Annotated in this window: 54 protein-coding genes (2 of these 54 only partly in view); 23 read left to right on the forward strand and 31 right to left on the reverse strand. The window is 70.5% G+C overall.

The genetic code is table 11. The features are described 5' to 3' along the window. From uraH to ACWD02_RS19205, 7 genes are all read left to right on the forward strand, one after another. Positions 1-210: the 3' portion of a hydroxyisourate hydrolase gene (gene uraH / locus ACWD02_RS19175; RefSeq protein WP_160507956.1), read on the forward strand. The gene continues 180 nt to the left of window position 1, outside the view; the window shows 210 of its 390 coding nt (coding positions 181-390); the start codon falls outside the window, past its left edge; the stop codon is at positions 208-210. A gap of 5 nt (positions 211-215) precedes the next feature. Continuing rightward, positions 216-1,139: a factor-independent urate hydroxylase gene (gene pucL / locus ACWD02_RS19180; protein WP_365819016.1), complete on the forward strand. Its 924-nt coding sequence runs from the start codon at positions 216-218 to the stop codon at positions 1,137-1,139. Between the two features lie 67 nt (positions 1,140-1,206). Beyond that, positions 1,207-2,619 (forward strand): nucleobase:cation symporter-2 family protein, encoded by a 1,413-nt coding sequence (locus ACWD02_RS19185; RefSeq protein ID WP_451211761.1) that lies wholly within the window; start codon positions 1,207-1,209, stop codon positions 2,617-2,619. A 48-nt stretch (positions 2,620-2,667) separates the two neighbouring features. Beyond that, positions 2,668-4,056: an 8-oxoguanine deaminase gene (locus ACWD02_RS19190; protein WP_451211764.1), complete on the forward strand. Its 1,389-nt coding sequence runs from the start codon at positions 2,668-2,670 to the stop codon at positions 4,054-4,056. Positions 4,057-4,431: 375 nt separating this feature from the next. Next, entirely contained in the window at positions 4,432-5,799 is a 1,368-nt protein-coding gene (locus ACWD02_RS19195) for a nucleobase:cation symporter-2 family protein (protein WP_451212088.1), read from the forward strand. Positions 5,800-5,936: 137 nt separating this feature from the next. Further along, positions 5,937-7,358, forward strand: a complete 1,422-nt coding sequence (locus tag ACWD02_RS19200) for a nucleobase:cation symporter-2 family protein (RefSeq protein WP_451211767.1) — start codon at positions 5,937-5,939, stop codon at positions 7,356-7,358. 594 nt (positions 7,359-7,952) lie between these two features. After that, positions 7,953-9,077, forward strand: coding sequence for an MFS transporter (locus ACWD02_RS19205; protein WP_451211770.1), 1,125 nt, complete (start codon positions 7,953-7,955; stop codon positions 9,075-9,077). 219 nt (positions 9,078-9,296) lie between these two features. Here ACWD02_RS19205 and ACWD02_RS19210 read toward each other — a convergent pair whose 3' ends face one another. From ACWD02_RS19210 to ACWD02_RS19220, 3 genes are all read right to left on the reverse strand, one after another. Continuing rightward, positions 9,297-9,941 (reverse strand): LysE family translocator, encoded by a 645-nt coding sequence (locus ACWD02_RS19210; RefSeq protein ID WP_451211773.1) that lies wholly within the window; start codon positions 9,939-9,941, stop codon positions 9,297-9,299. A gap of 143 nt (positions 9,942-10,084) precedes the next feature. After that, positions 10,085-10,930, reverse strand: a complete 846-nt coding sequence (locus ACWD02_RS19215; RefSeq protein WP_451211776.1) for a chitosanase — start codon at positions 10,928-10,930, stop codon at positions 10,085-10,087. A 149-nt stretch (positions 10,931-11,079) separates the two neighbouring features. Continuing rightward, positions 11,080-13,263 carry an alpha-N-acetylglucosaminidase gene (locus ACWD02_RS19220; RefSeq protein ID WP_451211779.1) on the reverse strand — a complete coding sequence of 728 codons (2,184 nt, stop codon included), beginning with the start codon at positions 13,261-13,263 and terminating at the stop codon, positions 11,080-11,082. 171 nt (positions 13,264-13,434) lie between these two features. Between ACWD02_RS19220 and ACWD02_RS19225 the strand changes: the two genes are divergently transcribed. Next, a complete protein-coding gene (locus tag ACWD02_RS19225) occupies positions 13,435-13,788 on the forward strand; it encodes a winged helix-turn-helix transcriptional regulator (RefSeq protein ID WP_451211783.1) in 354 nt (117 codons plus the stop codon). Here ACWD02_RS19225 and ACWD02_RS19230 read toward each other — a convergent pair. Continuing rightward, positions 13,757-14,143 (reverse strand): hypothetical protein, encoded by a 387-nt coding sequence (locus tag ACWD02_RS19230; protein WP_451211786.1) that lies wholly within the window; start codon positions 14,141-14,143, stop codon positions 13,757-13,759. The genes ACWD02_RS19225 and ACWD02_RS19230 overlap by 32 nt on opposite strands. 327 nt (positions 14,144-14,470) lie before the next feature. Here ACWD02_RS19230 and ACWD02_RS19235 point away from each other — a divergent pair, with 327 nt between their 5' ends. Beyond that, positions 14,471-16,333 carry an alpha-L-fucosidase gene (locus ACWD02_RS19235; RefSeq protein ID WP_451211789.1) on the forward strand — a complete coding sequence of 621 codons (1,863 nt, stop codon included), beginning with the start codon at positions 14,471-14,473 and terminating at the stop codon, positions 16,331-16,333. Between the two features lie 184 nt (positions 16,334-16,517). Then, positions 16,518-18,041, forward strand: a complete 1,524-nt coding sequence (gene proP / locus ACWD02_RS19240; protein ID WP_451211792.1) for a glycine betaine/L-proline transporter ProP — start codon at positions 16,518-16,520, stop codon at positions 18,039-18,041. A 6-nt stretch (positions 18,042-18,047) separates the two neighbouring features. Here the strand turns inward: proP and ACWD02_RS19245 are convergent, their stop codons facing one another. Beyond that, positions 18,048-18,293, reverse strand: a complete 246-nt coding sequence (locus ACWD02_RS19245; protein ID WP_451211795.1) for a DUF397 domain-containing protein — start codon at positions 18,291-18,293, stop codon at positions 18,048-18,050. Next, the gene (locus tag ACWD02_RS19250) at positions 18,290-19,117 is read right to left on the reverse strand and encodes a helix-turn-helix domain-containing protein (RefSeq protein ID WP_451211798.1); all 828 of its coding nucleotides are present in this window, start codon (positions 19,115-19,117) and stop codon (positions 18,290-18,292) included. The genes ACWD02_RS19245 and ACWD02_RS19250 overlap by 4 nt, the downstream gene beginning before the upstream one ends. 156 nt (positions 19,118-19,273) lie before the next feature. Between ACWD02_RS19250 and ACWD02_RS19255 the strand changes: the two genes are divergently transcribed. After that, positions 19,274-19,729 (forward strand): ATP-binding protein, encoded by a 456-nt coding sequence (locus ACWD02_RS19255; RefSeq protein ID WP_451211800.1) that lies wholly within the window; start codon positions 19,274-19,276, stop codon positions 19,727-19,729. On the opposite strand, the gene ACWD02_RS19260 is transcribed toward ACWD02_RS19255, so the two are convergent. Then, positions 19,704-20,642, reverse strand: a complete 939-nt coding sequence (locus tag ACWD02_RS19260; protein ID WP_451211802.1) for a hypothetical protein — start codon at positions 20,640-20,642, stop codon at positions 19,704-19,706. The two genes, ACWD02_RS19255 and ACWD02_RS19260, sit on opposite strands and share 26 nt — an antisense overlap. Positions 20,643-20,763: 121 nt before the next feature. Beyond that, positions 20,764-22,167, reverse strand: a complete 1,404-nt coding sequence (locus tag ACWD02_RS19265) for an MFS transporter (protein ID WP_451212091.1) — start codon at positions 22,165-22,167, stop codon at positions 20,764-20,766. Positions 22,168-22,341: 174 nt separating this feature from the next. On the opposite strand from ACWD02_RS19265, the gene ACWD02_RS19270 reads away from it, so the two are divergent. Next, positions 22,342-22,737 carry a winged helix-turn-helix transcriptional regulator gene (locus ACWD02_RS19270; RefSeq protein ID WP_451211804.1) on the forward strand — a complete coding sequence of 132 codons (396 nt, stop codon included), beginning with the start codon at positions 22,342-22,344 and terminating at the stop codon, positions 22,735-22,737. A gap of 28 nt (positions 22,738-22,765) precedes the next feature. On the opposite strand, the gene ACWD02_RS19275 is transcribed toward ACWD02_RS19270, so the two are convergent. The 11 genes from ACWD02_RS19275 to ACWD02_RS19325 form a co-directional block, all read right to left on the reverse strand. Then, positions 22,766-23,578, reverse strand: a complete 813-nt coding sequence (locus ACWD02_RS19275) for an SAM-dependent methyltransferase (RefSeq protein ID WP_451211807.1) — start codon at positions 23,576-23,578, stop codon at positions 22,766-22,768. A 136-nt stretch (positions 23,579-23,714) separates the two neighbouring features. After that, positions 23,715-24,137 carry an acyl-CoA thioesterase gene (locus tag ACWD02_RS19280; RefSeq protein ID WP_451211810.1) on the reverse strand — a complete coding sequence of 141 codons (423 nt, stop codon included), beginning with the start codon at positions 24,135-24,137 and terminating at the stop codon, positions 23,715-23,717. A gap of 27 nt (positions 24,138-24,164) precedes the next feature. After that, complete coding sequence (locus ACWD02_RS19285) at positions 24,165-24,818, reverse strand: hypothetical protein (protein WP_451211813.1); 654 nt, start codon at positions 24,816-24,818, stop codon at positions 24,165-24,167. Positions 24,819-24,915: 97 nt separating this feature from the next. Further along, the gene (locus tag ACWD02_RS19290; RefSeq protein WP_451211816.1) at positions 24,916-25,821 is read right to left on the reverse strand and encodes a TIGR03619 family F420-dependent LLM class oxidoreductase; all 906 of its coding nucleotides are present in this window, start codon (positions 25,819-25,821) and stop codon (positions 24,916-24,918) included. 101 nt (positions 25,822-25,922) lie between these two features. Beyond that, on the reverse strand, positions 25,923-26,507 hold the full coding sequence (locus tag ACWD02_RS19295; RefSeq protein ID WP_363209647.1) for a TerD family protein: 585 nt from the start codon (positions 26,505-26,507) through the stop codon (positions 25,923-25,925). A gap of 53 nt (positions 26,508-26,560) precedes the next feature. Further along, complete coding sequence (locus tag ACWD02_RS19300; RefSeq protein WP_451211819.1) at positions 26,561-27,154, reverse strand: histidine phosphatase family protein; 594 nt, start codon at positions 27,152-27,154, stop codon at positions 26,561-26,563. An 80-nt stretch (positions 27,155-27,234) separates the two neighbouring features. Further along, positions 27,235-28,029 (reverse strand): hypothetical protein, encoded by a 795-nt coding sequence (locus ACWD02_RS19305; RefSeq protein ID WP_451211822.1) that lies wholly within the window; start codon positions 28,027-28,029, stop codon positions 27,235-27,237. Continuing rightward, a complete protein-coding gene (locus tag ACWD02_RS19310; RefSeq protein WP_451211825.1) occupies positions 28,029-29,348 on the reverse strand; it encodes a VWA domain-containing protein in 1,320 nt (439 codons plus the stop codon). Before ACWD02_RS19310 ends, ACWD02_RS19305 begins: the two co-directional genes overlap by 1 nt. A 70-nt stretch (positions 29,349-29,418) precedes the next feature. Continuing rightward, complete coding sequence (locus tag ACWD02_RS19315) at positions 29,419-30,663, reverse strand: FAD-dependent monooxygenase (protein WP_451212094.1); 1,245 nt, start codon at positions 30,661-30,663, stop codon at positions 29,419-29,421. 35 nt (positions 30,664-30,698) lie between these two features. Continuing rightward, on the reverse strand, positions 30,699-31,307 hold the full coding sequence (locus ACWD02_RS19320; protein WP_451211828.1) for a peptidase: 609 nt from the start codon (positions 31,305-31,307) through the stop codon (positions 30,699-30,701). Positions 31,308-31,338: 31 nt separating this feature from the next. After that, entirely contained in the window at positions 31,339-32,550 is a 1,212-nt protein-coding gene (locus ACWD02_RS19325) for a pyridoxal phosphate-dependent aminotransferase (RefSeq protein WP_451211831.1), read from the reverse strand. 84 nt (positions 32,551-32,634) lie between these two features. On the opposite strand from ACWD02_RS19325, the gene ACWD02_RS19330 reads away from it, so the two are divergent. Beyond that, a complete protein-coding gene (locus ACWD02_RS19330; protein WP_451211833.1) occupies positions 32,635-33,288 on the forward strand; it encodes a winged helix-turn-helix transcriptional regulator in 654 nt (217 codons plus the stop codon). A 52-nt stretch (positions 33,289-33,340) separates the two neighbouring features. Then, positions 33,341-34,246 carry a HipA family kinase gene (locus ACWD02_RS19335; RefSeq protein WP_451211835.1) on the forward strand — a complete coding sequence of 302 codons (906 nt, stop codon included), beginning with the start codon at positions 33,341-33,343 and terminating at the stop codon, positions 34,244-34,246. A 126-nt stretch (positions 34,247-34,372) separates the two neighbouring features. Here ACWD02_RS19335 and aceB read toward each other — a convergent pair whose 3' ends face one another. Both aceB and ACWD02_RS19345 read right to left on the reverse strand, forming a co-directional pair. Then, on the reverse strand, positions 34,373-35,992 hold the full coding sequence (aceB, locus tag ACWD02_RS19340; protein WP_451211838.1) for a malate synthase A: 1,620 nt from the start codon (positions 35,990-35,992) through the stop codon (positions 34,373-34,375). Between the two features lie 238 nt (positions 35,993-36,230). Then, complete coding sequence (locus tag ACWD02_RS19345) at positions 36,231-36,824, reverse strand: nucleotidyltransferase family protein (RefSeq protein WP_451211841.1); 594 nt, start codon at positions 36,822-36,824, stop codon at positions 36,231-36,233. Positions 36,825-37,020: 196 nt separating this feature from the next. On the opposite strand from ACWD02_RS19345, the gene ACWD02_RS19350 reads away from it, so the two are divergent. Beyond that, positions 37,021-37,335, forward strand: a complete 315-nt coding sequence (locus ACWD02_RS19350) for a DUF5955 family protein (RefSeq protein ID WP_451211843.1) — start codon at positions 37,021-37,023, stop codon at positions 37,333-37,335. Between the two features lie 105 nt (positions 37,336-37,440). Here the strand turns inward: ACWD02_RS19350 and ACWD02_RS19355 are convergent, their stop codons facing one another. After that, positions 37,441-38,139 (reverse strand): ABC transporter ATP-binding protein, encoded by a 699-nt coding sequence (locus tag ACWD02_RS19355; RefSeq protein ID WP_451211846.1) that lies wholly within the window; start codon positions 38,137-38,139, stop codon positions 37,441-37,443. Beyond that, positions 38,136-39,221, reverse strand: a complete 1,086-nt coding sequence (locus ACWD02_RS19360) for an ABC transporter permease (protein WP_451211848.1) — start codon at positions 39,219-39,221, stop codon at positions 38,136-38,138. The genes ACWD02_RS19355 and ACWD02_RS19360 overlap by 4 nt, the downstream gene beginning before the upstream one ends. Before the next feature lie 135 nt (positions 39,222-39,356). Between ACWD02_RS19360 and ACWD02_RS19365 the strand changes: the two genes are divergently transcribed. Both ACWD02_RS19365 and ACWD02_RS19370 read left to right on the forward strand, forming a co-directional pair. Beyond that, positions 39,357-40,571 (forward strand): sensor histidine kinase, encoded by a 1,215-nt coding sequence (locus ACWD02_RS19365; protein ID WP_451211851.1) that lies wholly within the window; start codon positions 39,357-39,359, stop codon positions 40,569-40,571. After that, positions 40,568-41,221, forward strand: coding sequence for a response regulator (locus ACWD02_RS19370; protein WP_451211854.1), 654 nt, complete (start codon positions 40,568-40,570; stop codon positions 41,219-41,221). Before ACWD02_RS19365 ends, ACWD02_RS19370 begins: the two co-directional genes overlap by 4 nt. On the opposite strand, the gene ACWD02_RS19375 is transcribed toward ACWD02_RS19370, so the two are convergent. After that, positions 41,222-42,502 carry a low temperature requirement protein A gene (locus ACWD02_RS19375; RefSeq protein ID WP_451211856.1) on the reverse strand — a complete coding sequence of 427 codons (1,281 nt, stop codon included), beginning with the start codon at positions 42,500-42,502 and terminating at the stop codon, positions 41,222-41,224. Between the two features lie 90 nt (positions 42,503-42,592). Beyond that, entirely contained in the window at positions 42,593-43,408 is an 816-nt protein-coding gene (locus tag ACWD02_RS19380; RefSeq protein WP_363209632.1) for an IclR family transcriptional regulator, read from the reverse strand. 375 nt (positions 43,409-43,783) lie between these two features. On the opposite strand from ACWD02_RS19380, the gene allB reads away from it, so the two are divergent. Further along, the gene (allB, locus tag ACWD02_RS19385) at positions 43,784-45,118 is read left to right on the forward strand and encodes an allantoinase AllB (RefSeq protein WP_451211859.1); all 1,335 of its coding nucleotides are present in this window, start codon (positions 43,784-43,786) and stop codon (positions 45,116-45,118) included. Further along, a complete protein-coding gene (gene alc, locus ACWD02_RS19390; RefSeq protein ID WP_451212097.1) occupies positions 45,115-46,257 on the forward strand; it encodes an allantoicase in 1,143 nt (380 codons plus the stop codon). The genes allB and alc overlap by 4 nt, the downstream gene beginning before the upstream one ends. A gap of 85 nt (positions 46,258-46,342) precedes the next feature. On the opposite strand, the gene ACWD02_RS19395 is transcribed toward alc, so the two are convergent. Beyond that, positions 46,343-47,083, reverse strand: a complete 741-nt coding sequence (locus ACWD02_RS19395) for an SDR family NAD(P)-dependent oxidoreductase (RefSeq protein ID WP_451211862.1) — start codon at positions 47,081-47,083, stop codon at positions 46,343-46,345. 192 nt (positions 47,084-47,275) lie between these two features. Between ACWD02_RS19395 and ACWD02_RS19400 the strand changes: the two genes are divergently transcribed. The 3 genes from ACWD02_RS19400 to ACWD02_RS19410 all read left to right on the forward strand — a co-directional run bounded on the left by ACWD02_RS19400 (position 47,276) and on the right by ACWD02_RS19410 (position 49,130). Beyond that, complete coding sequence (locus ACWD02_RS19400; protein WP_451212100.1) at positions 47,276-48,184, forward strand: DMT family transporter; 909 nt, start codon at positions 47,276-47,278, stop codon at positions 48,182-48,184. 32 nt (positions 48,185-48,216) lie between these two features. Continuing rightward, positions 48,217-48,621 carry a hypothetical protein gene (locus ACWD02_RS19405; RefSeq protein WP_451211865.1) on the forward strand — a complete coding sequence of 135 codons (405 nt, stop codon included), beginning with the start codon at positions 48,217-48,219 and terminating at the stop codon, positions 48,619-48,621. An 89-nt stretch (positions 48,622-48,710) separates the two neighbouring features. Next, entirely contained in the window at positions 48,711-49,130 is a 420-nt protein-coding gene (locus ACWD02_RS19410) for a ribonuclease domain-containing protein (protein WP_451211868.1), read from the forward strand. A gap of 39 nt (positions 49,131-49,169) precedes the next feature. Here ACWD02_RS19410 and ACWD02_RS19415 read toward each other — a convergent pair whose 3' ends face one another. After that, positions 49,170-49,379: a hypothetical protein gene (locus tag ACWD02_RS19415; protein ID WP_451211871.1), complete on the reverse strand. Its 210-nt coding sequence runs from the start codon at positions 49,377-49,379 to the stop codon at positions 49,170-49,172. 158 nt (positions 49,380-49,537) lie between these two features. On the opposite strand from ACWD02_RS19415, the gene ACWD02_RS19420 reads away from it, so the two are divergent. Continuing rightward, entirely contained in the window at positions 49,538-50,827 is a 1,290-nt protein-coding gene (locus tag ACWD02_RS19420; RefSeq protein WP_451211874.1) for a sensor histidine kinase, read from the forward strand. Here ACWD02_RS19420 and ACWD02_RS19425 read toward each other — a convergent pair. The 4 genes in view from ACWD02_RS19425 to ACWD02_RS19440 are tightly spaced (at most 38 nt apart) and all read right to left on the reverse strand, a layout consistent with a single transcriptional unit that may run on beyond the window. Beyond that, positions 50,798-51,571, reverse strand: coding sequence for a thioesterase II family protein (locus tag ACWD02_RS19425; RefSeq protein ID WP_451211877.1), 774 nt, complete (start codon positions 51,569-51,571; stop codon positions 50,798-50,800). The two genes, ACWD02_RS19420 and ACWD02_RS19425, sit on opposite strands and share 30 nt — an antisense overlap. Next, entirely contained in the window at positions 51,568-52,194 is a 627-nt protein-coding gene (locus ACWD02_RS19430) for a hypothetical protein (protein ID WP_451211880.1), read from the reverse strand. The genes ACWD02_RS19425 and ACWD02_RS19430 overlap by 4 nt, the downstream gene beginning before the upstream one ends. Positions 52,195-52,215: 21 nt before the next feature. Continuing rightward, complete coding sequence (locus tag ACWD02_RS19435) at positions 52,216-54,231, reverse strand: ABC transporter ATP-binding protein (protein ID WP_451211883.1); 2,016 nt, start codon at positions 54,229-54,231, stop codon at positions 52,216-52,218. 38 nt (positions 54,232-54,269) lie between these two features. After that, positions 54,270-55,267 carry the 3' portion of an NAD-dependent epimerase/dehydratase family protein gene (locus ACWD02_RS19440; RefSeq protein WP_451211885.1) on the reverse strand. Its footprint extends 7 nt past the window's final position, so 998 of the gene's 1,005 nt are visible here — the last part of the coding sequence; its start codon lies off the right edge, out of view; its stop codon occupies positions 54,270-54,272.

Here is a 55,267-nt window from a genome sequence, read left to right on the forward strand (position 1 = left end):
GAGGGCACTACCCACGTACGGCTCGACTTCGAGGTCGAGACCTACTTCTCCAAGAAGCAAGCCGAGGCGCAGCAGGACGCCCCCCGCGTAAGGGACAGCGGTGCGTTCTTCCCGGAGGTGGCGATCACGTTCGCCGTCACGCCGGGCGAGCACTACCACGTACCGCTGCTGCTCAACCCGTTCGGCTACTCCGTTTACCGAGGGAGCTAGCAGACATGCCCACGATTCTCGGCCAGAACCAGTACGGCAAAGCAGAGAACCGCGTCGTCAAGATCACGCGGGACGGCGACACCCACCACATCAAGGACCTGAACGTCTCGGTCGCGCTCTCCGGCGACATGGACGACGTCCACTACTCCGGCTCGAACGCGAACGTCCTGCCGACGGACACCACCAAGAACACGGTGTTCGCGTTCGCCAAGGAGCACGGCATCGAGTCCGCCGAGCAGTTCGGCATCCACCTCGCCCGTCACTTCGTGACGACGCAGGAGCCGATCCACCGCGCCCGGATCCGCATCCAGGAGTACTCCTGGGAGCGCATCGCGACCTCGGACAACAACTCCAAGTTCATCGGCTCGGACGAGGTGAACCACTCCTTCGCCCGCAAGGGCCAGGAGCTGCGCACCACGCAGATCACCTTCGACGGCGAGAACTGGGAGATCATCTCCGGGCTCAAGGACCTCACGGTCATGAACTCCACCAACTCGGAGTTCTGGGGCTACGTCAAGGACAAGTACACGACGCTGAAGGAGGCGTACGACCGCATCCTGTGCACCGACGTCTCCGCCGCCTGGCGTTACAACTGGACCAGCGACGCGGACCGGATGCCCAACTGGGAGAAGTCGTACGAGCAGGCGAAGAAGCACATCCTGCAGGCCTTCGCCGAGACGTACTCCCTCTCGCTGCAGCAGACCCTGTACCAAATGGGTTCGCGCGTCATCAACAGCCGGAGCGAGATCGACGAGATCCGCTTCTCGCTGCCGAACAACCACCACTTCCTGGTGGACCTCGAGCCCTTCGGGCTGAAGAACGACAACGAGGTCTACTTCGCGGCGGACCGCCCCTACGGCCTGATCGAGGCCACGGTTCTCAGGGACGGGGTTCAGCCGAAGATCCCGGTCGACATGACCAACCTCTGACGCGGGACGCGCGCCCCCGTCCGTCCGCAGCGGACGGGGGCGCGCCACACCGGAGGGAACAGCAGCAATGGCACAGCCTGCAAAGGGGCCGGCGAAAGGCCCGTGTTCCACCCCATCGGAGCTGACCGACGGAGACTCGACTCCCGACTGTCACCCGGTGGACGAGAAGCTCCACCCCTCGCGGCTCGTCCCCGCCGCACTCCAGCACATCGCCGCCATGTACGCGGGCGTCGTCACTCCGCCGCTGATCATCGGGCAGGCCTGCGGTCTCGACACCGTGGCCCAGACCCGGCTCATCGCGGCGGGACTGCTGATCGCCGGACTCGCCACCATCCTCCAGACGCTCGGCGTCAAAGGCTTCGTCGGCAACCGGCTTCCCTTCGTCAACGCCGCCTCGTCGGCCGGCATCGCACCCATCCTCGCCATCGCCGAGACCAATGCCAAAGGCGAGCAACTCCCGGCCATCTATGGCGCGGTGATGGTCGCGGGCGTCTTCTGCCTCGCCGTCGGACCGTTCTTCGGCAGGCTCCTTCGCTTCTTCCCGCCGCTGGTCACCGGCGTCGTCATCACCCTCATCGGCGTCACGCTGATGCCCGTGCCCGTGAAGTGGGCGCAGGGCGGGGACGACACCGACCCGACGTTCGGCGACATGAAGTACCTGGCGCTCGCCGCCTTCACCCTCGTCGTGATCCTGCTCTTCCAGCGCTTCGGCCGCGGCTTCCTCAAGCAAGTCGCCCTGCTGGCAGGCATGTTCATCGGAACACTGGCCGCGATCCCGTTCGGGATGGCCGACTTCACCTCCGTGCAGAGCGCCCCGCTCGCCGCACTGCCGACACCGTTCGCCGCCGGCGCGCCCACCTTCCAGCCCGCCGCGATCCTCTCGCTCTGCATCGTCATGCTGGTCCTGATGACCGAGTCGGCGGCCGGCATGCTCGCCCTCGGCGAGATCTGCGAGCGCGAGACCAACGGGAAGACCATCACCCGGGGTCTGCGCACCGACGGCATCGCGACGCTCGTCGGCCCGGTCTTCGGCGGCTTCCCGACCTCCGCCTTCGCGCAGAACGTCGGCGTCGTCTCCCTGACACGTGTCCGCAGCCGTTACGTGGTCGCCGTCGCCGGTGGCGCGCTCATCGTGCTCGGTGCCTTCCCGGTGCTCGGAGCCGTCGTCAACGTGGTCCCCATGCCGGTACTCGGCGGTGCGGGCATCGTCCTCTTCGGCTCCATCGCGGTGAGCGGCATCCGTACGCTCTCCGAGGCCGGACTCGACGACAGCTCCAACATCATCCTGGTGGCCGTCGCGCTCGGAGCGGGCATCATCCCGCTCGCCGCGCCCACCTTCTACGCCGAATTCCCGGCCTGGGCGCAGACCGTCCTCGGCTCCGGAATCAGTGCGGGAGCGCTGGTCGCGGTCCTGCTCAACCTGTTCTTCAACCATCTCGGCACCCGTGGCCCCGCCGCCGCGGCACTCAAATCTTCCTAGGGTCATGCCGTGCCCACATCGCCACCGTTCACAGAAGGAAGAAGTACCATGGCAGCACCGGCAGACCTGCAGCGCATCGTCATCGAGAACTGTGCCATCGCGACCGTCGACGCCGACGACACCGAGTACGCATCGGGATACGTCGTCGTCGCGGGCAACAAGATCGAGTCCATCGGCGCGGGTAAGGCCCCCGAGGGCCTGCAGAACGTCGTACGCCGCGTGGACGGGACCGGTCACCTCGTGACCCCCGGCCTGGTCAACACCCACCACCACTTCTACCAGTGGATCACCCGCGGCCTGGCCACCGACCACAACCTCTTCAACTGGCTCGTCGCGCTCTACCCGACCTGGGCGCGCATCGACGAGCAGATGGTGAAGGCGGCGGCCCAGGGTTCGCTCGGCATGATGGCCCGCGGCGGTGTCACCACCGCGATGGACCACCACTACGTCTTCCCGAAGAACTCCGGTGACCTGTCCGGTGCCATCATCGGCGCCGCGAGCGACATGGGTGTCCGCTTCACCCTGGCCCGCGGCTCCATGGACCGCAGCGAGAAGGACGGCGGCCTGCCGCCGGACTTCGCCGTCGAGACCCTCGAAGGTGCACTCGCCGCGACCGCCGAGACCGTCGACAAGCACCACGACGCCTCCTTCGACGCGATGACCCAGGTCGCCGTCGCCCCCTGCTCCCCGTTCTCGGTCTCCACCGAACTCATGAAGCAGGGCGCGGAGTTGGCGCGCTCCAAGGGTGTACGCCTGCACACCCACGGCAGCGAGACGGTCGAGGAGGAGAAGTTCTGCCACGAACTCTTCGGCATGGGCCCGACCGACTACTTCGAGTCGACCGGCTGGCTCGGTGACGACGTGTGGATGGCGCACTGCGTCCACATGAACGACTCCGACATCGCGGCATTCGCCCGTACGGGTACGGGAGTCGCGCACTGCCCGTCCTCCAACGCACGTCTGGCCGCAGGCATCGCCCGCGTCCCCGACATGCTCAAGGCCGGCGTCCCGGTCGGCCTCGGCGTCGACGGCACCGCGTCCAACGAGTCCGGCGAACTCCACACCGAGCTGCGCAACGCGCTGCTCATCAACCGCCTCGGCGCGCACCGCGAAGCCGCCCTGAACGCGCGTCAGGCGCTGCGTCTCGGCACCTTCGGCGGCGCCCAAGTCCTGGGCCGCGCCACGCAGATCGGGTCGCTCGAGCCGGGCAAGCTCGCCGACCTGGTCCTCTGGAAGATCGACGGCATCGGGCACTCCTCGATCGCCGACCCGGTGACCGCCATCGTCTTCGGCGCGGCGGCCCCGGTCACGCTCTCCCTCGTCAACGGCCGCCCGATCGTCGAGAACGATCGTCTGCTGCACGTCGACGAGGACGCCATCGCCCGCTCGGCGCGGGACGAGGCGCAGCGCCTCGCGCGGATCGCCGCCGGGAGCTGACACCTGGAACTCCGGTCAGGGGGGACGGCCCTTGACCGGACTTGAGCAGCCGAGCGGGTTGCTCAAGTGCCGCCCCGGAACGTGGCCCAAAGCTTCACGTTCCCGGGGCGGTCAGTACTACCCCTCAGCAGTACCTGGGCGCACCACTCACAACTTCATACCGAGCAGGTCCTTGCACGACGCACCACCTCCCAGAAGCGAAAAGTGCCGGCAGAGCCGCCGTACTGGAAAACAACCGGAGGAGCCACAGTGGCCACTCAGCCCAGGTTCACCAAGCAAGGCACCACCCCAGACCCATCCGAAGTCGACGGCGAGAGCGCCATATCAGAGACACAAGAGATTCATCCCGTCGACCAGAAGCTCCCCCCGCTCAAGATGGCGACGACCGGTCTCCAGCACGTGGCGGCCATGTACGCGGGCGTCGTCGCACCGCCGCTCATCGTGGGCGCGGCGATAGGCCTCTCCGCGAAGGAACTCACCTTCCTGACCGGCGCCTGTCTGTTCACCGCGGGCCTCGCCACCTTCCTCCAGACGCTCGGCATCTGGAAGATCGGCGCCCGGCTGCCCTTCGTCAACGGCGTCACCTTCGCGGGCGTCGCCCCCATGATCGCGGTCGTCGAATCGACGGACAACAAGGACGACGCGCTGCCGATCATCTTCGGTGCGGTCATCGTCGCGGGAGTCCTCGGCTTCATCGCGGCGCCCTTCTTCTCCAAGCTCGTACGCTTCTTCCCGCCGGTGGTGACCGGCACGGTCATCACGCTCATCGGCATCTCGCTCATGCCGGTCGCCTTCGGCTGGGCGCAGGGGCCGGTTCCAGGAGCCGACGACTACGGCTCGATGAAGAACCTCGGCCTCGCGGGCATCACGCTCGTGATCGTGCTGCTGCTCCGCCGCTTCACCACCGGCTTCGTCAAGCAGATCGCCGTGCTCCTGGGTCTCGTCGTCGGCACGCTCATCGCGATCCCGTTCGGCGTCACCGACTTCAGCCCGGTGGGCGACGCGGACATCGTCGGCTTCCCGACGCCGTTCCACTTCGGCGCACCGCAGTTCGCGGCGGCGGCGATCGTGTCGCTGTGCGTGGTGATGGTGGTCTCGATGACGGAGTCCACGGCCGACATGCTGGCGCTCGGTGAGATCGTGGACCGCCCCGCGGACGAGAAGACCATCGCGGCGGGCCTGCGCGCGGACTGCCTCGGTTCGGCGGTCAGCCCGCTCTTCAACGGCTTCATGTGCAGCGCGTTCGCGCAGAACATCGGCCTGGTCGCGATGACGAAGATCCGCAGCCGGTACGTCGTCGCCGTGGGCGGCGGCTTCCTGGTCCTGATGGGCCTGTGCCCGATGGCGGCCTCGCTCATCGCCGTCGTGCCGCGGCCGGTGCTCGGCGGCGCGGGTGTCGTCCTCTTCGGTTCGGTCGCGGCGAGCGGCATCCAGACGCTGGTCAAGGCGAACCTGGAGCGGGACAACAACGTCCTGATCGTGGCCGTCTCGCTGGCCGTCGGCCTCATCCCGATCGCGGCGCCGGAGTTCTACCACGCGTTCCCGGAGACCGCGAAGATCATCCTCGACTCGGGCATCTCCACCGGCTGTGTCGCGGCGGTGCTGCTGAACCTGGTCTTCAACCACATCGGCAAGCGAGGCGAGGACGACGAGGTGACCAACCCGATGGAGCCCGGGGGAGAGATCGCTGAACAGAGGGTGCACGAGGTCCATGAAGGGTCTTCCCCGGCGGGGGCCCACTGACGTAACGTGCGTGACGCCGCCCGCATCGCGGAAGTTACTTTCCAGTCGGAATAGTGGTCGGCTCCGCCGCGCGCCTCGTGAACTCCCGCGCGGTGGGGCCGACTTCCGGCGTCACGCACACGGAAGAAGCGCCACCCATGAGTTCTCAGCCCAGCACCGCAGAGAAGGCCGCACCCGCCGACCCGGCCCCTGAGGTTCTTCCCGAGGTCCATCCGGTCGACGAGATCCTGCCGCCGGGGCGGATGCTCGTCGCGAGCCTCCAGCACGTCGCCTCCATGTACGCGGGCGCGGTCTCCGTCCCGCTCGTCGTGGCCGTGGCCGCCAAGATGTCGCCGGGGGACACGGCGGTACTCATGGGCGGCAGCCTCCTGATGGCGGGCATCGCGACGCTGCTCCAGACCCTCGGCATCGGCAACTTCATCGGCTCCCGGCTGCCGTTCGTGAACGGCGTCTCGTTCGCGGGCGTCGGCGTGATGCTGACGATCATCACGACCCAGGGCGGCGTCGAGGCGGGGATGCCGGTGGTCTTCGGCGCCATCATCGTCTCAAGTCTCTTCGGTTTCCTGGTAAGTTCGTACTTCTCGCGACTCGTCCGCTTCTTCCCGCCGGTGGTGACGGGGTCGGTCATCACGCTGATCGGCGTCTCGCTCATCCCGGTCGCGTACGACTGGATAGTGGACGACTCGTCGACGGGTACTCCGCAGCCGGGCAGTATCGGCCTCGCGGGTGCGACGGTCCTGGTCATGCTGCTGCTCCAGCGTTTCACGCGGGGCTTCCTCAAGCAGATCAGCATGCTCTTCGCGATGATCTTCGGTACGTTGCTTGCGATTCCGATGGGCCTGGCGGACTTCTCCAAGCTGGACGACGCGGCGCTGGTCGGCATCCCCTCGCCGCTCCACTTCGGTGCGCCCGAGTTCAACGTCCCCGCCATCATCTCGATGTGCGTGGTGATGCTGGTGATCCTGACGGAGTCGACGGCGGACATGATCGCCCTGGGCAAGATCGTCGACAAGGAGGTCGACGAGAAGACCATCGCCCGCGGCCTGCGTGCCGACGCGCTCGGCTCGGCCCTGAGCCCGCTCTTCAACGCGTTCCACGCGAGCGCGTTCGCGCAGAACATCGGCCTGGTCGTCATCTCCAAGGTGCGAAGCCGCTTCGTGGTGGCGCTGAGCGGCGGCATCCTGGTCCTGATCGGCCTCAGCCCGGCGGCTGCCGCGCTGATCTCCGTGGTCCCGATGCCGGTCCTCGCCGCCGTCAGCCTCTTCCTCTTCGGCTCCATCGCGGTCAGCGGCATCCAGACCCTGCTCCAGGCGGACCTGCACCGGGGCGACAACGCCCTGATCGTGGTGGTCACCCTCGGCGCGGGCCTGGCCCCGGCACTCTCGGACGGCTTCTACGACGCGTTCCCGGCCTGGGCGCAGATCGTCCTGGGGTCGGGGATCTCCACGGGGTGCTTGCTGGCGGTGGCGCTGAACCTGGTGTTCAACCACATGGGGAGCGGGGCGGGTTCGGAAGCCTCGGCAGGCGCGCCCGAGGCGGAGGCCGCGGTCACGCACTGAGGTGAGGCGGCGCGGGCGGGCAGTGGGCGGAGACGCCGCGCGGATTTCCGACATGACCCTCGGACCGGCACGTTGACGGCGCATACGTGCCAGACCAGGGGCGGGTGGGCCTGGTGAAGTCGAGGCATGCCTACATCTACACCGGAGCCGACGGACACGACAACGCCCACGGACGCGGACGCATTTGCGTCCGCGTCCGCGTCCGAGTCTGCGTCTACGTCTGAGCTTGCGTCCGAGCTTGTACCTGGGTCTGTCACTGGGGGTGGGGCGATGCTTGCGTCAGGAACTGCGGCTGGGGTGACGCTTGCGTCCGGGTCCGGGTCCGGGTCCGGGTCCGGGTCCCAGTCGTCCGGGTCCAGGTCTACGTCTGCGGCGACGTCAGCGTCGGGGGCTGGGGCGATGCCCGCGTCGGGGTCGGCGTCTGGGGCGACGCTCGGGTCCGGGGCCGCGTCTGCGTCTGCGGCTGAGGTGACGTCCGGGGCTGTGCCGGTGGTGGCGTTTGGGGCTGGGGTCGCTGGCCCAGACGCCGCCTCCGTCGTGGCGTCACCGGCTGTCGGAGTCTCTGGGCGGGCGCGGCGCGGGGGGTGGGGGGCTGTGCTTGCCGTGGCGGCGGGGATCTTTGTCATCGTCACCACCGAGATCCTGCCGATCGGGCTGCTCACCCCCATCGGTGCGACCTTCGGCATCTCGGACGGCACGGCGGGGCTGATGATGACCCTGCCCGGCATTCTCGCCGCCGTCGCCGCCCCGGTCGTGACGGTCACGACCCGTCGCGTCGACCGGCGTCACATGCTGTGCGTCCTGATCCTGGTGCTCGCCCTCGCGAACCTCCTCGCCGCACTCGCCCCCGGCTACTGGCTGATGATGGTCTCCCGGGTACTCCTCGGACTCGTCATCGGCGCCTTCTGGTCCATCGGCGCGAGCCTCGCCTCCCGGCTCGTCCCCGAGGCGCAGGTCGGCCGGGCGACCGCCGTGATCTTCGCCGCCGTTCCGCTCGGCTCCGTGCTAGGGGTACCGGCGGGCACGTTGCTCGGTCAACTGGTCGGCTGGCGCGCCGTGTTCGTGGTCATGGGTGGCTTGACCCTGGCGGTTCTCGCCGCCCTCGTGATGTCCCTGCCGCCCTTGCCGCCGCAGAGCGTCACCCGGCTCGGCGTGCTGCGCGAGCTGCTGCGCTCGCGCCGTGTCCGTGTCGCCGTCGCGGTGACCTTCCTCGTCGTGACGGCGCACTTCGCCACGTATACGTACGTCACCCCCTTCCTGGAGGAGGTGACCGGCGCGGGTCCGCGAGCGATCACCCTCTTCCTGCTCGCCTACGGCGTCGCCGGCATCCTCGGCAACTTCCTCGCGGGAGCGTGGGTGAGGCGTGCGCCGCGGGGCACCTTCGCCGCGGCTGCCGGGCTGATCGCGGCGGTGACCTTGCTGCTGCCCGTACTTGGTGCGGCTGGGTACGGCGGTGCGCTCGGGCTGCTTGTGGTGTGGGGCGTCGCGTACGGAGCCGTGCCGGTCTGCTCGCAGACGTGGTTCGTGGACGCGGCACCACGGGCGCCCGAGGCCGCGTCGGTGCTGTTCACGTCGTCGTTCCAGGCGACGTTCGCCTTCGGTGCGTTGGGGGGAGGGGTCGTCGTGGACGCGGCATCGGTCACGGTGGTGATGGCTGTCGGCGGCGGCGTCGCGGTACTGGCGGCCCTGCTGGTCGGCGGGGCCGCCCGGTTGGTCTGAGGGTGGCGATCACGGGCCGGGATCCCCTCAAGGTGCAGAAGAATCCCGTGGGGGGCTCCTGTTTGTGGTGTGGGGGTGGGAAATTCGGGCGTCAGGGGCAGGGGCGGGGGCAGGGGCGGCCAGGCAGTGAGCTGTCGGAGGCCGCCGCGCAGATCGTCGCCGATGGTTGATGTGTGTGCTGCCCCCGCTTACGCGTCGGCGGGACGGTGTGGGGCGCGGTCACGTTGCCGTCGCCGGAGCCCTGTCCGTTGCCAGTTTGACGGCGAGGGCGCCGAGGACCGTGCCCATGACGTAACGCTGGGCTCGGAGCCAGGTCGGGCGGCGGGAGAGGAAGACCGCGATGGTGCCCGCCGCCATGACTATGGCCAGGTTCACGATCAGGCTGATGGAGATCTGGAGGCCGCCCAGAGCGAAGCCCTGGAGGAGGGTGTGGCCGGCTGCCGGGTCGATGAACTGGGGGATGAGGGAGACGTACATGATGGCGACCTTCGGGTTCAGGAGGTTCGTCAGGACTCCCATGGTGAAGAGGCGCCGGGGGGAGTCGGGGGCCAGCTCCTGATGGGCGAAGACCGATAGGCCGCCCGGCTTGAGCGCCTTCCAGGCCAGCCACGCGAGGTAGGCCGCGCCGGCGAGTTTCACGGCGAGGTACAGCTGGGGGACGGCAAGGAAGACCAGGGACAGGCCCAGGTTGGCCGCGGTCAGGTAGATGAGGAAGCCCACGGCCACCCCGGCCAGGGAGACCGCTCCGGCCCGCCTGCCCTGGGTGATGCTCCGCGAGACGAGGTACATCATGTTGGGGCCGGGGGTGAGCACCATGCCGAGGGACACCACTGCGACGCCGAGCACCGCGTTCATTCCGATCATTCAGCAAGCATCGGGCGGCCCCGGCGTCCAGCACCAGCGATGAATTCTTCATGTAACCCGTAAGCGTTGCTTCATCGGCGCGGGGAGCCCGTGTGGTGTCGGACGGGACCCCGCGCCGATGTGTGGGGGGTGGGGGGTGGGGTTCAGCCGATGCGGTACGGGTCTCCGTATACCTTCCACTCCAGTGGCGTGTTCAGGTTCAGGTTGCCCTTGTTCAGGAACACCCGCTGGGCCGTGTCGACCCGGCTGGTGTCCTCGTGTGCCTCCTCCTGCCTCATCGCCCAGACGCGTGCGTCGAGGAACGCGTGGAGGTAGGCCGTCTCGTCGCCGCCCTGGGCCGGCGTCCTGGCCGAACGCAGGGCGCGCTTGCGGATGTTGCGGAAACTGGTGTTGTCGCCGCCGTCGCCGTGCATGACGATCGCGTCGTAGTACGCGAACTGGCCGAGGACACCGATGCCGTCCGCCTTGCCTTGTCCGACCGCCGGGTTGAAGTAGACGCGGTCGCGCTCGTCGTTCTGTGCCCTCTGGAACTCGCGGTCCTCGGCGGCCCGTTCCCAGTCACCCTTGTACGTGGGGTCGAGGCCCTCGTGGGAGTCGGTGCCGTCCACCTCGCGCAGGGCGGGGAGGTACTTGGCGAGGATGTTGCCCGGCTTGCGTCGGGTGTAGAGCTCCACGAGGTCGAGCATGTCGCCCGTGCCCGAGCAGAAGCCGATGATCCCGGCGGTGTAGCCGCGGCCGTCGCCGATGTCCTCGCAGTAGCGGTAGTGCTCCCTCCAGTTGAGACTCGAGTTCTCCGCGCTGCACACGATCTTCATGGCGATCTCCTTCTTCGCCGGGTCGTCGAGTCCGCCCGCCTGGGTGGTGGGGGTGGCGCCTGCCGTTCGGGAGGCGATGACGGGGCCTGCGACGAGCGAGGCGCCGAGGGCCGCGAGCAGGGTGCGGCGTGAGGTGTGTATGCGGGGCGCCGGGGCGCGGTGGGGGGTGGGCACGGGACCTCCAAGGTGGGGGAGTTCGTCGATCCGACGGGTCTTGGCTCTTCCGCGTACTGTTAGGAAGGTTTACTACCAGAGATCCGAGGTGACGTATACCCGTCAAGGAGGGGGGGAGTTGGTGATCTTGGAGGGGGTGCGGTGCCCGGTCAGCGGGACCGGGTGAGGCGGGCTTGCACCTGAGCAGCGACTTTGTACGTGTCGCCGGTGGGGCGGGCCGGAAGGCGGCCGGGGTCGCGAATCCAGCCGTCCTCGATGGCGAACCAGTCGATCGCCTTGGGCGGGCGGCCCTCGGCGAGTGCGGTGCGCAGCTCCTTGAAGTACGTCTCCCAGCGCAGGCGGTAGAGGCCGCCGACCAGTCCGGCCCACTCCCGGTTGGCGTAGTCGCGCAGGCCCGCGTCCGCCCCGGACCGCGTGCCCCAGACGGTGAGGAGTGACAGCTGGTCGTATGCGAGGTGTTCTCGTTCCGTCGCGTCGGCGCCCCACGAGCGTGCGTCGGCGACCCAGCGGCCCAGGAGATGGCGGGAGTCCGTGGCCATCAGTTCGTCCAGGAGGGTCATCAGGTCGAGCCAGGTCCCGGTCAGGTTGTCGAAGAGGGGTTTGTTCCGGGCGTCGTACGCCTGCTTGATCTGAGGGAGGAGCACCCGGCTGCGGTTGGAGAGCGCCTGGCGTGCCACGTCCAGGATGTCCTGGTGGTAGGCGGAGGAGGTCCGCAACTCGCGGCGTACGGAGAGGAGTTCGGTGAGTGCCGGTTCGAAGTCCGCCGGCGTGTAGCGCATGGCCTTGGGTGACCAGGCCGCCGCCGACTTCACGGACAGGGCGGGGCGCGCGCCGAAGAGTCCGTCCGCGCCCTCGGCCCACTCGTCGGCGCGGGTCGTGCCGTACGCGGTGCGGCGCAGGATGTCCCAGGCAGCTGCCGCGTGCGGGTCGGCGGCTCCGTAGCGGGACACCGACCAGTCGGCGAACCACGTGGTGAGGTTCAAGTCGCCCGTGCGCCAGGCCAGTTCCGAGAAGAGCTCGAAGGCTGCCGGGTTGTTGTCCGCCGCCTCCGGCATCAGGGAGATGCCGCGCATGGTGCTGCCCTTCTTGGTGCGCCACTTCTCGTAGAGCGCGGCCCAGTCGGGGGTGTTGGCGCCGAGTGTGGTGTGGCCGCCGAAGTTCCAGATCGAGCCGAAGGTGTACGGGGTGTCGTTCCAGTCGGACTCGCGGTCGGTGATCTTCGAGAAACGGTCGGAGAGACCGTCGACCACCAGCATGCGCGACTTGTCCACGGCGTCGACGATGGCCTTGGGTGGGTTGTTCTGCCAGCCGAGAATCACCCACGTGGCGCCGGGGTGTGCGGCCCGGAGGGCTTTTTCGACGGCCTTCGCCGCGTCCGGGACCGGGACGTCGCCCGGCTTTCCGCCCTCGTGGAGGAGGTCCATCTTGTACATCGTCGACGCGCCGAAGAGCTCGTCCTGTGCGCGGTAGAAGGCCGCGGCCACCCGGGTGAAGTGCTCGGTGCGCGGGTCGAGCCAGTCAGGTCGCGTGAAGCCGACCCAGTCGCCCTGCGGCACGGTGCGCGCACCGGGGTTCCTCGCGCCGAAGCCGGGCGGGACCGTCCCGAAGTAGCCGGGGAACACCGGGGTCATGCCGAGCTCGCGCAGCCGGTCCGCGATGCGGCGGCCCAACGCGGCACGTCGGGTGAGGAGTTGGGCCGAGACGGGGTGCGGGAACGATGACATGTTCTGGAGCAGCCACCATGGCTGGTGGGCCGGGGCCGGGATCCACTCGCGCATCTCCTTGTCGGAGTAGCCGAACTCCTGGAACACACGGTGGTAGAGCGCGTCGGCGCCGACGTACACGAGCACCTCGTTGTAGCCGTGCAGTGCGAGCACGTCGATCTCGCGCTCCCAGTACGACCAGTCGTGGTACGCCCCCGTGTAGCCGTCGTTCGTGTCGTTCAGGACGAAGCGGTGGGGGGTGTTGGCGCTGCCCGTCATGGGCTTGTCGAGGCCGGGGAGACGGCCGGGCAGGTTCAGCTGGTTGCCCGCCCAGGTGATGTTCGCGTGGGCCTTGTGCTTCAAGTAGTGCTGCAGTGCCTTGAGTTGCACCGCGGGGGTGGTGCCTGTGACGGTGATCCGGCCCTCTTCTCCCGATACACGGAAAGTGTCGGCGGGGCCCGCGGTCACGAACCTCAGCTGCTTCCAGTGTCCGGGCAGCAGCCGCCGGGCGGCCTTGACGGCAGGGGACTCGGAGGGCGGGGCGCCGTCGGCGGTGGAGCCGGAGCAGGCGACGGCGGCGCCGGTCGTTCCGGCGAGGGCGGTGAGGAAGGTGCGGCGGGCCAGGGGCATGACGTAGGGATACCCTCCCGGGGTCGGCGGAGCGCTGCATCGGCGGGGCGTGTCGACGGCGCACCACGATGAACCGGGCGCGCGGCACGGTCAAGGTCGCGCGAGAGCCCCACGGATGCCGGGCTTGCGGCATCCGCTTCGATAGCCGAAGCACGGTGTTACCGTCGCCGGATGACCGCACCGCTGCCAGGCCGGCCGACGCCCGCCTCCACCACCGGCCGCCCCCTGATGGCCGCGCTCGACCTGTTCGGGCGGCGCTGGAGCCTGCGGATCGTGTGGGAGCTGCGGGCCGGGGCGATGGGGTTCCGCGCGCTGCGCCAGCAGTGCGACGCCATGTCGTCCAGTGTGCTGCGCCAGCGTCTGACCGAGCTTCTCGAAGCCCGGCTCGTGCATCAACTGCCGGATTCTTCCTATGCGTTGACCGCGCTCGGGCGAGAGGCCCATCAGGCGTTGTTGCCCCTGGACGGCTGGGCCCGGCGCTGGGCGGACGAGGTCAGCGCGAACTCGGCAGCGGATCAGCCGTAAGGGCTTCGCGCATGAGCGACACGGCGGTCCGCAGCGTGCTGAGCGGGCGGATCAGCAAGGTGGCCTCGGTGAGACGGCCCTGGTCGTCGACCTCCTGCACGAACGCGCCGTAGACGCTCGCGTCCCGGACGCTGCCGTGGAACGTCGTCACGCCGTGCCGTTCGCCGTCCTCGGTGAACTCCTGGACCGGCTCGATCCCGGTCAGGCACTGCCCGAGCTTCTGGAACAGGTGCGCCACGTCGTCCCGGCCGCTGTAGTCGGCGACCGGGCTGTGGAAGACGACGTCCGGCGCGAGCCGGAGGCCCGCCTTGTCCGGGGCGTCGGGCGCGAGCAGGGCGCGTACGTCGAGGCTCATCGGTGCCGGTCCTCCTGAGTTGCGTTGCGTTGCGTTGAGCTGAGCTGAGCGGTGCGTGGGGCGCGTGGACAGTGGGGGTGGGGTGCGTCGTGGCCGCATGCTTCGATTTCCGAATCGTACTGGCGCGTGGCCGTCACGGGAAGTCCATGAGGCCGCCCACGGAAGTCCAGGTGTGCGCAACTCCCGCCGCAAGGTGACACAGTCATCGGAGCGATGGAGCGCGATCGTGCCAGCATCCGGCGTATCAGGGTCAGTTGAGCGCATTGACATCCGATGTATTCGACCCTACGTTCCCGAGCGACCCGTCAACCTCAGGGAGCCGCCCCCATGCGCACCCAGCTCAGCCGCACCCGGCGAAGAGTCGCCGGGATCGCCCTGTTCCTCGCCTCGGCCCTCGCCGCGACCGCCGTCCCCTCGGCGGTCGCCGCCCCGACGGAACCCCTCGCCACATCCCACGCGGCCACCGGCCACGCAGCCGGCCCCGGAACCGACCACGCCACCGATGACCCCTTCACCGCCGACCGCACCAACTGGTGGCGGCAGGACCGCTTCGGGATGTTCATCCACTTCGGCGCGTACTCCAACCTGGAGGGCGAGTACAAGAAGGCCGACGGCTCCGTGTGCCGTGACGCCGAGTGGATCCAGCGCCAGTGCGACATCCCGAAGGCCGAGTACGAGAAGCAGGCCGCCGCGTTCGACCCCGCCGACTTCGACGCGAAAGCCGTGGTGAAGGCGGCCAAGGACGCCGGGATGCGCTACATCGTCATCACCTCGAAGCACCACGACGGGTACGCGATGTGGCCCACGAAGGTCAACGGCTGGAACCTGCGCGACCACTCGTCCTTCGACAGGAACCGCGACATCCTCGCGGAGCTGAAGAAGGCCTCCGACGACGCGGGCATCAAACTCGGCTTCTACTACTCGATCTGGGACTGGCACGACCCGGACTTCCCGGACCCCGCCACCTTCCCCGCGTACGAGAAGCGGATGCGCGCCCAGCTCAAGGAGCTGGTCGACACCTATGACCCCGCCCTGCTCTGGTTCGACGGCGAGTGGGAGACGGACAAGCCCCACAACCCCTGGACGTCACGGGACGGCGAGAAATTGGAGGCCTACCTCCGTGACCTCGACCCGGACCTGATCATCAACAACCGCGTCGGCAAGCGCCGCGTCGTCGACGGCGACTACGGCACCCCCGAGCAGGAGATCCCCGGCGCCCCGGTCGACGGCCAGCTCTGGGAGTCCTGCATGACCCTCAACGGCCACTGGGGCTTCGCGCGCTACGACACCGACTGGAAGTCGTCGGCCACCCTGGTCAGGAACCTCCTCTCCACGACGTCCCGCAGCGGCAACTACCTCCTGAACGTCGGCCCCGACGCCCGCGGCCGCGTACCGCAGCCCTCCGTCGACCGCCTGAAGCAGATGGGCGACTGGCTGCGCACGGCCGGCCAGGGCAACGCGGTGTTCGGCGCGCGCTTCGGCGGGCTCGTCGAGGAGCCGTCCTGGGGTTCGGTCAGCCGCAAGGGCGACAAGCTGTACGCGGCGGTCACCCAGTGGCCCGCGCCCGGCGCCGCCCTGCACCTGAAGGCACGTACGGACTTCGAGGTCACGTCGGCGCGGGTGCTCGGCAGCGATCAGAAGGTGGCGGTCACCAAGTCCGGCGACGGCTTCGACCTGAAGCCGTCCGGCGCCGCGACCAACGACACCGCCACGGTCATCGAGCTGAAGGTGGACCCGGGCCCGACCGCCCGCCCCGGCAAGGGCAAGGGCCTGAAGCAGGAGATCTTCGACAACGCCGAGCTGAGCGGCGCCCCCAAGATCACCCGCACCGACCGCTCGATCAACCACGCCTGGAAGTACGCGGGCTCACCGGCGGCGAGCATCCCCTCCGACAGGTTCGGCGTCCGCTGGACCGGCACGCTGGAGCCGCGCCGCTCGGAGACGTACACGCTGACGACCGTCTCGGACGACATGGCGCGGGTGTGGGTCGACGGCAAGCTCGTCATCGACTCCTGGACGCCGCACGAGCCGAAGATCGACAAGGCGCAGGTCGCCCTCACCGCGGGCAAGCGGCACTCGATCAAGGTCGAGTACGCGGAACAGACCGGCGAGGCCCACATGAAGCTGCTCTGGTCCAGCCCCGGACAGGAACAGCAGATCGTGCCGACGGCGCAGCTGTACGCACGGTGAGCAGCGGTCCGCGCGTCCTTCGCTGAGCGATTCGGGCCCCAAGTCCTGACGAGTCAGGACTTGGGGCCCCCGATTCAAGGACGAATGGCGGGCATGTCCCACTCTCTGAAATAGGCAGTGTTGATCGACGCCAATTGGGCAGGTGACTGCCCGTCGATCTCTGACCTCCCAGGTCAGGCGGTCGATGACAGCCATTGCCGAGCAAGAGAGTGACTGCACCGTGAGCGCGCCCGAAGCCCCCGAAATACCCGCACCGCCGGCACCGGAGGCCGTGGCACGTCACCGCACCCTCTTCCGCGCGATCCACCGCCGCAAGAACCCGCGCCTGCGTCAGTCCGACATCACGGTCACCGAGGAAGCCCAGGTCAAGCGGGCGGTCAAGGCGACCGCGCTCGGCAACGCCATGGAGTGGTACGACTTCGGCGTCTACGCCTACCTCGCCGTGATCATCGGCAAGGAGTTCTTCCCCTCGGGGAACGACACCGCGCAGACCCTCTCCTCCCTGGCCACCTTCGCGGCCGCCTTCCTCGTCCGTCCCATCGGCGGCATGTTCTTCGGCCCGCTCGGCGACCGCGTGGGCCGCAAGAAGATCCTCGCGCTCACCATGATCATGATGTCGACGGCGACCCTCGCCATCGGCCTGATCCCGAGCTACACCACCATCGGCGTCTGGGCGCCCGTCCTCCTGGTCTTCTGCCGTATGGTGCAGGGCTTCTCCACTGGCGGTGAGTACGGCGGCGCGGCGACCTTCATCGCCGAGTACGCGCCCGACAAGCGCCGCGGCTTCTGGGGTTCCTTCCTGGAGTTCGGCACCCTGATCGGCTACACCGTCGCCGCGGTCCTGGTCACCGCCCTGACCATGGGGCTCAGCGACGACTCCATGCAGTCCTGGGGCTGGCGCATCCCGTTCCTGGTGGCGGCCCCGCTCGGCCTCATCGGGCTCTACCTGCGGCTGAAGCTCGACGAGTCGCCCGCCTTCCAGAAGATGGCGGAGGCGGAGAGCGGACCGGCCGCCGAACGCCAGAAGAAGTCCTTCAAGGACTCGTTCGTCGGCCAGTGGCGCGCGATGCTGCTCTGCATCGCGCTGGTGGCCGCGTTCAACATCACCGACTACATGCTGCTCTCCTACATGCCGACGTACCTGACGGATCTCGGCTTCGGCGAGACCGGCGGCCTGATGTCCATCGTGATCGTCATGCTGATCCTGATGGCGCTCATCAACTCCTTCGGCCGACTCTCCGACCGCATCGGCCGCAAGCCTGTCCTGATGGCGGGCTCGGTGGGCTTCTTCGTCCTTGCCCTCCCGGCGTTCCTGCTCATCAAGCAGGGCGGCACGGTCGCGGTCTTCTCCGGCCTGCTCATCCTGGGCCTGTGCCTGGTCTGCTACCTGGGCGTCATGTCCTCGTCGCTCCCGGCCCTGTTCCCGACGGACGTGCGCTACGGCTCCCTCTCCATCGGCTTCAACATCTCGGTCTCGCTCTTCGGCGGTACGACCCCGCTGGTGGTCGCCGCGCTGATCGGCGCGACCGGCAACGATCTGATGCCGGCGTTCTACACGATGCTGGCGGGCCTGGTCGGCATCATCGCGGTGGCCGCCATGAAGGAATCGGCCCGCCAGCCCCTGGAGGGCTCCCCGCCTTCCGTGGCCACGGACGAGGAAGCGCGGGAACTGGTGGACTCGCAGCCTTCGTCGCAGCCCCAGTACTGACGGCGGTCAGGCTTGGGCGGCGTACTCCGTGAACGCCGCCCAAGCCTGCGGCGCTAGGGCGAGTTGGGGGCCTGCGGGGTTCTTTGAATCGCGTACGTGGATGGTGGTGGGGCAGGGGGCGATTTCTACGCAGTCGCCGTCACCGCCGCTGCTGTAGCTGGACTTGGTCCAGGTGAGGGCGACTTCCACGCAGTCGTCGCCGGAGCCGCTGCTGTAGCTGCTCTTGAACCAGGCCAGTTCGGGGGTGCTCATGCCGCTCCTCGCATCCGCTCGAGCAGGCTCACCGAGTCTTCGAACGAGAGAGCCTGTGGGCGCATCCTGGCATACCGCATCTGGAGAATGCTGATCTCTTTCGGGTCGGAGATGAGCTGCCCGCTTCGTTGGCCTTCGGAGTACGCGAACCACTTATTGTCCGGCGTCTCCAGTAGCTGAACTGGACCGTCCAGCCCGGCATGGCTCGCCCTCACCACAGGCATGACCTGAAGCTCGATGTTCCGCCGCTCGGCGAGGCCGAGGATGTGGTCGATGAGTTCCATGGTGACGTCATGCCCGCCCATGCGGCGCAGGAACAGGTGTTCCTCCAGAATGAAGCTGTAAGCCGTGTTCGGCCGTTCCGTCAGCAGTCGCTGCCGTTCCATCCGCGCCGCCAACTGTGCCTCGATCTGTTCGTCCCCCAGCGGCGGCAGCTGATTGACGAAGAGCGTGCGGGCGTACGCTGCCGTCTGCAACAGCCCAGGAATCAACCGGCATTCGTACGTGTAGAGGGCTACCGCCTCCTGCTCAAGGCGTGCCCAGTGACGGAACCAGGAAGCGAGCCCCGGCTTGCTGCGCGACAGCTGGTTGGCCGCCAGCCGCAACGTGCCGAACGCGTCGAGCGCGGCCTCGCACTGATCGATGAAGCCGGGCGGCGGAAATCGCCTGCCCTGCTCGATCGAGGCGAGGAAATGGGAGGAGCAGCCGACCTCCTCGGCCAACGCTTCCTGGGTCGCCCCGGCGCGTTTGCGGAAGCTCTTGAGGACCGCGCCGAAGGTCTTCATGCCGTCCGACGGCACAGGCTCTTTGCTGCTTGACGACATCACGGGTAACCCCCGACGCTCGTGTGCTGATCTTCGCCAACAGCCCCATGGTCACGGTCCGTTACCCTCCCTGTCCACCCTTTGTACTCGTACGCTGACTCAGCGTACGAGTTTGGTTGCTGGTGTACGGCTCCGGTGGCGACCACCGTTGGCACCATGCCGACCCAAGCCGAACCCGCCACCCCCCTGCTGGAGTTCACCCAGCGACTGAGCTCCACGCCCCGGGGCGCCCGCCTCGCACGCAGGCTGACCAGGTATCACCTGGACGGCTGGGGCATCCCGTACGACAGTGAGCTGTCCGACGCCGTCGAGGCGATCGTCGCCGAGCTGGCGGCGAACGCCGTCACTCACGGCCGCGTGCCCGGCCGTGACTTCGAGCTCCGCCTGACGCTCCGCAAGCACACGCTCCGTGTCGAGGTCTCCGACACCCTGAGCGAGCACAGGCCGCCGCACGAGCCCGGACTGCCGTCGTCGGAGGACGAGTCAGGCCGGGGTCTCGTGATCGTGGCGGCACTGGCCGAGGAGTGGGGCGTGGTCGGGCGGGAGGTAGGCAAGACGGTGTGGGCCGACGTCGGCGCCGCCGGTGTCAGCCGCAGAGCTCACGCGTGGTGAGGGAGCCGCCCGCGTTCTCGTCGTCCGTGCCGAGGGCCACGAGGTCGGAGCCGGGGACGCACCGCAGCGCCTCGATCTTGTAGCCGTCGAACCTGTCCAGGAGCTTGGGCGACTCGGCGACCGACAGCCTCACCTGACCCCCGGAGGTGACGGTCAGCTTGCCCGCGTCGCTCACGGCGGAGTCGAACGGGCCGTCGTCTCCGGCGTCGGACGCCGAACTGACCAGCAGGCGGCCCGACTTGGTCACCTCGATGTCCGACGCGTGGCGCACGTCCCCCTTGGGGTACGGCGCCCGGAGCGTGGCCTTCTGTACCTCGCCGAACTCCGACTCGCCGTAGGACCCGATCGAGAACGGGGCCGCGTACAGCGTCGCCGGGCGGTCCGCCCCCTTGCCCCGGTCCGCCCAGACCGCTGCCATTTTCCCGTTCCGTGCGGTCAGGCTGAAGCTTTCGAAATTGTCGCCGGCGCCGATCGCGGGCAGCGGTGTGATGTCGAGGACCTTCGCTGCCTCCCCGGCGTCGGTCAGCTTGACGTGGTAGGCGATCCCGCGGCTGGCGACGGCCACGAACTCGTCGGTCGTGCCCGGCACCGCGTCGACCGCCTCCAGGTCCACGGGCTCGATGCCGTCCTGCCAGGTGATCGCCGCGACCTCGGCGGGACGGCCGATGCGGTGGGTCACCTCCGCGATGCGGTTCTCGCCGGGCCGCTTGTTGTCGCGTACGACGAGGGCGCGAAGATCGCCCCCCGAACGGTAGGTGACGGTGAGGCCGCTGATGCCGGACTTAACGTCGTCCCCGACCTGATGCCATCTGCCCGCCTCCGCCTCCGGCTGCGCCGCGGACAGGCCGGTGCCGAAGGCCATCACAACTCCCGCGCCCAGTACGGTCATTGCGGTCAGAAGGGTCTTACGCATGGTCAGGGACCTCTCGCTCGATGTGCGACGCGCGTAGATTTTCACGGCTTGCCGGACCGTAATGGCCCGGCAAGCCGAGAGGCAAGGGAAGTACCTGGATCGGTCTAACCAGCGGACGGGCTCACACCGGCGTGGGTTCGCGGTGCTCCGGCTCCCGCTCGGGTCCGGTGGTTTTGACGGCGGTCGCCCTCCCGCGCCCGGGGCGCAGCAGCGTCGCCGCCAGGGCGAGGCCCGTGGCCGCGATGCCCGTGGCCACCCAGAAGGCGAGGCGGTAGCCGTCGGCCGTGGCCGCCACGGTCTGCCCGCCGTCCGCGAGCAGATTCTCCGTGCGTCCGGCCGCCAGCGTGGTCAGTACCGCAAGCCCCAGCGAACCGCCCACCACCTGTGTGGTGTTGAAGAGCCCGGAGGCCAGCCCCGCGTCCTCCTCGCGCGCCCCGGACATCGCGAGCCCCGTCACGGCGGGCATCGCCGCCGCGAACCCGGCGCCGAGCAGCAGCATCGCGGGGAGCACGTCGACCACGTACGAACCCTCGGCGGGCAGGCGGCCGAGCAGGGCGAGGCCGGCCGTGATGAGGGCAAGCCCCGCGAGCAACGAGCGGTACGGTCCGAAGCGGCCGATCAGCCGTGCGGACAGGCCCACCATCAGGACGCCGATGACGACGGGGGCGGGCAGGAACGCGAAGCCGGTCTTCAACTCCCCGTAGCCAAGGACGCGTTGGAAGTAGAGCGCACCGATGTACTGGAAGCCGTACATGCCCGCGATCATCAGGACCTGCACGGCGTTGGCGCCGGTCAGGGTGCGGGAGCGGAAGACGCGCAGGCGCAGCAGGGGGCGGGTGGCGTGGTGCTGCCGCACGGCGAACGCGGCGTACAGGGCGAGGGAGAGGGCGGCGAGCGCGAGCGTGGCGGGCGTCCCGTGCTCCGCGGAGCCGACGATGGTGTAGACGGTGAGCATCAGAGCGCCGGTGACGAGCGCCGCGCCCGGGTAGTCGGCGCCCCCGGCAAGTCCCGTGCCGCGGTCGTTCGTCAGGACGCGAACCGCGGCGACGAGTGCGACGGCCCCGACCGGCAGGTTGATCAGGAAGATCCAGTGCCAGTTAAGGGCCTCGGTGAGCGCGCCGCCCAGAAACGTGCCGAGCGCGCCGCCCGCGGCGCCGACCGCGCTGAACACCGCGATGGCCCTGGCCTGTTCACGCGGTTCGGGGAAGAGCGCCACCAGCATGCCGAGTACGACCGCCGAGGTCATCGCCCCGCCGACCCCCTGCGCGGCGCGTGCCGCGATGAGCAGGCCCTGGTCGGTGGCGACCCCGCACAGCACGGACGCCGCGGTGAACACGGCGAGACCCGAGACGAACATCCGCTTGCGGCCGATGAGATCGCCGAGCCGCCCGGCGAGCAGGAGCAGGCCGCCGAAGGCGATGAGGTAGGCGTTCACGACCCACGCCAGGCCCGGTGCCGAGAAGCCGAGATCGCTCTGGATGGCCGGCATCGCGACGGTGACGATGTTGCCGTCGATGATCGTCATCAGGAGGCCCGAGGACAGCACGGCCACCGATGCCCGACGGGAGCGTGGTGTGGTGGACGAGCGCTGAGCCCTGGCCTCGGACACGATGAAAACCTCCATGAACTGCATAGGTGCACGACTTGTAACGGGGTTCATCGTGCGTGACCATGGAGGTCAGGAGAAGGAGGAACTTCAATGTCCCAAGGGAACACGGGTGTTACGTCGCAGGTCGTGAACGCGCAGGCGTGCCCGATGCGCGAAGTTCTTGACAGGGTGGTGGGAAAATGGAGCATCCCGATCCTGGTCGCGGCGGCGCACGGCCCCATCCGCTTCACGGAGCTGGAGCGCAGCATCGAGGGCATCAGCCGCCGCATGCTGACGCTGACCCTGCGGAATCTGGAGCGCGACGGCTTGCTCACGCGCACGGTGTATCCGACGGTCCCGCCGAAGGTCGAGTATGAACTGACGCCGGTGGCCGAGGAGTTGCACGGCACGCTGCTGACCCTGACGGGGTGGGCCGAGCGGCACCGGGTGACGATCGCGCGGTCCCGGGCGGACTACGACGAGAAGCGGGGGCTGGTGGAGGCCTGACCCCCGCCTCGGACGACCGCGGGGGAGGCTATGGCTTGCGGCCCACCGCGCCGTACGCGTCGACCGGGGTCGTGTCCTCGGATTCGGGGCGCCACCGGGTGACCTGCGCGACGCCGGGGTCCACGAGTTCCAGGCCGTCGAAGAAGGCGGCGATCTCCTCGACGCCGCGCACGTGGTACGGGATCGCGCCGCTCCTGTTGTACGCGTTCGACGCCGCGATCATGCCGTCGCTGGTGGCGGTGCTGTCACTGATGACCAGATGGCTGCCGGACGGCAGACCCGCCATGAGCCGGGACACCAGCTCGCGTGCCTGCGCGTGATCACCGACATGGCCAAGGGTGTTGAGGATCATCAGGGCGACCGGCCGGGAGAGGTCGAGGGTCGCGCTCGCGCGCTCCAGGATGGCCTCGGGGGCGTACAGGTCGGCGTCGATGTACGCGGTCTCGCCCTCGGGCGTGCTGGTGAGCAGCGCGCGGGCGTGGGCCAGGACGAGCGGGTCGTTGTCCACGTACACGATCCGGGATTCGGGGGCCACGCGCTGGGCGACCTCGTGCGTGTTGTCGGCCGTCGGCAGGCCCGTGCCGATGTCGAGGAACTGCCGGATGCCCCGCTCCGTCGCCAGATGCCGGACCACGCGGCCGAGGAAGAGTCTGCTCAGGCGCGCCACGTCGACGAGACCCGGGTGGATCTGCTTGATGTGGTCGCCCAGTTCGCGGTCCTTCTCGTAGTTGTCCTTGCCGCCCACGAAGTAGTTCCAGAAGCGCGCCGAGTGCGGCGTGCTGGTGTCGATGCGCGCGCGTATGTCCGCGGCGGCGTCGGCTTGGGGGTCGCGGTCCGACACGGGGGCCTCCGGTGGGTGATCGGGCTTGCTCGGTACTTGAACGAACGATCACCCGCCAATCTAGTTCCCGGCGCGCGTACGTGCGCCCCCAACTCCTCGGCCGCAGAAGGCCGGTCGGAGGCCGGTCGGAGGCCGGTCAGAGGCCGAGCACGCTTGGGTCGCTTGCCAGGGCCCTGAAGTATTCGCGCGGATCGGCCACCATCCGCCGTTCGTTCAGGTCCAGGAGGCCACCCACGGCCTGCACCTCGGCGGCCCGGGTGCCGTCAGCCTTGCGGACGTGCTGCTCGATGCGGAACGTCTTGCGCTCCCCCCAGATGAACTCGCAGGTCACCTCCACCTCGTCGCCCGCGCGCAGCTCGCTGAAGTAGCGGATGGTGTTCTCCAGGGCGACCGGGCCCACCCCCTTGGCGAGCAGATCGGCCTGCTCGATCCCGGCCGCGCGCAGCACGGACCAGCGGGCGTGCTCGGCGTACTGCAGGAAGACGGCTTGGTTCAGGTGGCCCTGCGCGTCCGTCTCGTACCCACGGACGCTGATGCTCACGGAAAACGGCTCCGACACGACATTCCCTTCGACGGTTCTGCACGGTCACTTCGATGTCTGGCTTCTTCGGGGCGAGGCGAGGAGATAGCGCGCGCCACCGGCCCGCTCGGCATGCTCGCTGACCTGCCAGCCCGCCGCCTCCAGCGCGCTCGCACGGGCCCGCAGGCCGTCCGGCGACGCCTCGCGCACGGCCACGGCCTCGGGCTGCGGGGTCGCGTCCACCCGATAGCCGTCGGGGCCGGGCCGACCGCCCGCCGCCTCCAGGGCCAGCGCGGCGGCCTGCACCAGATGCGTCCGCTCCCAGGCACAGGGGCGGTCCCGCGCGCCGTCCGGGTTGGTCATGCGGCGCATCTCCAGGAGGCCTTCCCAGGCGCTGCGTACGTCGCGTGCGCGGGCCGCCGGTCGTTCGGCGTCCGGCGGCGGCGCGGGCTCGGCGCCGGTGCGGGCGGCGAAGAGGCCGGACGGAGCGGGCGCGGCCGGGGGAGGGCCGGGGGCGTCGGCGGCGGGTTCCTGTGTGCCTTCCCGCAGGCGGTGGCCCGTGGGCGTCAGGAAATAGGCGTGCGGCGGACGGGGGTGCCGGAAGGCGAGGCGGTGCCGCACGAGTCCCGTCAGCTGTGCCTCGCTCCCGGTCAGCCGTCCCGTCGCCGGGTCGGCGGCCTCGATGATGCGCCGCTGAGCGGCTGTCGGAGGCTTCGTCATGTGCCCACCTCTTCCCCAGGTCCTGCTGCCTGGTTCCGATAGTGCCTCGCGCCACTGACAACGGCCGCCGAACACCGGCTGTCCGCGGCCTGCCGACTCAGCGAAGGGTGCCCGTGGCGGGGTCGACCACCTTCTCCACGACCAGTTCGAGCGTGCGCCGGTCGTCGTCGGCGCTGCCGCGCTCGTGGGGCGTGCCCGGGTACGTGTCGAGCAGCACGTCCGTGGCGCCGAGCTCGGCCAGCGTCTGAAGGTCGGCCCGGAGCTGGTCGAGGCTGCCGTGGCCGAGGGGGCGGTCGGCCGTGTCCGGCTGCGCGGTGAGCCTGAGCTGGAGGCGGGGCACGAGGTCGGGCGTGGGGCGCCCGGCGGCCTCGGCCTCCGCCGCGATGCGGGGCAGCGCCGTACGCAGGACTTCGAGGGTCGGCATGAACGGGTGCCAGCCCTCGCCGAGGCGGGCCGCGCGGCGCTGGGCGGCGGGGGAGTTGCCGCCGACCCAGACGGGCAGCCGCGTCGCCGGGGCGGGGGCGTTGCGGATGTCCTCGTAGGCGACGTACCGGCCCTTGAAGGAGGTCGTCTCCTCGGCCCACGCGGCGCGTATCGCGGTGAGGTACTCGTCGGTGATGGCGCCGCGCTCCTCGAAGGGGACGCCAAGGGCCTCGTACTCCGCGCGGGACCAGCCGACGCCGGCGCCCAGGATGAAGCCCGCTTCGTTGAGCTGGTCGATGTTGGCGGCGAGTCGGGCGGTCTGGAGCGGGTGGCGGTAGGGGATGACGGTGATGGTCGTGCCGAGCCGCAGCCCCGGTACGCGACCCGCGAGATGTGCGGCGAGCACGAACTGGTCGTAGAAGGGGGCCGGGTAGACCGAGTGCACGTCGGGGGTGACCGTGATGTGGTCGGAGATCATCGCCAGACCGAACCCGAGGTCACGGGCGTTGGTCGCCTGGCGTACGAGGGAGTCGGGGGTGGTGCCGGAGCCGAAGTTGAGGAGATTCACGCCGTATCGCATGGCGGCAAGTCTTGATGATCTTCGGGGTGTGTGTCGAACCGAGGCACGGCCCGTCCGGGCCGGCCGGGGAAACCGGCCGGCCCGGACCGCTGTCGCTCGCGCTACTTGCTCATGGCGAAGCGCATCAGGGCCTGCTCGTCGCCCTGCTTGATCTTGCCGGTCTCGTTGATGACCTGGAGCTTCCAGGCACCACCCTCCCGGACCGCCTTGGCCACGGCGCAGCCGTTGTCGTTCGTGAGCAGGCTCGGCCAGATGTCGGCGACCTGCTGGGTGCTGCCGCCCGTGGCGTCGTACACCTTGAAGCTGATGTTGCGCGCGTTCTGGAAGGCGCTGCGCTTCTTGTACGCGGCGGCGACGAACACGATGGACGTGATGTTGTCCGGCACGCGCTCGAACTCGACGGTCACCGTCTCGTCGTCGCCGTCACCCTTGCCGGTCTGGTTGTCGCCGCTGTGCACCAGCGAGCCGTTGCCCAGCGGGTCGAGCGAGTCGAGGCCCGCGAGCCGCACCGGGTCCGCCCCCGCCATCGCGATGGCGATCAGGTCGAGGTCGGTGCCGGCCTTCTGCCGGAGCTTGCCCAGCACACCGCCGCTGCTGCCGACGGTGGGGTCCCACGACACACCTATGGACAGACGGGTCACGCCGCCCAGATCCGCCGGTCCGTCTTCCTTCTTGAGCGTGATCATTCGCGATCCTTCTTGGTGGTGAGAGAGCTATATGGGACAGAGTGTGCCTGGTTTTACGGACGAATGTTCCAGCTCGCCACCACCGGGCGGCCGTGTTCCGTGCTGAGCCGGCAGACCGTCCCCGTCGCCAGCTGAAACAACGACCCGCCCGACACCGGCAGTCCGAGGCGCCGCGCCGTCAGCACACGCAGGAAGTGGGAGTGCGCGAAGAGGACCACGCTGGACTCGTAGTTGGCCAGTGCCGCGTCGACCTTCGCCAGCATCCGGTCGGCCCGCTCGCCGATCTGCTCCGGGGTCTCACCGGGGTGCTCGGCGGGGCCCGGGGCCACGCCGTCCGTGAACAGATACCAGTCGGGGCGGGTGCGATGGATCTCCACCGTCGTGACCCCCTCGTACGCCCCGTAGTCCCACTCGCCCAGGTCAGGGTCGACCCGGGCGTCCGGGAACCCCGCCAGCTCAGCCGTGTCCCTGGCCCGCTTCCGGGGGCTCGTGAACGCCGCCCCGATCCGGAACCGTCCCACCAGCGGCGCGAGCCCCCGCGCCTGCTCCCTGCCGTTCTCGGTGAGCGGGATGTCCGTCCAGCTGGTGTGCCGGCCGTTCATCGACCACTCGGTCTCGCCGTGCCGGACGAGGAGCAGGTCACCCATGGTGCGGAACTTCCTGTCTTTCGGGGTTCTGTCGGTGGTGGCCGGTCCGGCGAAAGGGCCCGGTCCGGCCACCACCGAGACTAGATCCCCGCAGGTACGCGCGCGGGGCGGCCCGAGCCGCGCGTCAGGCAGTAGCCCCCGATGCCCGCCAGGGCACCGAGCACGCCACCGCCCGCGGTCCACAGCCAGCGGGACGACCACCAGGCCGAAGCCCAGCCGTCCTCCGGCTCACCGGACTCCGCCGCCATGTCGGTGCCGATGCCCGGCACCAAGGGCTTCGCCAGCGAGCCGTCCACCGCCTGCGCACCGCCCGCGTCGCTCGACGTCACCTTCGTCGCCGCCCGCATCGGAAGACCCAGGTCGTCCGCCTTGAGGCCGGTGACGGTCAGGCGCGCGTAATACGTGCCGGGCAGTGGGTCGTTGGCCCACGGCTCGGCCGACGCGCGCACGGTGCGCAGCGTGCAGGACAGCTCGACCGTGGCGGCGTCCTGCGCGACCGTCTTCGTCTGCGCGCCGAACCGGCACGCCTGGCGGCGCCGCAGCCCGTCGTACACGTCGACCTGCCAGGTGGAGCCGCCGTGCCTCGCGGCGTCCTCGGGCAGCTTGACCGTCGCGTGCACGGTGGGGCGCTGCCCGATGTCGGCGGGGAACGACCAGTACAGGTAGTCGCCGGTGGACGCCTCCGCCGTCGCCTCCTGGTCCAGCTGGATCGGCGTCGCCGTACGGAAGGACGTGCCGGCCTCGGTGGGCGCGGCCGCCTTGTCGTCGGCGTCGTCGGAAGCGTCGGCGAACGCCGCCCCCGCCGTCCCGGCCAGGGCGATCAGCGCGGCACCGGTCAGCAGGCCGAACCGGCTCAACACACGTGTCTTACGCATCAGTTGGTCCTCCAGACCGCGAAGCGCCAGCGCGAGAGCCAGCCCCAGACCAGACCGGCGACGAAGCCCGTGAGGATCAGCACACCGAGCAGCCACCAGCCGTTGCCGAGACCGAAGGACGCCACGTCCGACGCCTCGTCGGGCGCGTCCACCAGATCGACGGCGAGCTCGACGGGCAGCCCCGGGGTCGTCTTCACCGAGGAAGGCGCCGAGTAGGAGTTGCTGACCTGGAGACACACGGTCTCGGCGGCGGGCCCGCTCTTCCCGTCCGTCCCTTCCTCGTCGTCACCGTCCGCGTCCGGCTTCGGATAGCGCAGGCCGGTCGAGATCACGTCCGTACGCCCGTCGCCCGCCTCGGAACCCCGGACGATCTCGCGGCCGTGCACGGTCGAGGCCCGCAGCAGCACGCCGTAGTCCTTGTTCACCGCGCGGTCGGCGCCGACGCTGACGGAGGCGCGCAGCTCCTGGCCGGGCCTGACGTCGACGCGGTACCAGCGGTGCTCGCCGAACTTCTCGCGGTCGGTGTAGACACCCGCCTTAAGCTGCGGGGCGTCGGAGCACTGAGCCGCGCCGTCGGCGGCCACCGGAGTGGCCACGGGGTCCGCGGCGCGGTCCACCAACTGCTTGACGCGGCCCGAGAGTTCATCGGTGTGCCGCACCGAGGTGTACGTCCCGCCGGTCGCCTCCGCGATGCAGCTCAGCTGGTCGCGGGTCTTGGCGTCCGGCACCAGGCCGAGCGTGTCGACCGTGAGGTGGATGCCCTCGGCGGAGATCTTGCGGGCCACCTCGCAGGGGTCGAGCGGCCGGCAGGTGTCCTCGCCGTCGGAGATGAGGACGATCCGGCGGCTGCGCTCGGTGTTGTCGTCCTTGAGGTCGTCGGCGGCCTTCAGGAGGGTCGGGCCGATCGGCGTCCAGCCGGTGGGCGCGAGCGTGGCCACCGCGGTCTTCGCGTCCGTGCGCCCCGCGCGGTCGAGCTCCGCCACCGGGTAGAGGAGCTCGGTGTCCTTGCATCCCGTCTTGCGGTCGTCACCGTGATAGTTGGCGCCCAACGTCCGTATGCCGAGCTGCACTTCGTCCGGCGTGGCGTCGAGCACCTCGTTGAAAGCCTGCTTCGCCGCCGCCATCCGGGACTTGCCGTCGATGTCGCGGGCCCGCATCGAACCGCTGACGTCGAGGACGAGCTCGACCTTGGGCGAGGGCTGTGCGGGTTCGTCGTCACCGGCGGAGGAGGCCGCGGCGGGGCCCGCCGTGCCGAGCCCGGCGGTCAAGGCGGCGAGCAGGGCGAAGGCCCCGGCCGCCAGCCGTTGTCTTGTGATCATCGCCGGATCTTATTGATCTTGACGTGCATACCCAAACCGGCGGGTGGGTATGACCTTGTGCCGCCCCGGCTCAGCGCCTCAGCTCACGGCCCCCGAAGACCCCGCCTCCGTCGGCCTGCTTCCACCACGTCTCCAGGGCCGTCTGGTCCATCGTGTGCCACGCCGGTGTCTCCTCGACGAGCGCGCGGCCGAGGCACCGCCCCAGATCGACCATCGCGGCACCGGCGACAGCGCGGTCGGTGTCGTAGGTGTCGAGCGCGTCCGCCCAGGTCGTGGCCGTGGCGAAGGCGGACTCCAGGACCGTCGCGTCCTGCAGCGCCTTGACCGCGCCCGCCCCGGTGTGCGGCCGGGCGACGGTGGCGGCGTCGCCCGTCAGGAGCACGCGGCCCGTGGTGTAGCGGGGCGCCGTGTAGTCGTACATCGGCTGGAGGAAGAGCTCGTCGGGGGTGGTCGCGCGGATGAGATCGCCCCAGTAGGGAGGCAGCAACTCTTCGCACACGTGGGTGAGATGCGAGGCGAGGGCCTCCGTGAGCCCGCCGGGCGGCAGGCTGGTGGGGGCGGTGAGCCGCAGGTCGACACCGAGCCCCAGGTCGAGGCCCGGCGGCGGTGTCGTGTAGAGGACCCAGTTGACGCGGTGGCCGCCGACCCCGTCGGGGATGCGGTAGACGATGACATGGCCGCCGGGGAAGACGACGTACGCGCAGTCCTCCTGGGCCCACAGCCCCGGGTCCGGCAGCCGGCCGGCCGGGAAGGCGCCCCGCCAGGCGAGATAACCGGCGTACGCGGGACGTACGCCGGCGAACACCCCCGCACGGACCACGGAGCGGTAGCCGTCGGCGCCGATCACGAGGTCGAAGCGCTCGGTGCCGTCAGCGGTCACCACTTCGGCGCCCTCAGGGTCCTGGGCACCCTCCGTGCCCGTTCGCACCTCGTCCACCGCCATGCCCGCGCGGAAAACCACGGAATCGGGCACGCGGCCCCGCAACTCACGCCACAGCGGACCCCAGTTGTAGGTACGGAAGGCGAACGGCATCGCCCCGATCTCGTGCCCGAGCGGCCCGGCCGCCGACCCGCCCCGCACATACCAGCGGCGCCGCTCCAGCTGCACCCACGGCATGTCCGCGTCCAGGTACCCGGCGGAATCCAGCTCCGCGTAACGGGAGTTGTGCACCGCGAGCCCGACCCCGCGGTCCGCCAGGCACTCCGCCGCCCGCTCGTACACGGTGATCTCTGCGGCGCCACCGCGGTACGCGGCGAGTGCGGCGGCGCATCCGGCGACGCTCCCGCCCACGACGGCGACCCTGCCTCCACGCATCATCGCGCCATCCTGGCAGCAAGGATGATCCCCTGTCAGTGCAGGGACACCCCGCGTCCGGCGAAGAACGGTGCGAAGTCCGAAAGTGACATGTCCGCCGTCCGCGTCCCGGCGTCGATGCCCGACGGGTTGTGCAGATGCAGACCGCCGTCCGCCGAACGCCGCGTGACCAGCACCAGGTGACCGCCCCGGCCGGGCGAGGGCAGGTGCGGGCGGCGGATCTCGTAGTGCACCGAGACCATGACCGAGCGCCCCTCGTCGAGCAAGCCAGTGACCTCGTCCACCGTGAGGTGCCGGTGGACCGTGGCGTTGACGCCGTGCACGTCCCGCACGTACTCCGCGAACGGCGCGTAGATCAGCCCGCGGATCGTGCCGTCGGCATCCTCCGTGTACGCGCCGTACTTCAGCGCGCCGTCCCGCAGCTCGAAGAGCGAGGGCGCGTCCGGGCCCAGCGCCATCCGCAGGCAGGTCAGGCCGCACAGATGGCCGCACCAGCGCGCGTAGTCGTCGAGGGTGGCGGCGCCCGACTCCGCCCAGGCGGGGTCGTCCGCGCGGTCGAACGCGCCGTACACGATGGGCCCGACGAGGTCGGGCGAGGCGAACTGGGTCAGGGAAGGGACCCGGCAGGCTGAACAGAGAGACACACGACCCCCGTCGTCTTGTGGTGGCGCCAGGTCACTGGCGGTAGCCGCTGAGGAAGCGGCCGATGCGGCTGATGGCCGCGTCGAGGTCGTCAGCGTAAGGGAGCGTCAGGATGCGGAAGTGGTCGGGCCGCGGCCAGTTGAAGCCCGTGCCCTGGACGACCTGGATCTTCTCCTGGAGCAGCAGGTCGAGGACGAACTTCTCGTCGTCGTGGATGGGGTGAATCTTGGGGTCGAGGCGCGCGAAGGCGTACAGCGCGCCCTTGGGCTTCACGCACGAGACGCCGGGGATCTCGTTCAGCTTCCGCCACGCCATGTCCCGCTGCTCGTACAGGCGCCCGCCCGGGACGGTGAGCTCGCGGATGGACTGCCGGCCGCCGAGCGCGGCCTGGATGGCGTACTGGGCGGGGGCGTTCGGGCACAGGCGCATGGAGGCGAGCATCGTCAGGCCCTCCAGGTAGCTCTTCGCGTGCTGCTGCGGGCCCGTGACGACCAGCCAGCCCGAGCGGAAGCCCGCCACGCGGTAGGTCTTGGAGAGGCCGCAGAAGGTCAGGACGACGAGGTCGGGGGCGAGGGCCGCGACGCTGTGGTGCACGGCGTCGTCGTACAGGATCTGGTCGTAGATCTCGTCGGCGAAGACCATCAGTCCGTGGCGGCGCGCGAGGTCGAGGATGCCCTCCAGGATCTCCTTGGGATACACGGCGCCCGTGGGGTTGTTCGGGTTGATGATCACGACGGCCTTGGTCCGGTCGGTGATCTTCGACGCCATGTCGTCCAGGTCCGGGTACCAGTCCGCGGACTCGTCGCACGTGTAGTGGACGGCCTTGCCTCCGGAGAGGGTCGTCACGGCCGTCCACAGCGGGAAGTCCGGGGCGGGGATGAGGACTTCGTCGCCGTCCTCAAGGAGGGCCTGCACGGCCATGGTGACCAGCTCGGAGACGCCGTTGCCGAGGAAGACGTCGTCCACGGAGACCTCGTCGAGGCCGAGCGCCTGGTAGCGCTGGGCGACGGCGCGGCGGGCCGAGAGGATGCCGCGCGAGTCCGTGTAACCGTGCGCCCGCGGAAGCATCCGGATCATGTCCTGGACGATCTCCTCGGGCGCCTCGAAGCCGAAGAGCGCGGGGTTGCCGGTGTTCAGGCGCAGGACGCTGTGTCCCGCCTCCTCCAGGGCGTTGGCGTGCTCGATGACCGGGCCCCGGATCTCGTAACAGACCTCGCTGAGCTTGCTGGACTGCCGGAACTCCATGCGCTGTGCCTCCCGTGACGTGAGTTACTTGGTTTTACCAAGCTGGAGCTTGGAAAGTCCAACAACTTGCATAGACTGTGCCGCATGGGTCACACGCCACCTGCCGCCAGGTCCCGCCGACGCTATGACCAGTACTGCGCCGCCGCCCGCGCCCTGGACGCCGTGGGTGACCGCTGGACCCTGCTGATCGTCCGGGAACTGCTGGCCGGCCCGCGCCGCTACACCGATCTGCACGCCGACCTGCCGGGCGTGAGCACGGACGTCCTGGCGTCCCGGCTCAAGGACATGGAGCGCGAGGGCCTGACGACGCGCCGCCGCCTTCCCCCGCCCTCGGCCGCGTACGTCTATGAACTGACCGAGCGGGGAAGCGAGTTGCTGCCGGTCCTCCAGGCGCTCGCCACCTGGGGCGCACCCGCCCTCCAGGAGCGTGCGCCGACTGATGCGGTCCGCGCCCACTGGTTCGCGCTGCCGCTGCTCCGGGTCCTTGCGGGGCCCGGCGTGGAGGGGGTGGTGCAGGTCCGCCTGGACGAGGGGGAGTTCCACGTACGGGTGGGGGACGCCGCCGGGTCGTACGGCGACGGGCCCGCCCCCGAAGCCCCCGACGCACTCCTCACCCTCGACGCGGAGACCTGTGTCGCGGTGGGCCGGGGCGCGCTGACGGTCGCCGAAGGGGTGCGGGCGGGCCGCATCGAGGTGTCCGGCGAGGGTGTCCTCGCGAAGGCCCTGCGCGCCGGCTGATCCGGCGAAACCGGATCGTGCTCGGAGCGGCCACCCGCATACAGTTGCCGGTGTGCTGCGTGAAGTGACTGCTGTCCGGTATGTGAACCCGCTGATGACCGGGGGCTCCGTGCCCGGCGTCGTCGAGACCGACGACCTCGGGACCTACGTCGTGAAGTTCACCGGTTCGGCGCAGGGCCGCAAGGCGCTGGTCGCCGAGATCATCGTCGGCGAGTTGGCCCGCCGCCTCGGCCTGCGCTTTCCCGAGCTGGTCCTGGTCCACTTCGACCCTGCGGTCGCGTCGGACGAGCCGCACCAGGAGGTACAGGACCTGCTGCGGGCCAGTGCCGGTCTCAACCTGGGCATGGACCTCCTGCCGGGCGCGGTGGACTTCACTCCCGAGCCGCTCGACGTGGACCCGCTGGAGGCGGGCAAGGTGGTGTGGCTCGACGCCCTCACCGCGAACGTCGACCGCACGGTGCACAGCTCGAACCTGATGATCTGGCCCACGTCAGGCTTCCAGCGGCCGAGGCTGTGGCTGATCGACCACGGCGCGGCCCTGGTCTTCCACCACCGCTGGGGCGCGTCCGCGCCGGACAAGGTGTATGACTTCCGGCATCACGCGCTGGGCGGGTACGGACCGGACACGCGGGCCGCCGACGCGGAGCTGGCGCCGCTCGTCACGGAGGCCGCTCTTCGCGAGATCGTCGGCCTCGTCCCCGAGGCGTGGCTGGCAGACGAGCCGGGCTTCTCGTCACCCGACGAGGTGCGGGAGGCGTATGTGAACTTCCTGCTGGCACGCGTTCGTTCCTCGGCGGCCTGGCTGCCGGTGGACTTCCCCAGCCGGGGCGAGCTCGCCGCCGCGGATGCGCGGCGCGCGGCCGCTACCGAGAGAGGCCGTCCGGCCTGGCTGAAGCGGGTGCCTGACCTGCACGGGAAGCCTGCGGCTGAGCAGGACTGGTCGCGGCATATCGGTTAGCTGCAAAACGCATGTGGCCGGGCGCGCAGTTCCCCGCGCCCCTTACGGGGCACCCCGAAGGGGCACTCATGACTGAGCCCCCGGCGCTGTGCGGTGCCGGGGGCCCTGGTCATCTCCGGGTACGGGTCAGCGCAGCTGCTCGTACGCGGGCAGCGTGAGGAAGTCCGCGTAGTCCGCGTCCAGGGAGACCTGGAGGAGGAGGTCGTGGGCCTGCTGCCACTTGCCGGCCGCGAAGGCCTCCTCGCCGATCTCGGCGCGGATGGCGGCCAGTTCGGCGGCGGCGACCTCACGGGCGAGGTCGGCGGTGGCGGTCCGGCCGTTCTCGAAGACGACGCCCGCGTTGATCCACTGCCAGATCTGCGAGCGCGAGATCTCGGCGGTGGCCGCGTCCTCCATGAGGTTGAAGATGGCGACGGCGCCCAGGCCCCGCAGCCACGCCTCGATGTAGCGGATGCCGACCTGGACGGCGTTGACCAGGCCGTCGTACGTGGGCTTCGCGTCGAGGGAGTCGATGGCGATCAGGTCACCGGGGGCGACCTTGACGTCCTCGCGCAGGCGGTCCTTCTGGTTGGGCTTCTCGCCGAGCACCGCGTCGAACGACTTCATCGCGATCGGGACCAGGTCCGGGTGCGCGACCCAGGAGCCGTCGAAGCCGTCGCCGGCCTCGCGGTCCTTGTCGTTCTTGACCTTCTCGAAGGCGACCTTGTTGACCTCGGCGTCCTTGCGGGACGGGATGAACGCCGCCATGCCGCCGATCGCGTGCGCGCCGCGCTTGTGGCAGGTGCGGACGAGGAGTTCGGTGTACGCCCGCATGAAGGGGGCGGTCATCGTCACGAGGTTGCGGTCCGGCAGGACGAACTTCGAGCCGCCGTCACGGAAGTTCTTGACGATGGAGAAGAGGTAGTCCCAGCGTCCCGCGTTCAGGCCGGAGGCGTGGTCGCGGAGCTCGTAGAGGATCTCCTCCATCTCGTACGCGGCCGTGATCGTCTCGATGAGGACCGTGGCGCGGACGGTGCCCTGCGGGATGCCGACGTAGTCCTGGGCGAAGACGAAGATGTCGTTCCAGAGGCGGGCCTCCAGGTACGACTCCGTCTTCGGGAGGTAGAAGTACGGGCCCTTGCCGAGCTCGATGAGGCGCTTGGCGTTGTGGAAGAAGTACAGGCCGAAGTCGACGAGCGCGCCGGGGATCGGAGTGCCCTCGAACTGCAGGTGGCGCTCGTCCAGGTGCCAGCCGCGCGGGCGCATCACGACGGTGGCGAGCTCGCCCGCGTCCTTGAGGGCGTACGACTTGCCGCTGCGGTCGTCCGTGAAGTCGATGCGGCGCTCGTAGGCGTCGGTGAGGTTGAGCTGGCCCAGGATCACGTTCTCCCAGGTGGGTGCCGAGGCGTCCTCGAAGTCCGCGAGCCAGACCTTGGCGCCCGAGTTCAGGGCGTTGATGGTCATCTTGCGGTCGGTCGGCCCGGTGATCTCGACGCGGCGGTCGTTCAGGGCGGCCGGGGCCGGGGCCACCTTCCAGGAGTCGTCCGCGCGGATCGCGGCGGTCTCGGGAAGGAAGTCGAGCGTGGAGGTGCTTGCGATCTCGGCGCGGCGCTCGGCGCGGCGGCTGAGGAGCTCGTCACGGCGGGGCGTGAAGAGCCGGTGCAGCTCGGCCACAAAGGCGAGGGCCGCGTCGGTGAGGACCTCCTCCTGCCGCGGCAGAGGCTCCGCGTCGACGATGGCCAGCGGGGACTGCGCTGGTGCGGACATGAGCTGTCACTTCCTTCAGCGAGCTTCACAGGTGGTGCCGCGGCGACCGCCGGGCATTCGCAGTGACACTCAGTGCCACCGGAGCCGAGATACGGCCGTGGACCCCACATGAGGGAACGGGTGCTTCTGAACAGTGGATACTAGTTTCCTCATAGTGGAAGTTCAATCGTCTGTTGATGTCGAGATTCTCTTCATCGACAGAACGTGTCGCTGAGTGCCATCCCGGTCACACAAGGTTTCACTCAAGATGGATCAGGTCGGCGGGCGTGTCGATGTCGTACGCGCGGGCCACGTCCCCGCACTCGACGAGGGTGATTTCTCCCGCGTGTTCCTTCAGATAGGCGCGTGCCCCGCGGTCGCCTGTCGCGCTCGCCGCGATGCCCGCCCAGTGGTCGGCGCCGAAGAGCACCGGGTGCCCGCGCTCGCCGTCGTACGCGGCGGCCGCGAGGGTGGCCCGGGAGCGGTGGGCGGCGTGCACGCGGGCGATGGCGGCAGGGCCGATGCCGGGCTGGTCGACCAGGGAGACGAGGGCGGCCTCGGCATCCGTGCCGCTCAGGGAACGCAGCCCCGCCCGCAGCGACGAACCCATGCCCTGCGCCCAGTCGGGATTGTCGATCAGTACGCAGCCGGGGAGCGAGGCCTTCTCCCGTACGACATCGGCGTCCGCGCCGAGCACCACGTGCACGCGCGTGCACCCGCCCTCACGCAGTACGCGGACCGCGTGCTCCACGAGGGGCCGCCCCTGGTGGTCGAGGAGCGCTTTCGGGCGGCCGCCGAGGCGTCGCCCGCCGCCCGCGGCGAGGAGGAGTCCGGCGATCATCGGATTCGTCATGGCTCCTGCATACCGCACCCTGTCCCCACGGCCGCGGCCCGCCGGAACCCGAGGCGGTGTCTTCCGGCCAGAAAGTGGCGCGTCCCGCGTCCCTTGGCGTTTACTGGCCCGCGGCCCCTGGCGTCTGACCAACGCCGCGCGGGGTCGGCAAGATCTGAACGTGAACTGCGCACGACGTCGTGCGAGGGGGAGAGCTGTGTTGCGGAGCGTGGGGCAGAGGCGAGTGACCGGCATCGAGGAGGATCCGCGAGTCGCGGAGTTGGGCACGGCTGTGTCGCGACTGCGCCGCGAGCTCGCCGCGCATCCGGCCGAGTTTCCCGACCGGGGCATCGCCGAGGACGAGCTCGCGGCGCTGGCCGCGATGGCCCGGAACGGTGCGCCCGAGGTGCCGAGGCTGCGACGCTCGCTGCTTCTCGTCGCAGGAGCGATCGGCTCCGTCAGCGCGCTGGCCGCGGGTCTCGCGGCGGTCCGCGGAGCGGTGGAACTCTTCGGGGAGCCGGGCGCGAGGTAGACCCTCACACCGACGGACCGACCGACGGACCGACCGATCGACCGACGGACCGACCGACCCCGGCGGCGAGCGGACCGTGAAGTCCGCTCGCCGCCGGGGGCGTTCTCAGGTGCGGGACGGGGCTGAGGTGCGGGTTTTGCCGTCCACCAGTTCCACCACTCGGTCGGCGACCGTCAGGCGTGTTCGGTCGTGGGTGACCAGGATCGTTGCCGTTCTCCACTCCCGCGTGAGCCTGCCCAGCAGGTCGAGGACCGCCGCGCCCCGTACGTGGTCCAGCGCGCTCGTCGGCTCGTCCACCAGGAGCACCGCGGGCGCGTTCATCAGCGCCCTCGCGATGCCCACCCGTTGGCGCTGGCCGCCCGAGAGCTGATGCGGGCGCCGGTGTGCGAGGTCCGCGAGGCCCACGGTGTCGAGGAGTTCCCGTGCCCGCTCCCGGACCTCGACGGCGTGGAAACGGCGCCCGCGGCCGTCCAGGCGCGCCATCAGCTCCACCTGTTCCAGCGCCGTCAGCGACGCCAGGAGATTCGGCTGCTGGAAGACGATGCCCATCCTCCGGCGCCGCAACTCCGCACGTTCGGCGGCGGAGAGGGACCCCGTCTCCGTGCCCCCGACCACCACCCGGCCCTGGTCGGGGGTGACCAGCGTCGCGGCCACCGCGAGCAGGCTGGACTTGCCGGAGCCCGACGGGCCGACGACCGCCGTCAGTGTTCCGGCGGGGACGTCGAGGCCGACGCCGGCGAGCGCCGTGAGGCGTCCCTCGCCGTCCGGGTACGTCAGCGTGATGTCCTCGAGGTACAGACTCATCGGGCACTCCCCAGCGCGGTCAGCGGATCCACGGCGGTGATCCGTCGGACGGACAGACCCGCGCCCAGCGCCCCGAGGGCGATCATCACGGCGGCGGGCCACAGCACGGTCGGCGGATCGAGCATGAAGGGGACGTCCCCGCCACTGATCGCGGAACCGACCACCGCCGCGATGCCCGTCCCCAGGGCCGTCCCGGCGGCCAGCATCAGCACGGCCTGTCCGAGCGCGTCCCTGAGCAGATACGGCGTCGAGGCGCCCAGCGCCTTCAACACCGCGATGTCGCCCGCGCGTTGGATCGTCCACACCGTGAAGAACGCTCCTATGACGAGCGCGGAGATGACGAAGAGGAAGCCACGCATGAGCTGCAGCGAACCGTTCTCCGCCTGGTAGGAGCCGATCGCGGTGAGTGCGCCGTCGAGCGTCGTCGTCTCCGTGCCCGCGGCCTTGTCGCCGGCCGCGAGGTCGACCCCACCGCCGGTCCGCAGCGCGATGACCGTGGCCTGCTCGTCCGTCGACGTTCCCCGGTGGCCGAGCCCCTGCCAGTCGTCGAGCGCGGTCCACACGACGGGGGTGTGGCTGTACGAGGCGTCCGACGCGACCCGCGCCACCCGTTCCCGGACCCCGCTGCCGCCGAGCCGCACCGTGTCCCCGGCACCGACCCCGAGGTCAGCCGCGGCCTTCTGCGAGAGCACGGCCTCGCCCGGCGCGACGCCGGCGGGCGCGATCCCGGAGTCCGGCTCGACGCCGAACGCGGACACGGCGGCCGAGCGGTCGCCCGCGGTGGCGTTGAGGGTGCTGATGCCGATCGGCTGTGCGGACCGTACGCCCGGCTGCGCCGCCCACTTCTCCCAGGCGCGCTGTTCCAGCTGGGAGCTGGTGAAGGAGCGGGACTGACCGGGGGGCGGCGCGGCGAACGCGAGGTGGTCGGCCGGGAGACCGGTGATCGCGGAGGTGTTCTCCCTGGCGAGCCCGGCGGTGAGCCCGGAAAGGAGCCCCACGAGCAGAGTGATGAGTACGACGACGGCTCCCATCAGGGCGAACCGCCCCTTGGCGAACCGAAGGTCTCTCCATGCGACGAACATGCCCCCACCCTCCGTCCGCGCACACGCCCCGGGCATCGCGCCACAGCACGCTTCACCCGAATCGAAGGGGGGAGCCCACGATCAACCTTTTGGTTGAGGGGCCGAGGGGCGGCTCCGCATACGCTGGAAGGTCCGATGAACACCTCCGAAGCTCCCAAGCCCCCCACGGGACCCCACCGGCCCACCCCCGTCACGCTTGTCCTGCGGCTCTGCCTGCACGCGCTGCTCGCGGGGCTGCTCGTGCTCGCCGCCGTGCGGGCCCTGGCCGACGGAGCGCCGCGTGCCGGGGCTGTCGTGGCGGCCGTGGCCGTCATCGGCTGCGTCTACGTGGCGGGCACGCTCAGCCCGGCCGTGGCGCGGTCGCAGCGGGCGGCAGCGCTGTGGCTCGGCGCGCTCGGCCTTTCCTGGGTGGCGCTGCTCGTCCTGTCGCCGGACGGGCTGTGGACGGCCTTCCCCCTGTACTTCCTGCAGCTGCACCTGCTGCCCGTGCGCTGGGCCCTGCCCGCCGTCGCGCTCACCGCGGCCGCCGCCATCACCGGCTTCGTGTCGCACGGCTCGCCCCTGTCGCCCGGCAGCTTCATCGGACCGCTGCTCGGCGCGGCCGTGGCGGTCGCCACCGTCCTCGGATACGAGGCGCTGTACCGGGAGAGCGAGCGGCGCAGGCAGCTGATCGACGAGCTAGTCGCCACGCGGGCGGAGCTCGCCGCCGCCGAGCGGACCGCGGGCACCCTCGCCGAGCGCGAGCGCCTCGCCCGCGAGATCCACGACACGCTCGCGCAGGGCCTCTCCTCCATCCAGCTCCTGCTGCGCGCCGCCCAACGCGCGCTGCCCGCGGGTTCCGCCGCCGCGCCGCACATCGAGCAGGCCCGCGCCGCCGCGCAGGACAACCTCGCGGAGGCACGGCGCTTCGTACGCGCCCTCAGCCCGCCCGACCTGGCGCACGGCTCCCTGGCCGGAGCCCTGGAGCGCCTCTCCGCGTCCGCGTCGCCCGGCTCCGCCCTGCACGTCCAGTTCACGGTGAGCGGCGCACCCACCGAGCTGCCCACCCCGTACGAGGTCGCGCTGCTCCGCACCGCCCAGTCCGCGCTCGCGAACACCGTCCGGCACGCGGGCGCGGGGCGTGCCGAGATCACCCTGAGCTTCATGGACACGTCCGTCTCCCTGGACGTCGTGGACGACGGCCGCGGCTTCGACCCGGCGTCGGCGCCCCGCGGGGACGGCGGCTTCGGTCTTCCCGCGATGCGGGCGCGCGCCCGGTCCCTGGGAGGGACGCTGAGCGTGGAGTCGGCGCCGGGCCAGGGGACGGCCGTCGCGGTGACCCTGCCGCTTCCGACGGGGGCCGCGCCATGAGCGCCGGGCCGCCGGAGCCCATCCGGCTGCTCCTCGCGGACGATCACCCCGTCGTCCGCGCCGGGCTGCGTGCCGTGCTCGACACCGAGGCCGACTTCACCGTGGCGGGGGAGACGGCGACGGCGGAGGCAGCGGTGGCGCTCGCCGCGACCGGTGGGTTCGACGTCGTCCTGATGGACCTTCAGTTCGGGGCGGGCATGCACGGGGCGCAGGCCACGGCCGCGATCACCGCCGTGCCCGGGGCGCCGCGGGTGCTCGTCCTGACGACGTATGAGACGGACGCCGACATCCTCGCCGCGGTCGAGGCGGGGGCCGCCGGATACCTCCTGAAGGACGCGCCGCCGGAGGAACTGGCCGCGGCGGTGCGGACCGCGGCCGCGGGGCAGTCCGCGCTCGCTCCCGCCATCGCCCACCGCCTCATGGACCGGATGCGGGCACCCGGGGAGGCGCTGACCGGGCGCGAGCTGGAGGTGCTCAGGCTGGTGCGGGAAGGGCTGTCCAACCTGCAGATCAGCAAGCGTCTCTTCCTGAGCCAGGCCACCGTCAAGTCCCACCTGGTGCACATCTACGCGAAGTTGGGCGTCGACTCGCGCACGGCGGCGGTAGCCGTGGCGACGGGGCGAGGGCTGATCCGGGGCGGCGCGGGCTAGTCAGGATCCCGCGATGCTTTCCAGCATGCGCTGCTGGTGCCGGTGGCCGATCGTCTCGTAGCCGATCACCGTGACGAACGGGGCGAGCATGACGACGAGCAGGCACACCGCGATCGCGACACCGGCCGCCGAGAGCAGCACCGCCACGGCGAGCACGGCGAGCGTGAGGCCGATGAGCAGCAGGTGGAAGCGGTCCGTGGCGGAGAGCAGCAGGGTGTGCAGGAGATAGACCGTCAGCAGGTAGAGGCCGACGGGGAGGGCCAGGGACAGGACGACGGCGACCTCGCCGATCTTCGCGTGGTGTTCCAGGTACAGCCCTGCCACGTGCAGCCCCGCGCCTGCTCCGGCGATGCCGACGTAGAGGGGGATGTGTCCGTAGCCGAAGAGATATCCGCGGTTGCGGCGGTGGGTGAGGATGTCTCCGAAGGGGGTGGCGAAGTACACCCACCACATGCCGAAGGTCAGACCGACTCCGGCGACGACGACGGCTACGGCGTTCACGCCCCACTGCGTTCCGTCCGCGCCGCCCAGGAGTTCGCCCGACGAGGCGATGGTGCCGACGACGCCTTCGCCGAGGGTGATGATGGCGAACAGGCCGTAGCGTTCGGCGACATGGTGGGGGTGCCAGGGGGTGCCTCCCGCGCGGCCCTGGGTGAGGAGCGGCAGCGCGAGTTCCAGCACCCCGAGCACGACGAACGCGACCAGGACCGCGGCGAGCGGCAGTTCGGTGAAGCCGACGACGATCCACCCGGCCTGGGCGATCACGGTCCAGCGGATGTTGGCCGTCCCGACCTTGTGGAAGGAGGGAGAGTCCCGGCTCGCCCGCCACCACTGCGCCACCATCGCGATCCGCATCACGACGTAGCCGATCACCATGGCCCGCAGTTCGAGGTGGTCGCCCGCGTCGAGGGAGTGGAACATCGCCGGCAGGCCGAGCGAGAACACGACGACGCCGATCATCTGGAGCATCGTCAGGGCGCGGTAGAGCCAGTCGTCGGTGGCGAAGGCGGAGGCGAACCAGCTGAAGCTGATCCAGGCGACGCTGATGGCGAACATGGCGAGCAGGAACGCGAGGGTCGCCTGGCCGGCGTGGCCCTCGGCGAGCATCTCGGCGAACTGGGACGCGGCGGTGCCGACGGCGACCACGAAGGTCAGGTCGAACAGCAGCTCGAGCGGGGAGGAGGCCCGGCCGTGTTCCTCCGGGTCACGGCCGGTCATCGGTACCAGACGGTGCGCGAGACCGCTCCGGCCGACCGCGCTGGTTGCATCGGAGTCACTCATGCGCGGCATGATGCCTGACGCGGCATCGCCGGCCGGCGGGCGCCGCGCGGAAGCGGCCGGGAGCCGCCCGGTGGGGGTTGTCGGGCGGGGCTACGCCGCCGGACCCGAGCTGGCCAGCGCGGCGGAGAGCTCCACCGCCACCTCCTGCAGCACCGGGACGATCTTCTCCACGGCGGCCTCGGTCACGCGGCCCGCCGGGCCGGAGATCGAGATGGCGGCCGCCGTGGGGGAGTTGGGGACCGACACCGCCAGGCAGCGCACCCCGATCTCCTGTTCGTTGTCGTCGACCGCGTAGCCCGCGCCGCGGACCACTTCGAGCGCGTCGAGGAAGCCCTCCGGCGTGGTGATCGTCTTCTCCGTGGCGGCGGGCATCCCGGTGCGGGCGAGGAGTGCGCGTACCTCGTCCGGCGGGGTGTGGGCGAGGAGGGCCTTGCCGACGCCCGTGGAGTGGGGCAGGACCCGGCGGCCCACCTCGGTGAACATGCGCATGGAGTGCTTGGACGGCACCTGGGCGACGTACACGATCTCGTCGCCGTCGAGCAGCGCCATGTTCGCGGTCTCGCCGGTCTCCTCGACCAGGCGCGCGAGGTAGGGGCGCGCCCAGGTGCCGAGGAGGCGGGACGCCGACTCGCCGAGGCGGATCAGACGCGGGCCGAGGGAGTAGCGGCGGTTGGGCTGCTGGCGTACGTAGCCGCAGGCGACCAGTGTGCGCATCAGGCGGTGGATCGTGGGCAGCGGGAGGCCGCTGCTCGCGGAGAGCTCGCTCAGACCGACCTCGCCGCCGGCGTCCGCCATCCGTTCGAGGAGGTCGAAGGCGCGCTCGAGGGACTGGACACCACCGCTGGCAGCGGGCGGCTTGGAGGCGGCGACTTCGGTGGAGGCGTCGCTGGCGCTTGACGTCGGCACGGCGCAGTCCTTTCGGGGCTGACGGGCAAGGCAGCAGCCTACCGGGCGGTTCCTCGCGAGGTCCCTTCGCGGCCCTGGCGTCATCGCCGGTCAGGGCCGTCCAGGGACCGGTCGGGGAGCCTTTGTCCGCTTCTCCGCCGTCACACCCGGTGATCGTTTGACGGCCCGGTTGTGCGTAGCTACGTTCTGGCCTGCGGAATTCTAATTCCACTTTGTGGAAACGTCCAGTGTGCTCGGGATGGCCCCTTGACGGTTCGGGGTCGGCCGTGAAGACTCATTCAACAGAACGTTGAATTCCGTTTAGCGGAAACGAATGGTCTGTGTAGCGGAAAAGAACGAACACACAAGCAACAGCGAAGAGAGGGCGTTGAGGACGTGGACGTAGAACTGGTGCTGCGCTCGACCCGCGTGATCACCCCGCAGGGAACCCGCGCCGCGTCGGTCACGGTCTCCGGGGGGAAGATCGCGGCCGTGCTCGCACACGACGCCGAGGTGCCGGCGGGGGCCAGGGTCGAGGACTTCGGGGACGACGTCCTGCTGCCCGGACTCGTCGACACGCACGTCCATGTGAACGACCCGGGCCGCACGGAGTGGGAGGGCTTTTGGACCGCCACCCGTGCCGCGGCCGCCGGTGGCATCACCACCCTCGTCGACATGCCGCTCAACTCCCTGCCGCCGACCACCACCGTCGACAACCTGCGCACGAAGCAGGACGTGGCCCGCACCAAGGCGCACATCGACGTCGGCTTCTGGGGCGGCGCCCTGCCCGACAACGTCGGCGACCTCAAGCCCCTGCACGACGCCGGTGTCTACGGCTTCAAGTGCTTCCTCTCGCCGTCCGGCGTGGACGAGTTCCCGCACCTCGACCAGGACCGCCTCGCCACCTCCATGGCGGAGATCGCGGGCTTCGGCGGCCTGCTCATCGTGCACGCCGAGGACCCGCACGAGCTGGACGCGGCCCCACACAAGAGCGGCCCCAAGTACACGGACTACCTGGAAACCCGCCCGCGCGTCTCTGAAGACGTCGCGATCGAGGGGCTCATCTCGCTCGCCAAGCGGCTCGGCGCCCGTGTCCACGTACTGCACCTGTCGTCCTCCGACGCGCTGCCCCTGATCGCCGCCGCCAGGCGCGAGGGCGTCAAGCTGACCGTCGAGACCTGCCCGCACTACCTCACGCTCACCGCGGAGGAAGTCCCGGACGGCGCGAGCGAGTTCAAGTGCTGCCCGCCCATCCGCGAGGCCGCCAACCAGGACCTGCTCTGGGAGGCGCTCGCCGAGGGCACCATCGACTGCATCGTGACGGACCACTCGCCGTCCACGGCCGACCTCAAGACCGACGACTTCGCGACGGCGTGGGGCGGCATCTCCGGCCTCCAGCTGAGCCTCCCCGCGATCTGGACCGAGGCCCGCAAGCGCGGCCACAGCCTCGAGGACGTGGTGCGCTGGATGTCGACGCGCACCTCCGAACTGGTCGGACTCGACCAGAAGGGCGCCATCGAGGCCGGCCGCGACGCCGACTTCGCGGTCCTCGCGCCCGACGAGACCTTCACCGTGGACCCCGCGGAGCTGCAGCACCGGAACCGAGTCACGGCGTACGCGGGCAAGACCCTCAGCGGCGTCGTGAAGTCCACCTGGCTGCGCGGCGAACGCATCCTGCACGGCGGCGAGTTCAGCGAACCCGCAGGCCGACTTCTGGAAAGGAAGAACTGATCACTGTGACGACGGCGCAGCATATATCCCCTTTGGCCACCTTCACCGGCGATGCGAGCCCCTACGGCGGCGGCGACCCCTACGCGGACTACCGCACCGCGGACTTCCCCTTCACGCAGTACGCCAACCTTGCCGACCGGCAGCTGGGCGCCGGTGTGATCGCCGCCAACGACGAGTTCTTCGCGATGCGCGAGAACCTCCTCCTCGCGCACCCGGCCGTGTTCGACCCCGAGCACTTCGGCCACAAGGGCAAGGTCATGGACGGCTGGGAGACCCGCCGCCGCCGTGGCGTCTCCGGCGAGCACCCGTGGCCGACCGCCGACGACCACGACTGGGCGCTCGTACGCCTCGGCGCCCCCGGCGTCGTACGCGGCATCGTCATCGACACCGCCCACTTCCGCGGCAACTACCCGCAGGCCGTGTCCGTCGAGGGCACCAGCGTCGACGGCTCGCCGACCCCCGAGGAACTCCTCTCGGACGACGTGAAGTGGACGACCCTCGTGCCGCGTACGGCAGTCGGCGGCCACGCGGCCAACGGCTTCGCCGTCGACCTGGAGCAGCGCTTCACGCACCTGCGCGTCAACCAGCACCCGGACGGCGGCATCGCCCGCCTGCGCGTGTACGGCGAGGTCGTCGCCGACCCCAAGTGGCTCGCGGCGCTCGGCACGTTCGACGTCGTGGCCCTGGAGAACGGCGGCCAGGTCGAGGACGCGTCCGACCGCTTCTACTCCCCGGCCACCAACACCATCCAGCCGGGCCGCTCCCGCAAGATGGACGACGGCTGGGAGACCCGGCGTCGCCGCGACAACGGCAACGACTGGATCCGCTACCAGCTGGTGGGCCAGTCCGAGATCCGCTCCGTCGAGATCGACACGGCCTACCTCAAGGGCAACTCCGCCGGGTGGGCAGCCCTTTCGGTGCGTGACGGCGAGGACGGCGAGTGGGTCGAGGCGCTGCCCCGCACCCGTCTGCAGCCCGACACCAACCACCGCTTCGTCCTGGACGCCCCGGTCGTCGGCACCCACGTGCGCATCGACATCTTCCCGGACGGCGGCATCTCGCGGCTGCACCTCTTCGGTTCGCTGACCGAGGCGGGACAGAGTCGTCTGACGGCGCGTCACCAGGAGCTCGGCGGCTGAACCGGAGCCTCTGAGGCCCGCTGAAGAACGTGGGGCGCGCCGGGTGGAAAGCCCCGGTGCGCCCCATCACCATGCCCGCGTGCGCTTACGCGGAGTGCCCGCCGTCGACGACGAGCTCCGTGCCCGTGATGAACGAGGCGTCCTCACCGGCGAGATAGGCCACGAGCGAGGCCACCTCGTCGGCGGAGCCGAACCGGCCAAGGGCGGCCGCCGCCTTCTGGGGCTCGGCGAACGGACCGTCGGCCGGGTTCATGTCCGTGTCGATCGCTCCCGGGTGGATCACGTTCACGGTGATCCCACGCCCGGCGAGCTCCCGCGCCAGAGGCTTCGTCATGCCGATGAGGGCCGCCTTGCTCATCGCGTACAGCGCGCTGCCGCCCGCGCCCACGTACCGGACGAGCGCCGTTCCGGTGGAGATGATCCGGCCTCCGTCGGCCAGTCTGCCGGCCGCCGCCTGCGAGGCCAGGAAGACCGCGCGTACGTTGATGTCGAGGACCCGGTCGACGTCGGAGAGCGCCAGTTCCCCTATGGGGCCGAGAACTCCGATGCCCGCGTTGTTCACCAGGATGTCCAGGCGGCCCAGATCGTCCGCCGCGCGCTCCACCGCGCCCGCGGCGTCGCCGGGGTCCGCCGCGTCCGCCCTGATGGCGAACCCGCGCCGCCCCGTCGACTCGATCTTGGCGACGACGTCGAGAGCGGCGGCCTCTTCCTTGACGTACGTGATCGCGACGTCGGCTCCCTCCTGTGCGAGCCGCAGAGCGATCGCCGCGCCCATGCCGCGGCTGCCGCCGGTGACGAGAGCGGTCTTGCCGGTCAGAGAAGACATGTCCGTAAACCTCATTCGCGTGGTTATGTGCGTGATGCCTGAGAAGTGCTTGCGGTTTCAATGAAAGCGGGCGGAGTGCGCCGTCGCTGGCGGGAAATGGACACCGCTTTCTCCGGGGAGGGGATACGGTGATCGACCCGCGTGAGAGCCGCCGAAGTCTCCACATCACCGCAGCCGTTGGAGACCGCGCCCGTGTCGACGCTCACCGTTCCCGCCGCGCCGCCCGCCGCGCGCCGTGCCTGGCTCACCGATCTGCCCGTCCTGCTCGTGGCCGTGGTCTGGGGCGCCAGCTATCTCGCGGCGAAGGGCATCACGACGACGCACACGGTCGTCGCCGTCCTGGTGCTGCGGTTCGCCGTCGTGCTGCCCGCGCTCGTGATCGCCGGATGGCGCGGCCTGCGCGCCCTGACGGCGCCGCAGTGGCGCGGGGCGGGAGTGCTCGGCCTCGTCCTGAGCGGGATCTTCCTCCTGGAGACGTACGGCGTCGTCCACACCTCGGCGACCAACGCGGGCCTCATCATCAGCCTCACCATGATCTTCACCCCGCTCGCCGAGGCCGCGGTGATGCGGAAGAGGCCGCCGCGCGCCTTCCTCGCCGCGGCCGGGCTCTCCGTGCTCGGCGTGGTCCTGCTGACCCAGGGCGGTGGCTTCACGCGGCCCTCGGTGGGCGACGGCCTGATCTTCCTGGCGGCCCTCGCGCGCACGGTGCACGTCCTTGCGATGTCCCGGATCAAGGCCGTGCAGGGCGCGGACGCCCTCTCCTTGACCACGGTCCAACTGGGCGGCGCCGTCACCGTGTTCGCGGTGCTCGCCGTCGCGGGCACGGGCGCGTCGCCCTGGTCCGTCGCCGCCGGCTTCGGTGCGCGCGAGTGGGCCGGGCTGCTCTTCCTCTCCGTGTTCTGCACGCTCTTCGCCTTCTTCGTGCAGATGTGGGCGGTGCGCAGGACGTCTCCCTCACGGGTCAGCCTGCTGCTCGGCACGGAGCCGTTGTGGGCGGCCGCGGTCGGGATCGCGCTGGGCGGGGAGCGGCTGGGTGTGGTGGGTCTGGTGGGGGGTGTGCTGGTTCTGGTGGGGACCAGTTGGGGCCGCGGGGTGCGGTGATACGTTCCGGGGTCGATCAACAGGGGGAGCCCATGAACGAGTACTTCGAGCAGGAATTCGCCGCGGGCGCGGAGAAGCGCCGTATCGGGGGCGGGGTGCTGTTCTTCGCCGCGGCCGTCATCTGGGCGGTGCTCGCCTGGCAGTTGATGGTGCCGTTCGGCGACGGGGACGACGACTCCTCCAGCAGCCGCACGTGTCAGTCGGTGCTCTTCTACGAGGGCGACGCCCCGACATGGCACGACTCCACGTGGGAGGACTGCCGCGCGCAGCGCAGGTGGCCCGAGATGCTGGCCTGGCTGGGGCTCTCGGTGCCGCTCTCGGTGGTGGGCGCGGTGCTCTACAGCAGCGGGTCCACCAGTCTGCGGATGCGCGAGTACATGGCGGAGCACCGCATCGCCGCCGCGAAGGGCGCGGCCGCCGCCGCGAAGAAGGACTGAGGAAGAACCGGCCGCGCTCGGTTAACTCCCGGAAAATTCACCGCACTTGGCGTTGACACCACAACCTCTACGCGCGTCACACTGGTCGCATGCGAATCCCCCCACGAATCGTGAGTGTCACCGCCCTCGCCGCAGCCCTGCTCGTCGGCGGCCCCGTCGCCGCCTCCGCGAGCGCGTTCCCGGACCACCACGCCCCCGCCTCGACGGCGTACTCCATCACCGCCGTCGGCGACATCTGCCACTCCGCGCTGCCCGCCCAGGCGCACGACACCCTGGACCTGATCGAGGCGGGCGGCCCCTACCCGTATCCGCAGGACGGCACCGTCTTCCAGAACAGGGAAGGCATCCTGCCCTCCCAGGGCTCCGGCTACTACCACGAGTACACCGTGGTCACGCCGGGCTCACCGGACCGTGGCGCCCGCCGCGTCGTGACCGGTGAGAAGAACCAGGAGGACTACTACACCGCCGACCACTACGAGTCCTTCGACCTGGTCGACTACTCCTGCTGAGCCCGGCCCGGCCCGACCCGGCCCGACCCGGCACGGTACTCACCGACGGGCCTTCCGGCTCTCCGCGACCGCGAACAGCGCGAGCGCCAGCACGATCAGCGTGACGCCCGCGTAGATCTCGTATCCGTCGAGGAACCCGATCCGCCGCACGATCCCCCAGCCGCGCAGCCGGCCGGTCAGCTCGTGCACCAGGGTGACCGCACCCTGGATCAGGAGAAGGACGCCGAAGAGCTCAAGTACCTGCTTCATGCCGAAGAGCCTCGCCCCGTGGGCCCCCCACGCACATCGGCCACAGGGCGAGGCCTCTTCCCCCGGCACCCTCCCAAAGTCTCTCCGTGCGCGACTTTGGTGGACGATCACGCCCGGAGGGCAGCCCATGCCCGAAGCAGTGCGTAGATTTGTCGACCATGAGCGGCAATCAGCCTCCGTCGGACCCCTCGGCCTCCTGGGCGAGGCGTCCCTGGGCGCTGCCCTCGGCCGTCGCCGCCGAGTTCGACCCGGACCAGTCGGCGCGCAAGGGCAGGCGCGGGCCCCGGCGGACCGCGCGGGACTGGCTGGTCGACTTCGCCTGCTTCGCCACGGCCGTCGTCATCGGCATGGTGGGCGCGGACGCGGTCAGCAGCAACCCGAACGTCTCGCACGGCGCGGCCGAGGCCGACCAGCTGATCGGCGCACTGGCCTGCGCCGCCGTCTGGCTGCGCAGACGCTGGCCGGTCGGCCTCGCCGCCGCGCTGGTCCTGGTGAGCCTGGCCTCGGACACCGCGGGCGGCGCGGGCGCCGTGGCGCTGTTCAGCCTCGCCGTGCACCGGCCCTTCCGGTACGTCGGCTGGATCGGCGGCGTCTCGATCTGCCTGATGCCGTTCATCTACTGGATGCGGCCCGACGCCGACCTGCCCTGGCTGGCCGCCGTCCTCATCGGCATGCTGATCAACGCCTCCGTCATCGGCTGGGGCATGTTCGTGCGCTCCCGCCGCCAACTCCTGCTGAGCCTGCGCGACCGCGCGATCCGCGCCGAGAACGAGGCGGCCCTGCGCGCCGAACAGGCCCAGCGCCTTGCCCGCGAGTCCATCGCCCGCGAGATGCACGACGTGCTGGCCCACCGGCTCACCCTGCTCAGCGTGCACGCGGGCGCGCTGGAGTTCCGCCCGGACGCGCCACGCGAGGAGATCGTCCGCGCCGCCGGTGTCATCCGGGAGAGCTCGCACGAGGCGCTGCAGGATCTGCGCGAGGTGATCGGCGTCCTGCGCGGCGGCAGCGACGGTGAGGCATCGGGACGGCCGCAGCCCACCCTCACGGCCCTGGAGACGCTGGTCGCCGAGTCACGCGACGCGGGCATGAAGGTCGCACTCGACCACCGCGTCACCGACCCGGCCGCCGTGCCCGGCGCTGTGGGCCGCACCGCCTACCGCATCGCCCAGGAGGGCCTGACCAACGCCCGCAAGCACGCCCCCGGCGCCGAGGTGACGGTCTCGGTGTCCGGCGCCCCGGGCGAAGGCCTCACCCTGTCGGTACGCAACCCGCCGCCTCCCGGCGACGTGCCGAACGTCCCCGGTTCCGGCCAGGGACTGATCGGCCTCACGGAACGGGCCACGCTGGCGGGCGGCCGCATCGAGCACGGGTCCGTGGGCGACGGCGGCTTCCGCGTCGACGCCTGGCTGCCGTGGGAGTCACCCTCCGGTCGCGGCGGTGAGCTGTGAGCGCAGCAGTGCGGCCACGGCCGCCGTCTCGCCGTTGAGATAGAAGTGGCCGCCCGGGAACACCTCCAGATCGAACCCCTGGGTGGTGTGCTCGCCCCAGGCCCGTACGTCGTCGAGCGGTGCCTTCGGGTCGTCCGCGCCGGCCAGCGCGAGCACCGGACAGTCGAGGCGCTTGCCACCGGTGTGCCGGTAGGTCTCGATGGCGCGGTAGTCGGCACGCAGCGACGGCAGGATCATCCGCCGCACGTCCGGGTCGGCCAGGAGCGCGCTGTCGGTGCCCGCGAGGCTCGCCACCTCCATCAGCAGGGCGTCGTCGTCCCGCAGGTGCACGTTCTCCTCGCGGAAGCGGGAGGGGGCCCGGCGCCCCGAAGGGAAGAGCCGCAGCGGCACGGTGCCGTCGGCCGCGAGCCGCAGCGCCACCTCGAAGGCCACGATCGCGCCCATGCTGTGGCCGAAGAGCGCCAACGGCTTGCCGGTCCACGGCTTCAGGGCTTCGTATGCCTCGTCGGCGAGGTCGGTGACGCTCTCCAGGGACGGCTCGGCGCTGCGGTCCTGGCGGCCGGGGTACTGCACCGACAGGACGTCGACGTCCGGGGCCAGGCGTTGCGTGAGGCCGTGGAAGTAGCTCGCCGAACCGCCCGCGTGCGGGAAGCAGACAAGGCGGCACGGTGCTTGCTCCGCCGGCTTGAAGCGCCGTATCCAGTCGCTTCGATCGTCTCGGTCGTTCTCCGGTCCCTTGCTCACAGCACACCGTCCTTTCCGGTCAGCGGGACTTCCCGCAGGTCGCTCAGGACGACCAGTTGTGTCTCGGCCAGCATCCCGGCGAGGGCCGCCGGTGCCGTGCCCTCGTAACCGCACCCCGTCCACCGCGCTTCTCCGCCGCCGGGCGGATGGTGGAGGCCGGCCACGCCCCACGGCGTGACCTGTCCGGCCTCCAGGGCCGTGGCGCCCGCCTCCAGCAGATGCGGGCAGTGCTCGGCGGCGAGCGCCCAGCAGGAGCGGCAGGTGGGGGGTGTACCGGTGGTGTGCAGGCGTTTGGGGCGGCTGCCGTACTCGCCCGCGGGCAGCAGCCACGGCAGGCGGCCGTCCCTGGGAGCGATCGGCTCGCCGCAGACCTGGCAGAGCATGCGGCGCATGCACTCTCGTTGGCGGCGGGCGTGCGTCCGGGAGAAGAGCGGGCGGCCCTCGCCGCGCGGGCCGAGGTGGCGCATCCACAGGACGCCGTGCTCGTCGCGGTCCTCGGGCTCCTCGCGCTCGTAGCGGACGGCGCCGCTGACCGGATCGACGCGCACCGGTTCCAGCCGGGACTCGCCCTCCCAGAGGGCGACCCAGGGCACCAGGGCGGCCGGGCTTGTCGGCCTTGTCATGACGGGATCGGTCTCCTGTGGCTAGACGACGGGTGTGGTGGGGCGCGGCAGGGCGAGCGGGTGGCCGTTCGACTGCCCGTTCGACTGACCGTTCGGCTGGTCCGTGCGGTAGGCCTCCGCCTGGAGGTTGTAGAGGTCCGCGTACAGGCCCTCGGCCGCCATCAGCTCCTCGTGCGTGCCGCTCGCGGTCACCCGGCCGTCGGCGAGCACGTAGATGCGGTCCGCGTACCGCACGTTGGCCAGGCGGTGGGTGATCAGGACGACCGTGCGGTCCTCGGCGTGACCGCCGATCGCCCGGAACAGCTCGTGCTCGGCCCGCGCGTCGAGAGCCGCGCTCGGCTCGTCGCAGATCAGCAGCCGGGCGTCGCGGTAGAAGCCGCGCGCGGCGGCCAGGCGCTGCCACTGTCCGCCGGATAGCTCACGGCCGTTCTCGAACCGCTTGTCCAGGAGCGTGTCGTAGGCCTGCGGGAGCCGGTCGATGAACTGGTCGGCGCCCGACTCCGCCGCCGCGTCGCGCATCCGCCGCTCTTCCCCGCCGTCGCCCATGGAGATGTTCTCGCGCGCCGTGAGCGGCCAGTTGGTGGGGTTCTGCGCCACGACCGCGATGTGTTCCCACAGTTGGGATCGGTCGGCTTCGGCGAGTGAGGTGTCGTCCCAGAGCACGGCCCCGCTGTCCGGCGTGTAGAGCCCCGCGAGCATCTTGGCCAGCGTGGTCTTGCCGGAGCCGTTCTCCCCCACGAGAGCGATGACCTCACCCCTGGCGATCTCGATGGACGTGTGCGAGAGGGCGGGCGACGAGGCGCCGGGATAGCTGAACGTCACGTCCCGCACGGTGATCCGCTCGAACGACGAGGGCGCGGCGTGCTTCTCCGACAGGGTGAGGACACGCTCGGCCTCGGTGCAGAAGTCCAGGTAGTCGCAGAAGTAGAGGCCCTCGGTGTAAAGCCTGTTCATCTCCTGCACCAGCAGGTGCAGGGACTCCTTGCCGCTGCGGATGGCCAGCACCGCCGCGCCCGCGACCTCCAGCGGGATCGCCCCGGCGCCGAGCAGCAGCCCGAGCGCCACATACGTGGCCCCGGTGGCGACCCCGCTCATGGCGTCCCCGGCCAGGCGCACCCCGGTCTCCTTGCGCGCGAGGTCGATCTGCACGTCGCGTTCGACCGTGGCCACCCGGTCGTACTGCCGCAGCAGGAAGCCCCGCATCGTGAAGGACCGCACGTCGGCCGCCGACCTGCGGTCCGTCATCAGCTCGAACATGATCCATTTGCGGCGGCGGCTCGCGATCAGGTCCCACAGCGCGCGATAGCGCATCCGTGCCGAGCGCACCGCCGCCCACCAGTCGGGTGCGGCGGTGACGAGCAGCAGCGGCAGCAGCACCGGGTGCAGCACGCCCAGCGTCACGGCCACCGCGGCCAGGCCCACGAGATTGCTGAACACCTCAAGGGTGGCGCGGGCGGTGACGGGCGCGTTGGCCGTCCCTCGCTCACGGGCCCGCTGCAGGCTGTCGTGGAACCGCGCGTCGTCGTACGACGCCAGGTCCACCTCCGTGGTCAGTTCGATGAGCCGCAGTTCGACCGCCCGCTCGATGCGGGGGATGAGGCGCGCCTGTGCCCACGCGGCCGCCGCCTGGAAACCGGACCGCAGCGCGAGGGCGAGCGCCACGAGCAGCAGGGAGGGGAGCGCGTCGCGCACCCGGTCCGGGGTGGGGCCCGCGGTGAACAGGGACTGCATCACCGAGGTGGTGGCCAGCAGGCCGAGCGAGAGGAAGCCGCCCGACACGGCGTTGAGGACGATGGCCGCCGACGTGTCGAACCTGCTGGTCCGCCAGGCGAGCCGCAGGACGTGCCCGATCAGCGCGGGCAGGCCGCTCGCCATGGCCCAGAATCCCGCGGAGAAGAGGTTCGCCTCGTTCATCTCCCAGGGTTCCTTGGCGAGTTCCGGGGTGCTGGGCGCGGCGGCGTCCGGCGCGTCCCGCTGCGCGGCGCCGCGTCCGCTCGGGTCGGAGCGGCGCGACGGCCTGATCCGCCTGATCCGCATGCTTCTCCCTTCCTGCCGTGCTGTGAGCGTCCCGTTGTCTACGGCGCCGTCACGCGCCGGCCGAGCCAGTCGTCGATGATTTCTCTCTCCCGCTCGGCGGAGAAGGCGCCGGTGTACACCCCGCCCGCCGGTGCGTCGCGCAGCTCGGCCCAGGTGTCCTCGACCGTCTCGGCGAGCGGCCGGCACGAAAGGCCCGCTGCGTACGCGGCGGCGGCGTCCACCGTCCACAGGTGGCCGTAGCCCGGGGTGTCGTGCGGTGTCCACAGCGGCAGGTCGAGCCAGGGGCGCACCCCGGCGGCGGTCAGGAAGCGGTCGTCGGCCCACACCGGCTCGGCGCCCGCCCCGGTGACGGCGACGCAGACGTCCATGAGCCCGCCCCGCGTCGTACGCCCCAGCGGTCCCGCCGCGTTGAGGCTGCCGGTCCTGCCCTCGCGAGCGCAGGCGAGCAGCCAGGACGCCACGTCGCGGCAGTCCAGGAGCTGGACCGGATCGCCGGGGTCGCCGCCCGCGAGGAACCGTCCTCCGCGGGCGGCCCGCAGCAGCCAGCCGCGCACCGGCCCCGCGTCGTCGCGCGGTCCGGTGATGATGCCGGGACGCACGATCAGGGCCCGGTCGCCGAAGGCCGCGCGGACCGCACGCTCGCAGCCCGCCTTCAGCGTCCCGTACCCCGTGTCCTCGACGCCCGCGTCCAACGGGCAGTCACGCGGGGCCAGTTCGTCGGCGGCGGGCTTCGCGGGCCAGGGCAGCGCGGCGAGCGACGAGACGAACAGATACGTGCCCGCCCGGTCGGCCAGGAGCCGCGCCGACCGGGCCACCGAGGCCGGTACATGGCCACTGGTGTCGATCACGGCGTCCCAGCGGCCGGACCCGAGCGCGGCCAGGCCGTCCTCGGCCTCCCGGTCGCCGCGCAGCGCCTCGACCGCCGGATGGTCGGCCCCGGTCAGACCCCGGTTGAACGTGGTGACGTGCCGGCCGCCGAGCACGGCGCGCTCGACGATGTGGCGGCCGAGGAAACCCGTGCCGCCGAGCACCAGGA

This window comes from Streptomyces sp. NPDC002853 (genome assembly GCF_053591915.1).

What these genes read in the sequence shown, in the direction of transcription:
- ACWD02_RS19365 (WP_451211851.1), top strand. Translation starts at nt 39,357, where the DNA reads ATGAACACCTCCGAAGCTCCCAAGCCCCCCACGGGACCCCACCGGCCC.
- ACWD02_RS19410 (WP_451211868.1), top strand. Translation starts at nt 48,711, where the DNA reads ATGCGAATCCCCCCACGAATCGTGAGTGTCACCGCCCTCGCCGCAGCC.
- ACWD02_RS19345 (WP_451211841.1), bottom strand. Translation starts at nt 36,824, where the DNA reads ATGACGAATCCGATGATCGCCGGACTCCTCCTCGCCGCGGGCGGCGGG.
- ACWD02_RS19315 (WP_451212094.1), bottom strand. Translation starts at nt 30,663, where the DNA reads ATGCGTGGAGGCAGGGTCGCCGTCGTGGGCGGGAGCGTCGCCGGATGC.
- ACWD02_RS19360 (WP_451211848.1), bottom strand. Translation starts at nt 39,221, where the DNA reads ATGTTCGTCGCATGGAGAGACCTTCGGTTCGCCAAGGGGCGGTTCGCC.
- ACWD02_RS19220 (WP_451211779.1), bottom strand. Translation starts at nt 13,263, where the DNA reads ATGCCCCTGGCCCGCCGCACCTTCCTCACCGCCCTCGCCGGAACGACC.
- ACWD02_RS19290 (WP_451211816.1), bottom strand. Translation starts at nt 25,821, where the DNA reads ATGCGATACGGCGTGAATCTCCTCAACTTCGGCTCCGGCACCACCCCC.
- ACWD02_RS19435 (WP_451211883.1), bottom strand. Translation starts at nt 54,231, where the DNA reads ATGCGGATCAGGCGGATCAGGCCGTCGCGCCGCTCCGACCCGAGCGGA.
- ACWD02_RS19185 (WP_451211761.1), top strand. Translation starts at nt 1,207, where the DNA reads ATGGCACAGCCTGCAAAGGGGCCGGCGAAAGGCCCGTGTTCCACCCCA.
- ACWD02_RS19415 (WP_451211871.1), bottom strand. Translation starts at nt 49,379, where the DNA reads ATGAAGCAGGTACTTGAGCTCTTCGGCGTCCTTCTCCTGATCCAGGGT.
- ACWD02_RS19225 (WP_451211783.1), top strand. Translation starts at nt 13,435, where the DNA reads ATGACCGCACCGCTGCCAGGCCGGCCGACGCCCGCCTCCACCACCGGC.
- ACWD02_RS19295 (WP_363209647.1), bottom strand. Translation starts at nt 26,507, where the DNA reads ATGATCACGCTCAAGAAGGAAGACGGACCGGCGGATCTGGGCGGCGTG.
- ACWD02_RS19370 (WP_451211854.1), top strand. Translation starts at nt 40,568, where the DNA reads ATGAGCGCCGGGCCGCCGGAGCCCATCCGGCTGCTCCTCGCGGACGAT.
- aceB (WP_451211838.1), bottom strand. Translation starts at nt 35,992, where the DNA reads ATGTCCGCACCAGCGCAGTCCCCGCTGGCCATCGTCGACGCGGAGCCT.
- ACWD02_RS19255 (WP_451211800.1), top strand. Translation starts at nt 19,274, where the DNA reads ATGCCGACCCAAGCCGAACCCGCCACCCCCCTGCTGGAGTTCACCCAG.
- pucL (WP_365819016.1), top strand. Translation starts at nt 216, where the DNA reads ATGCCCACGATTCTCGGCCAGAACCAGTACGGCAAAGCAGAGAACCGC.
- ACWD02_RS19200 (WP_451211767.1), top strand. Translation starts at nt 5,937, where the DNA reads ATGAGTTCTCAGCCCAGCACCGCAGAGAAGGCCGCACCCGCCGACCCG.
- ACWD02_RS19310 (WP_451211825.1), bottom strand. Translation starts at nt 29,348, where the DNA reads ATGATCACAAGACAACGGCTGGCGGCCGGGGCCTTCGCCCTGCTCGCC.
- ACWD02_RS19260 (WP_451211802.1), bottom strand. Translation starts at nt 20,642, where the DNA reads ATGCGTAAGACCCTTCTGACCGCAATGACCGTACTGGGCGCGGGAGTT.
- ACWD02_RS19305 (WP_451211822.1), bottom strand. Translation starts at nt 28,029, where the DNA reads ATGCGTAAGACACGTGTGTTGAGCCGGTTCGGCCTGCTGACCGGTGCC.
- ACWD02_RS19330 (WP_451211833.1), top strand. Translation starts at nt 32,635, where the DNA reads ATGGGTCACACGCCACCTGCCGCCAGGTCCCGCCGACGCTATGACCAG.
- ACWD02_RS19420 (WP_451211874.1), top strand. Translation starts at nt 49,538, where the DNA reads ATGAGCGGCAATCAGCCTCCGTCGGACCCCTCGGCCTCCTGGGCGAGG.
- ACWD02_RS19190 (WP_451211764.1), top strand. Translation starts at nt 2,668, where the DNA reads ATGGCAGCACCGGCAGACCTGCAGCGCATCGTCATCGAGAACTGTGCC.
- ACWD02_RS19325 (WP_451211831.1), bottom strand. Translation starts at nt 32,550, where the DNA reads ATGGAGTTCCGGCAGTCCAGCAAGCTCAGCGAGGTCTGTTACGAGATC.
- ACWD02_RS19405 (WP_451211865.1), top strand. Translation starts at nt 48,217, where the DNA reads ATGAACGAGTACTTCGAGCAGGAATTCGCCGCGGGCGCGGAGAAGCGC.
- ACWD02_RS19355 (WP_451211846.1), bottom strand. Translation starts at nt 38,139, where the DNA reads ATGAGTCTGTACCTCGAGGACATCACGCTGACGTACCCGGACGGCGAG.
- ACWD02_RS19250 (WP_451211798.1), bottom strand. Translation starts at nt 19,117, where the DNA reads ATGTCGTCAAGCAGCAAAGAGCCTGTGCCGTCGGACGGCATGAAGACC.
- ACWD02_RS19395 (WP_451211862.1), bottom strand. Translation starts at nt 47,083, where the DNA reads ATGTCTTCTCTGACCGGCAAGACCGCTCTCGTCACCGGCGGCAGCCGC.
- ACWD02_RS19245 (WP_451211795.1), bottom strand. Translation starts at nt 18,293, where the DNA reads ATGAGCACCCCCGAACTGGCCTGGTTCAAGAGCAGCTACAGCAGCGGC.
- ACWD02_RS19270 (WP_451211804.1), top strand. Translation starts at nt 22,342, where the DNA reads ATGTCCCAAGGGAACACGGGTGTTACGTCGCAGGTCGTGAACGCGCAG.
- proP (WP_451211792.1), top strand. Translation starts at nt 16,518, where the DNA reads ATGACAGCCATTGCCGAGCAAGAGAGTGACTGCACCGTGAGCGCGCCC.
- ACWD02_RS19230 (WP_451211786.1), bottom strand. Translation starts at nt 14,143, where the DNA reads ATGAGCCTCGACGTACGCGCCCTGCTCGCGCCCGACGCCCCGGACAAG.
- ACWD02_RS19210 (WP_451211773.1), bottom strand. Translation starts at nt 9,941, where the DNA reads ATGATCGGAATGAACGCGGTGCTCGGCGTCGCAGTGGTGTCCCTCGGC.
- ACWD02_RS19285 (WP_451211813.1), bottom strand. Translation starts at nt 24,818, where the DNA reads ATGACGAAGCCTCCGACAGCCGCTCAGCGGCGCATCATCGAGGCCGCC.
- ACWD02_RS19195 (WP_451212088.1), top strand. Translation starts at nt 4,432, where the DNA reads ATGGCGACGACCGGTCTCCAGCACGTGGCGGCCATGTACGCGGGCGTC.
- ACWD02_RS19235 (WP_451211789.1), top strand. Translation starts at nt 14,471, where the DNA reads ATGCGCACCCAGCTCAGCCGCACCCGGCGAAGAGTCGCCGGGATCGCC.
- ACWD02_RS19430 (WP_451211880.1), bottom strand. Translation starts at nt 52,194, where the DNA reads ATGACAAGGCCGACAAGCCCGGCCGCCCTGGTGCCCTGGGTCGCCCTC.
- ACWD02_RS19265 (WP_451212091.1), bottom strand. Translation starts at nt 22,167, where the DNA reads ATGACGATCATCGACGGCAACATCGTCACCGTCGCGATGCCGGCCATC.
- ACWD02_RS19375 (WP_451211856.1), bottom strand. Translation starts at nt 42,502, where the DNA reads ATGAGTGACTCCGATGCAACCAGCGCGGTCGGCCGGAGCGGTCTCGCG.
- ACWD02_RS19300 (WP_451211819.1), bottom strand. Translation starts at nt 27,154, where the DNA reads ATGGGTGACCTGCTCCTCGTCCGGCACGGCGAGACCGAGTGGTCGATG.